This window comes from Hansschlegelia sp. KR7-227 (assembly GCF_049446035.1).
Taxonomy (GTDB): domain Bacteria; phylum Pseudomonadota; class Alphaproteobacteria; order Rhizobiales; family Methylopilaceae; genus Methylopila.
This window is the reverse complement of sequence record NZ_JBMSEA010000001.1, coordinates 2414907-2469804: the sequence shown is the minus strand read 5'-3', so window position 1 is coordinate 2469804 and position 54898 is coordinate 2414907. Positions and strand designations below refer to the sequence as shown.

Annotated in this window: 58 protein-coding genes, 1 tRNA gene and 1 pseudogene (2 of these 60 only partly in view); 31 read left to right on the top strand and 29 right to left on the bottom strand. The window is 66.8% G+C overall.

The features are described from left to right. Positions 1-56, bottom strand: the beginning of a protein-coding gene (locus tag ACO2RJ_RS11595) for an Lrp/AsnC family transcriptional regulator (protein WP_423268167.1). It extends 421 nt beyond the left edge of the window; the window shows 56 of its 477 coding nt (coding positions 1-56); the start codon lies at positions 54-56; the stop codon falls past the left edge of the window. Positions 57-233: 177 nt separating this feature from the next. Between ACO2RJ_RS11595 and ACO2RJ_RS11590 the strand changes: the two genes are divergently transcribed. From ACO2RJ_RS11590 to ACO2RJ_RS11580, 3 genes are all read left to right on the top strand, one after another. Then, complete coding sequence (locus ACO2RJ_RS11590) at positions 234-749, top strand: cupin domain-containing protein (RefSeq protein WP_423268166.1); 516 nt, start codon at positions 234-236, stop codon at positions 747-749. A gap of 98 nt (positions 750-847) precedes the next feature. Next, positions 848-1567, top strand: a complete 720-nt coding sequence (locus tag ACO2RJ_RS11585) for an alpha/beta fold hydrolase (RefSeq protein WP_423268964.1) — start codon at positions 848-850, stop codon at positions 1565-1567. Further along, entirely contained in the window at positions 1564-3129 is a 1566-nt protein-coding gene (locus ACO2RJ_RS11580) for a GMC family oxidoreductase (protein ID WP_423268165.1), read from the top strand. The genes ACO2RJ_RS11585 and ACO2RJ_RS11580 overlap by 4 nt, the downstream gene beginning before the upstream one ends. 159 nt (positions 3130-3288) lie before the next feature. Here ACO2RJ_RS11580 and ACO2RJ_RS11575 read toward each other — a convergent pair whose 3' ends face one another. Beyond that, positions 3289-3867: a DUF308 domain-containing protein gene (locus ACO2RJ_RS11575; RefSeq protein ID WP_423268963.1), complete on the bottom strand. Its 579-nt coding sequence runs from the start codon at positions 3865-3867 to the stop codon at positions 3289-3291. Positions 3868-4037: 170 nt separating this feature from the next. On the opposite strand from ACO2RJ_RS11575, the gene ACO2RJ_RS11570 reads away from it, so the two are divergent. After that, positions 4038-4931 carry an AraC family transcriptional regulator gene (locus ACO2RJ_RS11570; protein ID WP_423268164.1) on the top strand — a complete coding sequence of 298 codons (894 nt, stop codon included), beginning with the start codon at positions 4038-4040 and terminating at the stop codon, positions 4929-4931. 10 nt (positions 4932-4941) lie between these two features. Here the strand turns inward: ACO2RJ_RS11570 and ACO2RJ_RS11565 are convergent, their stop codons facing one another. Then, positions 4942-5793, bottom strand: coding sequence for an oxidoreductase (locus tag ACO2RJ_RS11565; RefSeq protein WP_423268163.1), 852 nt, complete (start codon positions 5791-5793; stop codon positions 4942-4944). 48 nt (positions 5794-5841) lie between these two features. Between ACO2RJ_RS11565 and ACO2RJ_RS11560 the strand changes: the two genes are divergently transcribed. Further along, on the top strand, positions 5842-6438 hold the full coding sequence (locus tag ACO2RJ_RS11560) for a TetR/AcrR family transcriptional regulator (protein ID WP_423268162.1): 597 nt from the start codon (positions 5842-5844) through the stop codon (positions 6436-6438). Positions 6439-6492: 54 nt separating this feature from the next. Here ACO2RJ_RS11560 and ACO2RJ_RS11555 read toward each other — a convergent pair whose 3' ends face one another. From ACO2RJ_RS11555 to ACO2RJ_RS11475, 17 genes are all read right to left on the bottom strand, one after another. Next, positions 6493-6921: a chorismate mutase gene (locus tag ACO2RJ_RS11555; RefSeq protein WP_423268161.1), complete on the bottom strand. Its 429-nt coding sequence runs from the start codon at positions 6919-6921 to the stop codon at positions 6493-6495. 269 nt (positions 6922-7190) lie between these two features. Further along, complete coding sequence (locus tag ACO2RJ_RS11550) at positions 7191-7964, bottom strand: molybdopterin-binding protein (protein WP_423268160.1); 774 nt, start codon at positions 7962-7964, stop codon at positions 7191-7193. Continuing rightward, positions 7961-8818: a cytochrome b/b6 domain-containing protein gene (locus ACO2RJ_RS11545; protein ID WP_423268159.1), complete on the bottom strand. Its 858-nt coding sequence runs from the start codon at positions 8816-8818 to the stop codon at positions 7961-7963. The genes ACO2RJ_RS11550 and ACO2RJ_RS11545 overlap by 4 nt, the downstream gene beginning before the upstream one ends. A gap of 113 nt (positions 8819-8931) precedes the next feature. Beyond that, on the bottom strand, positions 8932-9564 hold the full coding sequence (locus tag ACO2RJ_RS11540) for a hypothetical protein (protein ID WP_423268158.1): 633 nt from the start codon (positions 9562-9564) through the stop codon (positions 8932-8934). Positions 9565-9690: 126 nt separating this feature from the next. After that, positions 9691-9930, bottom strand: coding sequence for a hypothetical protein (locus ACO2RJ_RS11535; protein WP_423268157.1), 240 nt, complete (start codon positions 9928-9930; stop codon positions 9691-9693). Positions 9931-10197: 267 nt separating this feature from the next. After that, positions 10198-10572, bottom strand: coding sequence for a response regulator transcription factor (locus ACO2RJ_RS11530; RefSeq protein WP_423268156.1), 375 nt, complete (start codon positions 10570-10572; stop codon positions 10198-10200). A 92-nt stretch (positions 10573-10664) separates the two neighbouring features. Continuing rightward, positions 10665-11327: a response regulator transcription factor gene (locus ACO2RJ_RS11525; RefSeq protein ID WP_423268962.1), complete on the bottom strand. Its 663-nt coding sequence runs from the start codon at positions 11325-11327 to the stop codon at positions 10665-10667. Between the two features lie 14 nt (positions 11328-11341). Next, on the bottom strand, positions 11342-13246 hold the full coding sequence (locus ACO2RJ_RS11520; RefSeq protein WP_423268155.1) for a PAS domain-containing sensor histidine kinase: 1905 nt from the start codon (positions 13244-13246) through the stop codon (positions 11342-11344). A gap of 474 nt (positions 13247-13720) precedes the next feature. Continuing rightward, on the bottom strand, positions 13721-14593 hold the full coding sequence (locus ACO2RJ_RS11515) for a LysR family transcriptional regulator (RefSeq protein WP_423268154.1): 873 nt from the start codon (positions 14591-14593) through the stop codon (positions 13721-13723). 263 nt (positions 14594-14856) lie between these two features. Beyond that, on the bottom strand, positions 14857-15351 hold the full coding sequence (locus tag ACO2RJ_RS11510) for a GNAT family N-acetyltransferase (RefSeq protein ID WP_423268153.1): 495 nt from the start codon (positions 15349-15351) through the stop codon (positions 14857-14859). 238 nt (positions 15352-15589) lie between these two features. After that, positions 15590-16153 carry a VOC family protein gene (locus tag ACO2RJ_RS11505; protein ID WP_423268152.1) on the bottom strand — a complete coding sequence of 188 codons (564 nt, stop codon included), beginning with the start codon at positions 16151-16153 and terminating at the stop codon, positions 15590-15592. Positions 16154-16242: 89 nt separating this feature from the next. Continuing rightward, positions 16243-17091 carry an alpha/beta fold hydrolase gene (locus ACO2RJ_RS11500; RefSeq protein WP_423268151.1) on the bottom strand — a complete coding sequence of 283 codons (849 nt, stop codon included), beginning with the start codon at positions 17089-17091 and terminating at the stop codon, positions 16243-16245. A gap of 57 nt (positions 17092-17148) precedes the next feature. Beyond that, entirely contained in the window at positions 17149-17967 is an 819-nt protein-coding gene (locus ACO2RJ_RS11495) for an oxidoreductase (RefSeq protein WP_423268150.1), read from the bottom strand. Then, a complete protein-coding gene (locus tag ACO2RJ_RS11490) occupies positions 17967-18860 on the bottom strand; it encodes an NAD(P)-dependent oxidoreductase (protein WP_423268149.1) in 894 nt (297 codons plus the stop codon). Before ACO2RJ_RS11490 ends, ACO2RJ_RS11495 begins: the two co-directional genes overlap by 1 nt. Positions 18861-18863: 3 nt before the next feature. Beyond that, the gene (locus ACO2RJ_RS11485) at positions 18864-20366 is read right to left on the bottom strand and encodes an MFS transporter (protein ID WP_423268148.1); all 1503 of its coding nucleotides are present in this window, start codon (positions 20364-20366) and stop codon (positions 18864-18866) included. A gap of 51 nt (positions 20367-20417) precedes the next feature. Further along, a complete protein-coding gene (locus ACO2RJ_RS11480) occupies positions 20418-20720 on the bottom strand; it encodes an EthD family reductase (RefSeq protein ID WP_423268147.1) in 303 nt (100 codons plus the stop codon). Between the two features lie 816 nt (positions 20721-21536). Next, positions 21537-22160 (bottom strand): sensor histidine kinase, encoded by a 624-nt coding sequence (locus ACO2RJ_RS11475; RefSeq protein WP_423268146.1) that lies wholly within the window; start codon positions 22158-22160, stop codon positions 21537-21539. Between the two features lie 384 nt (positions 22161-22544). Here ACO2RJ_RS11475 and ACO2RJ_RS11470 point away from each other — a divergent pair, with 384 nt between their 5' ends. The 4 genes and pseudogenes from ACO2RJ_RS11470 to ACO2RJ_RS11455 form a co-directional block, all read left to right on the top strand. Continuing rightward, positions 22545-22778, top strand: a complete 234-nt coding sequence (locus ACO2RJ_RS11470) for a hypothetical protein (protein ID WP_423268145.1) — start codon at positions 22545-22547, stop codon at positions 22776-22778. A 103-nt stretch (positions 22779-22881) separates the two neighbouring features. Then, positions 22882-23685 (top strand): alpha/beta fold hydrolase, encoded by an 804-nt coding sequence (locus tag ACO2RJ_RS11465; protein WP_423268144.1) that lies wholly within the window; start codon positions 22882-22884, stop codon positions 23683-23685. Positions 23686-23880: 195 nt separating this feature from the next. Next, a complete protein-coding gene (locus tag ACO2RJ_RS11460) occupies positions 23881-24153 on the top strand; it encodes a restriction endonuclease (protein WP_423268143.1) in 273 nt (90 codons plus the stop codon). Positions 24154-24321: 168 nt separating this feature from the next. Further along, positions 24322-24438: pseudogene (locus ACO2RJ_RS11455) on the top strand (MipA/OmpV family protein); the annotation flags it as partial. 26 nt (positions 24439-24464) lie between these two features. Here the strand turns inward: ACO2RJ_RS11455 and ACO2RJ_RS11450 are convergent. Continuing rightward, positions 24465-24541 (bottom strand) — tRNA-Arg (locus tag ACO2RJ_RS11450). Between the two features lie 502 nt (positions 24542-25043). Between ACO2RJ_RS11450 and ACO2RJ_RS11445 the strand changes: the two genes are divergently transcribed. From ACO2RJ_RS11445 to ACO2RJ_RS11435, 3 genes are read left to right on the top strand one after another with little or no spacing between them, the layout of a single operon-like run. Next, positions 25044-26093, top strand: coding sequence for a TRAP transporter substrate-binding protein (locus ACO2RJ_RS11445; RefSeq protein ID WP_423268142.1), 1050 nt, complete (start codon positions 25044-25046; stop codon positions 26091-26093). Positions 26094-26099: 6 nt separating this feature from the next. After that, complete coding sequence (locus tag ACO2RJ_RS11440) at positions 26100-26642, top strand: TRAP transporter small permease subunit (RefSeq protein ID WP_423268141.1); 543 nt, start codon at positions 26100-26102, stop codon at positions 26640-26642. Then, positions 26632-27957 carry a TRAP transporter large permease gene (locus ACO2RJ_RS11435; RefSeq protein ID WP_423268140.1) on the top strand — a complete coding sequence of 442 codons (1326 nt, stop codon included), beginning with the start codon at positions 26632-26634 and terminating at the stop codon, positions 27955-27957. Before ACO2RJ_RS11440 ends, ACO2RJ_RS11435 begins: the two co-directional genes overlap by 11 nt. A gap of 181 nt (positions 27958-28138) precedes the next feature. On the opposite strand, the gene ACO2RJ_RS11430 is transcribed toward ACO2RJ_RS11435, so the two are convergent. After that, a complete protein-coding gene (locus tag ACO2RJ_RS11430; RefSeq protein WP_423268139.1) occupies positions 28139-28573 on the bottom strand; it encodes a GlcG/HbpS family heme-binding protein in 435 nt (144 codons plus the stop codon). A 184-nt stretch (positions 28574-28757) separates the two neighbouring features. Next, complete coding sequence (locus ACO2RJ_RS11425; protein WP_423268138.1) at positions 28758-29132, bottom strand: hypothetical protein; 375 nt, start codon at positions 29130-29132, stop codon at positions 28758-28760. Between the two features lie 276 nt (positions 29133-29408). Between ACO2RJ_RS11425 and ACO2RJ_RS11420 the strand changes: the two genes are divergently transcribed. The 9 genes from ACO2RJ_RS11420 to ACO2RJ_RS11380 all read left to right on the top strand — a co-directional run bounded on the left by ACO2RJ_RS11420 (position 29409) and on the right by ACO2RJ_RS11380 (position 37333). Continuing rightward, positions 29409-30434 carry an extracellular solute-binding protein gene (locus ACO2RJ_RS11420; RefSeq protein ID WP_423268137.1) on the top strand — a complete coding sequence of 342 codons (1026 nt, stop codon included), beginning with the start codon at positions 29409-29411 and terminating at the stop codon, positions 30432-30434. Then, a complete protein-coding gene (locus ACO2RJ_RS11415) occupies positions 30431-31978 on the top strand; it encodes an ABC transporter permease (protein ID WP_423268136.1) in 1548 nt (515 codons plus the stop codon). Before ACO2RJ_RS11420 ends, ACO2RJ_RS11415 begins: the two co-directional genes overlap by 4 nt. Next, a complete protein-coding gene (locus ACO2RJ_RS11410; RefSeq protein WP_423268135.1) occupies positions 31978-33003 on the top strand; it encodes an ABC transporter ATP-binding protein in 1026 nt (341 codons plus the stop codon). The genes ACO2RJ_RS11415 and ACO2RJ_RS11410 overlap by 1 nt, the downstream gene beginning before the upstream one ends. A gap of 185 nt (positions 33004-33188) precedes the next feature. Then, positions 33189-33371, top strand: a complete 183-nt coding sequence (locus ACO2RJ_RS11405) for a hypothetical protein (protein ID WP_423268134.1) — start codon at positions 33189-33191, stop codon at positions 33369-33371. 79 nt (positions 33372-33450) lie between these two features. Next, the gene (locus ACO2RJ_RS11400) at positions 33451-33627 is read left to right on the top strand and encodes a hypothetical protein (protein WP_423268133.1); all 177 of its coding nucleotides are present in this window, start codon (positions 33451-33453) and stop codon (positions 33625-33627) included. 136 nt (positions 33628-33763) lie between these two features. Further along, complete coding sequence (locus ACO2RJ_RS11395) at positions 33764-34780, top strand: aKG-HExxH-type peptide beta-hydroxylase (RefSeq protein WP_423268132.1); 1017 nt, start codon at positions 33764-33766, stop codon at positions 34778-34780. Next, positions 34777-35052 carry an acyl carrier protein gene (locus ACO2RJ_RS11390; protein WP_423268131.1) on the top strand — a complete coding sequence of 92 codons (276 nt, stop codon included), beginning with the start codon at positions 34777-34779 and terminating at the stop codon, positions 35050-35052. The genes ACO2RJ_RS11395 and ACO2RJ_RS11390 overlap by 4 nt, the downstream gene beginning before the upstream one ends. Next, the gene (locus ACO2RJ_RS11385) at positions 35049-35867 is read left to right on the top strand and encodes a hypothetical protein (protein ID WP_423268130.1); all 819 of its coding nucleotides are present in this window, start codon (positions 35049-35051) and stop codon (positions 35865-35867) included. Before ACO2RJ_RS11390 ends, ACO2RJ_RS11385 begins: the two co-directional genes overlap by 4 nt. Next, a complete protein-coding gene (locus ACO2RJ_RS11380) occupies positions 35864-37333 on the top strand; it encodes a class I adenylate-forming enzyme family protein (protein WP_423268129.1) in 1470 nt (489 codons plus the stop codon). The genes ACO2RJ_RS11385 and ACO2RJ_RS11380 overlap by 4 nt, the downstream gene beginning before the upstream one ends. Positions 37334-37343: 10 nt before the next feature. On the opposite strand, the gene ACO2RJ_RS11375 is transcribed toward ACO2RJ_RS11380, so the two are convergent. Further along, the gene (locus ACO2RJ_RS11375; RefSeq protein ID WP_423268128.1) at positions 37344-38225 is read right to left on the bottom strand and encodes an aldose 1-epimerase family protein; all 882 of its coding nucleotides are present in this window, start codon (positions 38223-38225) and stop codon (positions 37344-37346) included. 589 nt (positions 38226-38814) lie between these two features. Here ACO2RJ_RS11375 and ACO2RJ_RS11370 point away from each other — a divergent pair. From ACO2RJ_RS11370 to ACO2RJ_RS11360, 3 genes are read left to right on the top strand one after another with little or no spacing between them, the layout of a single operon-like run. Continuing rightward, a complete protein-coding gene (locus ACO2RJ_RS11370) occupies positions 38815-40149 on the top strand; it encodes a lysine N(6)-hydroxylase/L-ornithine N(5)-oxygenase family protein (protein ID WP_423268127.1) in 1335 nt (444 codons plus the stop codon). After that, positions 40146-40745 (top strand): GNAT family N-acetyltransferase, encoded by a 600-nt coding sequence (locus ACO2RJ_RS11365; RefSeq protein WP_423268126.1) that lies wholly within the window; start codon positions 40146-40148, stop codon positions 40743-40745. The genes ACO2RJ_RS11370 and ACO2RJ_RS11365 overlap by 4 nt, the downstream gene beginning before the upstream one ends. Continuing rightward, entirely contained in the window at positions 40742-42574 is a 1833-nt protein-coding gene (locus ACO2RJ_RS11360; RefSeq protein WP_423268125.1) for an IucA/IucC family protein, read from the top strand. Before ACO2RJ_RS11365 ends, ACO2RJ_RS11360 begins: the two co-directional genes overlap by 4 nt. A 7-nt stretch (positions 42575-42581) precedes the next feature. On the opposite strand, the gene ACO2RJ_RS11355 is transcribed toward ACO2RJ_RS11360, so the two are convergent. Continuing rightward, positions 42582-43958: a DUF1501 domain-containing protein gene (locus ACO2RJ_RS11355; protein ID WP_423268124.1), complete on the bottom strand. Its 1377-nt coding sequence runs from the start codon at positions 43956-43958 to the stop codon at positions 42582-42584. A gap of 4 nt (positions 43959-43962) precedes the next feature. Further along, positions 43963-45315 carry a DUF1800 domain-containing protein gene (locus ACO2RJ_RS11350; protein WP_423268123.1) on the bottom strand — a complete coding sequence of 451 codons (1353 nt, stop codon included), beginning with the start codon at positions 45313-45315 and terminating at the stop codon, positions 43963-43965. 269 nt (positions 45316-45584) lie between these two features. On the opposite strand from ACO2RJ_RS11350, the gene ACO2RJ_RS11345 reads away from it, so the two are divergent. Then, entirely contained in the window at positions 45585-46826 is a 1242-nt protein-coding gene (locus ACO2RJ_RS11345; protein ID WP_423268122.1) for an MFS transporter, read from the top strand. A 9-nt stretch (positions 46827-46835) separates the two neighbouring features. On the opposite strand, the gene ACO2RJ_RS11340 is transcribed toward ACO2RJ_RS11345, so the two are convergent. Together ACO2RJ_RS11340 and pxpB are read right to left on the bottom strand one after the other, a co-directional pair. Then, on the bottom strand, positions 46836-47894 hold the full coding sequence (locus tag ACO2RJ_RS11340; RefSeq protein ID WP_423268121.1) for a biotin-dependent carboxyltransferase family protein: 1059 nt from the start codon (positions 47892-47894) through the stop codon (positions 46836-46838). Then, a complete protein-coding gene (pxpB, locus tag ACO2RJ_RS11335) occupies positions 47891-48640 on the bottom strand; it encodes a 5-oxoprolinase subunit PxpB (protein WP_423268120.1) in 750 nt (249 codons plus the stop codon). Before pxpB ends, ACO2RJ_RS11340 begins: the two co-directional genes overlap by 4 nt. Before the next feature lie 118 nt (positions 48641-48758). Between pxpB and ACO2RJ_RS11330 the strand changes: the two genes are divergently transcribed. Next, positions 48759-49535: a LamB/YcsF family protein gene (locus ACO2RJ_RS11330; protein WP_423268119.1), complete on the top strand. Its 777-nt coding sequence runs from the start codon at positions 48759-48761 to the stop codon at positions 49533-49535. A gap of 30 nt (positions 49536-49565) precedes the next feature. On the opposite strand, the gene ACO2RJ_RS11325 is transcribed toward ACO2RJ_RS11330, so the two are convergent. Beyond that, positions 49566-49904, bottom strand: coding sequence for a hypothetical protein (locus tag ACO2RJ_RS11325; protein ID WP_423268118.1), 339 nt, complete (start codon positions 49902-49904; stop codon positions 49566-49568). 145 nt (positions 49905-50049) lie between these two features. Here ACO2RJ_RS11325 and zapE point away from each other — a divergent pair, with 145 nt between their 5' ends. The 5 genes from zapE to ACO2RJ_RS11300 form a co-directional block, all read left to right on the top strand. Beyond that, positions 50050-51282 carry a cell division protein ZapE gene (zapE, locus tag ACO2RJ_RS11320; RefSeq protein ID WP_423268117.1) on the top strand — a complete coding sequence of 411 codons (1233 nt, stop codon included), beginning with the start codon at positions 50050-50052 and terminating at the stop codon, positions 51280-51282. Between the two features lie 150 nt (positions 51283-51432). Then, positions 51433-52398 (top strand): malate dehydrogenase, encoded by a 966-nt coding sequence (gene mdh, locus ACO2RJ_RS11315; protein WP_423268116.1) that lies wholly within the window; start codon positions 51433-51435, stop codon positions 52396-52398. Between the two features lie 86 nt (positions 52399-52484). After that, positions 52485-53789 (top strand): ADP-forming succinate--CoA ligase subunit beta, encoded by a 1305-nt coding sequence (gene sucC, locus ACO2RJ_RS11310; protein ID WP_423268115.1) that lies wholly within the window; start codon positions 52485-52487, stop codon positions 53787-53789. A 3-nt stretch (positions 53790-53792) separates the two neighbouring features. Beyond that, on the top strand, positions 53793-54677 hold the full coding sequence (sucD, locus tag ACO2RJ_RS11305; RefSeq protein ID WP_423268114.1) for a succinate--CoA ligase subunit alpha: 885 nt from the start codon (positions 53793-53795) through the stop codon (positions 54675-54677). A gap of 113 nt (positions 54678-54790) precedes the next feature. Then, positions 54791-54898: the 5' portion of a 2-oxoglutarate dehydrogenase E1 component gene (locus ACO2RJ_RS11300; protein ID WP_423268113.1), read on the top strand. It continues 2847 nt past the right edge of the window; only the first 108 of its 2955 coding nucleotides appear in the window; the start codon lies at positions 54791-54793; the stop codon falls past the right edge of the window.

Here is a 54898-nt window from a genome sequence, read left to right as displayed (position 1 = left end):
GCGCGAAGAATTTTCAGATCGATACGATCGAGTGCGCTGGTGAAAGAATCTTTCACATTAGACCCTGATTTGGAACGTCCCTCGGAAATTGAGTGACAAACTGGCGTTTTATGCAAGCCGAGAAGCTAAGTTAGAAAGCACCTTTCTTATCGCCTCCTCTATCGTCCGCTCCTCTTAAGCAAAGGGTGAGCGCCTTGATCAACGCAATTCGGACCACTGCCGCGGCCAGTCTCATGAGCAACGCGCGAGCTGCGCCGTTGCGTATGAATCAAGCCATTCGTCTTTCTGCCTTCGCCTTAGCCGCGTCTCTTTCAACCGGAGCCGTCGCGGACTTGGCCGCCCACAAGCAGATGATCGCCGTCAAGGAAGCGGCCGCTGTCCAGTGGAAGCCCGCGCCGGCCGCCCTGCCGAAGGGGATCGAGATCAGCGTCATCATGGGAGACCCGGACAAGCCAGGTCCATTTGCGCTGAGGCTCAGGATCCCTCCCTCGACCATTATCGCTCCTCACACCCATGCGACCGACGAGACCGTCACGCTGCTCGACGGCGCCCTCGTCCACGACATGGGCGAGAAAATGGTTGAGAGCCGCGGAGAACCCTTCCGGGAAGGCGGCTTCCTCTACCTGCCGGCCCTGATGCCGCATTCGCTCTGGACCAAGGATCAGTCGGCAGTGATCCAGGTCAACGGCACCGGTCCATTCGGCCTGAACTACGTCAATCCTGCCGACGACCCCAGCAAGGCGCGCTGAGTGCAGCGTCTTCGCCGAATTGATTTCCAAAACTCTAAAACGAAAGAGCCCGCGACATGGGACTGACACACCTCACGCTGTCGCTCGCCGGGAGCGTGATGCTCGCCATGGCGGCGCTTACGCCCGCCTACGCCGTTCCAGTCAAGAACGTCGTCATCGTCCACGGGGCGCTGGCGGACGGCTCCGGCTGGCGCAAGGTCCACGATCTGCTCACGGCCAAGGGATTTAAGGTCAGCGTGGTGCAGCCGCCGATGACGACGCTGAAGGACGACGTGGCTGCAACGCGCCGCATCCTCGATCTCCAGGAAGGCCCTTCAGTGCTCGTGGGCCATAGCTATGGCGGCATGGTGGTGACGCAGGCGGGCTCTGCGAAGAACGTCGCGGGCCTAGTCTACATCGCGGCTTTCCAGCCGGACGAAGGCGAGAACCTGCTCGATCTCGCGGGCCGGACGCCGCCGGCGACGACCGGCATCAAGGCGACGGCCGACGACTATCTCTATCTCGACCCGAAGGCTTTTGCGGCCGACTTCGCCGCCGATGTGCCTGCGGCGGACGCCGCGTTCATGGCGGCCTCGCAGGTGTTTCCGTCCAAGGCGAGCTTCGAGGCGAAGATCAGCCAGCCGGCGTGGAAGACAAGGAAGAGCTGGGCGCTCATCGCGACCGAAGACCGGGCGATCCACCCCGACCTGATGCGTGAAATGGCAAAGCGCGCTGGAAGCAGCGTGACTGAGGTCAAAGCCAGCCACGCTTTGTTCATGTCGCAGCCGACGGCAGTCGCTGACCTGATTGAAACGGCTGCGCAGGCGCTTTCGAAGTGAAGTCCTCTTCTCAGTCGGAAGCCTTGCGGCCGGACTATGACGTCATCGTCTGCGGCGCCGGTTCGTCCGGCTCCGTGGTCGCCGGGCGACTGGCCGAGAACCCGGATGTGCGTGTGCTGCTGATCGAAGCGGGCGGCGGCGATGAGGCAGAGACAGTTCTCGACCCGTCTCAATGGCCCGCAAATCTCGGTAGCGAACGCGACTGGGCCTTCCAGGCCGAACCCAATCCGCATCTGGGCGGCCGCTCGCTTCCGATGTCGATGGGCAAGGGCCTCGGCGGTGGCTCCAGCATCAACGTCATGGTCTGGGCGCGCGGGCACCACCGCGACTGGGATTTTTTTGCGGCTGAAACGGGAGATCCAGACTGGGGCTACAAGTCGGTCCTGGGGATCTACCGCGACATCGAGAATTGGCGGGGAACGCCGGACCCACACTACCGCGGGACATCGGGTCCGGTCTGGGTGCAGCCCGCGCCCAATCCAAGCCCGATCGCCGACGCAATGCTGGACGCGGCGGCTGAGATTGGCGTCCCAACGTTCGACCATCCTAACGGCGCGATGATGGAAGGCCCCGGGGGCGCAGCGATCTCAGACGTCCTCATTCGCGACGGCCGCCGCCATTCGCTGTTCCGCGCCTATGTCCATCCGAAGATGGGCCGCTCAAATCTGACCGTGTTGACCCACGCCACCGTTCGCCGCGTCGTGATCGAGGGCGGCCGGGCTACCGGCGTCGAGATCCAGCGCGGCAGTGCTGTCGAAACCATCCGGTGCCGGTTGGAAGTCGTCCTGTCGCTTGGAGCGATGCACACGCCGAAGGTGCTGATGCATTCCGGCGTCGGCGATGAGGCCGAGCTCGGTCGCTTCGACATACCCGTAAAGCTGCACCTGCCGGGCGTCGGCCAGAACCTGCAGGACCATCTGTCGTTCGGATGCATCTGGGAATATCGCGAGCCGCTTGCGCCGCGAAACGGCGGCAGCGAGGCGACGCTTTATTGGAAGAGCCGTCCCGAGCTCGAGACGCCCGACCTACTGTTCTGCCAAGTGGAGTTCCCGGTTCCGAGCGACTGCACCGCCGCCCGCGGCGCCCCCGCGCACGGCTGGACGATGTTCGCGGGCCTCGCCCGTCCCGGCAGCCGCGGCAGGGTGCGCCTCACCGGCGCCGATCCGTCGACGCCCATCACCATCGACGCCGATGCGCTGTCCGACCCCGCAGACATGGATACGGCGCTCAGCTGCGTCGATCTCTGTCGCGAACTCGGCAACGCCCAGGCCTTCAAGCCGTTCGTGAAAAGCGAGGCGTTGCCCGGGCCGCTTAAAGGCGAAGCCAAGAAGCAGTTTTTGCGCGAAGCTGCGGTCACCTACTGGCACCAGAGCTGCACGGCCAAAATGGGTCGAGATCACATGTCCGTCGTGAACGGAGCTCTCGAAGTCTACGGCGTCCGCGGGCTTCGCATCGCCGACGCTTCCATCATGCCGCGAGTCACGACCGGCAACACGCAGGCGCCGTGCGCGGTCATCGGCGAACGCGCGGCGCGGATGATCGGAAATGCGCACGCCCTCTAAACGGGACCGCGGAGCGCCAACAGCAGGCGTTCCGTTCTTGCTCGAAAGCGGACGTAACTGAAGAAGGCGGCTGACCCGTCGAACGGTCCGCCGCCTTTGATGATCCATTCCTTTTTTAGTCGCAGGTCGGTCCTGCGGAGGCCTTGATGGCGGGACCGCTCAGGCCAATCCGGCCTTGCGTTGGCGAGCGCTGCTGACGGTCAACCAGACCGCTGAAACCAGGAAGTAGAAGGCGCCGAAGGCGGCGTAAGGCGCGATGTCGGCGATGCTGGCCGGCTTGGAACCGGTCGCTTGGATCAACATGTACGCCCCGGCGAGACCCGACTGGGCGCCGCTTAAAACCATCGCCCACTGCGCACCCATCCGCCAACGGCGCACGCCGGTGAGCAACTGAAACAGCCCTGAGAGGATCGCCCAGACGCCGAACACAGCCAACACCTCGTTAGGTCCGAGGCCAAGGGCGACGGCCACCGCGAGTGTCGTAACGGCGCTTGCCGTCACGTTCAGGCTCTGGCTGCGATTGGCGCTGAGACCGCCGTTACGCCGGGCATCTACAAGATTGGCGATCGCGTCCCAGGCCGGATAGGCGACAAGGAGCGCCGCGGCAGCGAGCGGCATTTGGCGGCCGACGGCGAGGGCGACCGCTACCCACGCAATCGAGAACGCCGCGCGTACGAAATAGTAGTTTCTGAGCCAGCGCGAAGCGGCGGGGCGATTGGGCTGGCGCGTCATCCGGATGTTCATGGAAGCTCTCATGTTTGTCCCGTCCGGTGTCGGACGATCCGACCATTATCGGTCGGCGCCGAAGCGCCTGGACGGTGCGATTGTCTGACTTGGAAGCGACGTGATATCAGTCCGATAGCCGCCGTCCTCGTCCCGCAAGTAACGGCACCAGAGGCTCTCCAGCCATGGCCGATTCACTGGAAAACTTGATCGTTCGTCCGGAACCCGACACGTCAGTGGCGGCTTCGGCCGATCTGCTGTCGAGCGTGCTGTCTCAGATCCGGCTCACGGGCGACCATGTGTTCGCTCGCGTGCTCGCCGCGGGAGAGCAGCTACTGATGAGCGACGGCGAAGCACATGTCGTGGTCGTGACGAAGGGCGGCGTCCGATTGAAGGGCGGCGATCAAGCAGCTTTACAAGTCGACGCCGGCGACCTCGTGCTGTTGTCCCATGGCCCCGGCGACAGGGAGCTTTCGGCGGCCGACGGTTCGGCCGAGATCGTGGTCTGCCGTTTCTGGTTCGATCCAGACAGCTTACGTGGCATGGTCTTCGCGCTGCCTGCCTCTATTCACCTCACGCATGCCGAGGCCGCCGACTGGATCGACGGCATCGTGCATTTCATGATGATCGAGGCCGACGACGTGCAGCCTGGGTCAGGCCTCATGATCTCGCGGCTGATCGACCTTGTGGTGATCCGAGTGTTGCGGACCTGGGTGCAGCTCGGCCGCGCGTCGGGATGGCTCGGTGGGCTCTCCGACGCTCGCGTCGCGCGCTGCCTGAAGATGATCCACGCTGACCCCATGCGCCGCTGGAGCGTCGCGACGCTTGCGGAGGCGGCGGGCATGTCGCGGTCGAATTTCTGCGACCGCTTCGCGGCGCTCGTCGGCCGCTCCCCGCTGCGCTACCAGAACGAATGGCGCCTCGGCCTCGCCCGGCGCATGCTGGCCGAGCCCGACGCGCGGGCCGGAGAGGTCGGCCTGCGCATCGGCTACGCCTCGGAGGCCGCCTTCAGCCGGGCCTACAAGGACTTCTTCGGTCACTCGCCGCGGAACGCGCTGAAGTCGGGCGGGGTTGCGTGATGTGGCCGTGTCAGGCCGCGCTGGCTGCGAAACCCGTCGAGCGCGAGAGTGCGTCCCAGGTCGACATCTCCGTCCTCATGGCGTCGAGCTTCTGCTCGACGAGGGCGAGCGCATCCTCGCCTAAGAAGAGGCGGGTCGGCGGGTTCTCCGCTTCGACGAGCGCCAGCAGCGCCTCAGCCGCCTTCGCCGGATCGCCCGGCTGATTGCCGCTCTTCGCCTGCCGCGCGGCGCGGATGGGGTCCATGACTGCGTCGTAGTCGGAGATGCTGCGCGCCGCGCGTTCCATCGAACGTCCCGCCCAGTCGGTCCGAAACTGGCCGGGCGCCAAAGCCGTCACCTTGACGCCGAAGCTCGCGACCTCCTTGCCGAGCGCCTCCGAGACGCCCTCAAGCGCAAATTTGCTGCCGCAGTAGAAGGCGATTCCCGGCATGGTGATGAAGCCGCCCATGGAGGTCACGTTGACGATGCGTCCGCGACGTCGCTCCCGCATGCCGGGCAGCACCGCCTTCATCAACGCGACCGGCCCGAACACATTCGCGGCGAACTGCCGTTCGAGGTCGTCGATGGAGGATTCCTCCAGCACGCCTTCCTGACCGTAGCCGGCGTTGTTGACCAGCACGTCGATCGGACCGGCCAGTCGCTCCGCCTCGGCAACGGCAGGCGGAATGGCCTGGAAATCGGTCACGTCGAGAAGAAGCGGATGCGCGCGACCCGGCGCGAGGGTCGCGAAGGCCTCGCGGTCGGCTTCGCGCCGGACGGTGCCGACGACGCGATGGCCTGCCGCGAGGGCGCCCGCTGCGAACGCGTGACCGAGGCCGGAGCTCACACCGGTGATGAAGAATGTTCTTGAGGAGAGCGCCATGTTCGAACTCCGTGTCGACAATTAATTATATCATGATATAGATACGGCATGAGCGATCGCAAGACCAAAGCCTCTTCGCCTGCAACGCGAGGCGAGCCGCTTCGCCTGAAGGTGCTGGACGCCGCCGAGCGGCTGCTGCGCCAAGGGAAAGCGGAGTTTTCGATGCGCGACCTCGCCGCGGAGGCGGGCGTCAGCTTCGCGACGCCGTTCAACCAGTTCGGCGGCAAGGCGGCGATCATGCACGCCCTGTCGGGGCGTCGGATCGATACGATGGAGGCGCGTTACGCAGCCGCCCGGCCGGCCGGCGATGCGGCCGATCGCGTGCTCCTGGCCATCGACATCGCAGCGGCGGTGATGTTGGAGGAGCCCGAGGTCAACCGCGCAGTAATGGCCTGGATCGGCTCGCCCGGCCCTGCCTCGGGCGAGGTCCTGGCGCGTTCGACTGCGCTTTGGGCGCTCGCCTTGGGGGACGCCGGCGGATCGGCCACAACGCCGGGGCCGGCGGAATTGCGCGGCCTGTCAGAGATGCTTGCCTTCGGCTTTCGAGGCGTGCTGTCGTTTTGGACCGCGGGTGAGCTGCCGAACGGGGCGCTTGGCGATCGCGCGCGGGAGATGGCATGCGCCCTGTTGGGACAACGCCGGTGACGACCAGCGGTCCGTCTGCGCCGAGCCGTTTCTGAGCGTCGATCGACTTGCGCGTCAGGGCGCCTTATGGCGCATCATCTCGGCTGCAGCTCGACGCTCGTCCTCGGTGAAGCCCGCGATCATGGCCCGGTAGGTTTGCTCCGCCACGTCCGGGTTCAGCTGCCGCTCCCAAGCCAGTCTCCGTACCTTCTGGATGATGGCCTCGACGCGCGCTGTGTCCTCGACCGCGGCGGGGTTCTGCTTAAAGCGCGCCGCTTCGTGAACATAGGCGCCGCGCTCCGCCATTAGCGCGATCAGCGCGGCATCGATGCGATCAATGTTTTCCCGGACCAATCCCAGGGTCTGGCAGCAACTTCCGCCGTCCACCGTCGGCGCGCCCCAGAATGCGGGCCGGCGCGTCTCCGCTGGCGTGTCCGCAAACGCGGCCTTCAGGCCGGCAAGGACGAAGCCGCCGAACACAAGGAGCTTGATCGTGGCGCGCATATTCATCGTGCCGATCCAATCCGTTTGTCGCCGCTCGCATTTGGCGGGATGAGGGCTGCCTCGACTGGCGTTTTGCTTCCTCTGGACATCTTGAAACCTCGACCGTCGTCAGATGAAGGGAAATTCGGCGCCCAGGTTCCAGCCGACCGGACCCTTGGAGACGCGGGGGCGGGCGAACGCGCGAGGCCCCGTCTGGGGCGACGATAATCGCTTAAGCATGCATCTCGGCAGAAGCCGCGGAATATCGCGTGTGAGCTGGCTCCCAGAGGCTAGATCCCTGCGTACCACTCGTAGCCGCGGTCTTCCCAATAGCCGCCGCCGCCGCCCCAGAGCTGCGCGAAGCTTTCGACGATCTCAATTCGCATTAAATACTTAGCCTGCTTGTAGCCAAGCTGACGCTCCACCCTCAAGCGAAGCGGCGCCCCGTGACCGATGGACAGGTCCTGGCCATTCATCGCGTATGCGAGGATCGTCTGCGGATGGAACGCGTCGATAAGGTCGATGCTCTCATAGTAGCGCCCGCTTCCGTCGAGCGTCTTCTCCAGTTCGTCGGCGCAGTGGAACACCGCATAGCGGGCGGAGGACTTCAGCCCGACGCTCTTGAGCAGGCTTCCGAGCGGGACCCCCGTCCACTTCCCGATCGCGCTCCAGCCTTCCACGCAGTCGTGGCGGGTGATCTGGGTGCGGGCGGGAAGCGCTTTAAGGTCGAGAAGCGAAAACTGCTGCGGCCGCTCGACGAGCCCGTCGATTGTCAGCCGCCAGCTTTGAAATCCGTCCTCACGAAGCCGCGCATACTCTTCGCTGTCGGGCGCGCTCGTCCCGTTCACACGAAACGTCGGCGAGACGTTCGCCTCAGCGAACTCTCGAGCGAGCGCCCCGCGGCTCTGAAGCAGTCTCTGGACCGTCATCGTCAGCGTCTCGGCCGAGCCGAGGATCGTCTGGGTCTGGTCGTTCGACCCCAGCAGGTCGCAGCCTCCTAGAGCGAGCGCGCTCGCTCCGAGACTGCTACCGACCAGAAACTGGCGGCGTGTAAGGCGGGTCATGCGCCGGGCCCTTCCTGCCGGATGGCGTAACGGCCCGTGATCATGGAACGCATGTTGTTCCAAGGGCCGGAGAGGACCACCATGGCAATGTGGACGAAGACAAAGGCGACCAGAAGCGACGCTGTGAAGAAGTGAATCGTCCGGGCCGACTGCCGCCCGCCGAAAATGTCGAGAAGTACGGGAAAAGCCGCGTTCACACCCGGCGACATGGTGAGGCCGGTTAGCGCCATGAGGGGAAGCAGGCTCGCGATCACGCCCACATAGGCGAGCTTCTGCAGCGCATTGTAGCGCCGAGCCTCTTCGCCTGAGGGAAACCGCAGGCGCGCGTGGTCGACGATCTCCCGCCAGATATTTCGGGGCGCAAGGTCTTTGCGGCCGATCGCGAGATCGCGGCGAAGATGTCCGCTCGCCACTCCGTAGCCGAGATAGAACAGGCCATTGATGACGAAGAGCCAAGCGAAAAAGAAGTGCCAGCGTCGGCCCTGGGCCAGATCCTGGTAGGAGGGAAGCGTGAGCCAGCTCGGAAAGGCTCTGGGCGTCCACTCGCCGTCCGCCTTCGACACTCCGAGGACGCCTGTCGTGGAAACGGAAGCTCCGGCGACCGTGATGAAGCCGTGCGGCTTCGCCAGATCGGCGCCCGCGCCGATCTCAAGGAAAGCGGGATCGGCATCGGCGCCGTACTGGCCCCAATGCAGGCGGGGATACGCATTGAATATTTGAAGCCCGCTGGTCAGCAGCACGCCGAGAAATAGAGCGTTGAGCCAATGCGTCAGCCGCGTCACCGCGGAGTGGCGGCGGGTGAGTACGGTCTTCCCCGCTGAAGCGGGCTGCGGGCCTATGATTTCGTGGGACATGGAGCTCTCCTGAGAGTGGGAGGGGCGAGCACGGGAGCGCCCGCGTCGCGCCGTTGTGCTCGACCGGCCCGGCGCGGGGGGAAGAGCGCGCCAAAGCCGGTCGCGTCGCGGACCTACATCGGCGGGACGACGCCGTCGGAGCCCACGACGATCCGCTGCGCGGCGATCGCGCCGCCCGTGCTTTTCTGCGCCTGCACGAAGACCACCGCATCCGGCTTCAGGTCCGCCTCGGTCGCAGGCGCCAGAGTGACCACCGGCGTGCTGTCGGGAATGGCGATCTTCTTTTCCTTGCCATGGTAGGAGACGGTGACGGATCGGCCGCTTACGTCCTTCACCGCGTCGGCGACCGTGGCGTTCGTCATGGTGCTGTTGGGCTTGAGATCCCAGCCATAGCTGCCTTCGCCGGTCCCCTTGAGCGCGGCCGGGAAGATCAGCACCTCGAGCGCGCCGTCGCTTCCGTCCTTGGTGGGCAGCGATGCGATGCCGACGTAGTCGCCGGGCTTGATGTCGGCCACGCTGGCGCGGGCGACGCTCGACACGCTCCATCCGGCCGCCAGGGCGACGTCGACGAGTTCGCCTTCGCGGGTTCGGACTTTCAGGGTGTCGTGATCGAAGCTGACGATGGCGCCGCGCACCCGAACCGGCTCGGCCCTGACGGTCTCCGCCGAGGCAGGCGACGGGAGGGCCGGCTGCAGCGGCAGGCTTGCGAATGCGGCGAGCGCCACGGGGAATAGTTTGCGAAGCATCTAATGTCCTTTAGCTCTGTGCGTTGAGGAGCCGGCTGGCGCTGTCCCGCAGCGGCCGCCGAGGCGCGTATCCGTGATCTCTGCCCCCGCACTCGGAAGGTCGGGGGCCGAGATGGGATCGCGCGCTCAGCCGTTGTTGTCGTTCGCGTCCCAGCGGCCGGCGACGTCGGGCGACTGCGGAGCGAAGCGCTGCTGCGAAGCGTGCTTGCCGGCTGCGACCGACGAGCGGTCCTGGCCTGGGTTGGCGGCGGAGCCGTGAGAGGCGGACTGGGCTTGATTGCTGCCCGGATGCGAGCGCATGGCCTCGGCGGAAGCGGCGCTGCTGGCCAGAACCAGAGCGCCGATGGCATAGATGATGGTCTTCATGATATTCTCCCGTTGTTAGGCGTCGTCGGGCGACGGCGTCTTGGGAGAAAGCTAGTTCTGCGCGGAAACAGAAGACATAGCATTTATATATCGTGAGATCATACGTTGGTTTGTGTCGCCTCGTCTTAAGTTCTGAGCGCCAGAAAGCTTATGGATTCTGACCTGCGGTCCCGACGTCATTTCGCTCAACCGGCAAGTGTTCTCGGACTTCGAGGCGCTCGGGATGCATATCGCTCACGAAGCGCGCGGCTTGGAGATGTCCGGTTGTCAGGCCGACCGGGCGAGGGCGTGCTCAATGCAGCGAATGATCGTGTCGCCGTCGGAAGGCTTGGTGAGGAAGCATTGCGCTCCGTTCGCCATGACCCGGCGGCGCACCTCGTCCGTGGGGAACGCCGTCATGAAGATGATCGGGAAGTGGCGTCCCGCCGCGAGCAGGGCCTTCTGCAGCATGTCGCCCGTCATGGTGGGCATCTGGACGTCCGCGATCAAGCAGGCGGGCGCCTCTGCGTCGCGCTCGGCCAAGAACTCCTGAGCCGAGCCATAGGTGCGCGCCCGGTAGCCGACCGACCGCAAGAGACTTGCAAGCGAGGTCCGGACACCCTCGTCGTCATCGACGATCGCGATCGTCGGCGCTTGGGCCATGAAAATCCTTCGCATCCACTGATGCAACGAGCGGCGCTGTTGATCGCCTAGTTAGGCCGGGGGGCGAGCGACGGGTATCATACACAGGTGTGCTATACCGACGGACGCCCGCTCAGACCAAGCGCCTGCGCCATGCGGACCAAATCCGCCAGCGATTTCGCGTTCATCTTACGCATAACGTTCCCGCGGTGGATCTTCACCGTGATCTCGCTAAGGTTCATCCTGCCGGCGACCTGCTTGTTCATCAGTCCGTCGGTGACGTAAACCATTACTTCGCGCTCGCGGGCTGTGAGCGAGGCGTGGCGCGCCTTCAGATTGGTCTCCGCCGCCTGTACGCTTCGCCTCCGCGCGTCGCGCTCGATCGCGTTCATGACCGCGTCCAGCATGTCCTGATCCCGAAAGGGCTTCGCCAGAAAGTCGACCGCTCCAGCCTTCATGGCCCGCACGGACATCGGGATGTCGCCATGCCCGGTCATAAAGATTACCGGCAGATCGACGCCCGCGGCGGCGAGCTGTTGGTGGAAGTCGAGCCCGCTAGCGCCGGGCAGCCTGACGTCCAGGACAATGCAGCACGGAGCGTTCAGCGCCGGCCAGTCGAGCAGTTCGGCCGGCGAGCCGAACAGCTCGACCCGCAGGTCCACGGAGCGAAAGAGACTGTCGAGAGAATCCCGGATGCCGGCGTCGTCGTCGACAACGAGAACGACCGGCTTTCCCGGTTGCCTGTCATAGGCAGAGCTGTTGGTAGGGCGTCGCATTGGGCTGGGGCCTGTCACGCGGCTGGAATGGTGAAGGTGAAGCGGGCGCCGTCCCCCAGCCTGCTGTCGACCGAGAGGCTCCCGCCGTGAGCCTCGACGGTGGAGCGGCAGATCGCGAGGCCCATACCCATGCCTTCCTCCTTGGTCGTGAAGAACGGGTCGAACAGTCGTTCGAGGTTCGCCGGGTCGATTCCGGGTCCGTTGTCCGCGACCGTCACAGCGAGGTGTTCGGAGCCATTGCGGAGGGCCCGAACCAGGAGCCGGCCTCCGCCCACATCCGCCATGGCCTGCCCCGCATTCACCGCAAGATTGACGATCACCTGCTGAAGCTGCACGCGGTCGCCGATCACCTTCGGCGCGGTCGGGTCGAGCTGGAGGTCGATGGCGACGCCCATCTTGCTGAGCTCCCGCTCGACGAGAAGGATCGCGTCCTGGACCAGTTCGGCGCCCTCGAGGACGTCGCGCCTCATCGATCCCTTGGCGAGAAAGGATCTGATCCGCCGCACGATGGCGCTCGCTCGCTTTCCTTCTTCGATCGCTCGGGCAAGTGCGGTCGACACTTCCACGAGGTCAGGTTGCGGGCGGCGGAGCCAACGCAATGCGGCCTCGCCGTTCGTCACAATGGACGCGAGAGGCTGGTTCACCTCATGCGTGATTGAGGCGGTCAGTTCGCCAAGCGTCGCGACGCGGGCCGCGCGGGCGAGTTCCGCCTGAGCCGCGAGAAGCGCGTTCTGCGCTTCGTTGCGGTCGGTGACGTCCAGAACGAAAGCAAGAACTTCCCCGTCGAGGCCTTCCTCCACGGTTGGGAACGTCAGCCCAAAGATCACCGGCGTCCGTCGACCATCAGCTCCGCGGATTTGTGTCTCGCCCTCGTAGAACCTGTCTCCCCGATAAAATGCGATGAGCGATCCTGCGAATGTCTGATCCATCTCACCGAGGACGTTATCGAGGGAGCTGCCGACGCTTTTCGGACTGTCCCAACGCGTTATCTCGAGAAACGCGGGATTGATGTCGGTGATCTTCACGAGCGCCTTGGCGCGATCAAGGAAATCTGGATGCGCCTCGATGTAGCTCGGAAGATCGATCTCGCCGTCCCGGGTAAGACGATCGAGCTCGGCGCGGAGTGCGGACCAATCTTCCTGCAGCAGGCCAATCCGGCTAGCATTGAACATGCGCCGGTAACGCCGCTCGCTCTGGGCCAGCGCTCTGTGGGACGCCTCCCGCTCGGAGACGTCGCGGTGCGTCTCTAGCACCCGGATCGGCTGACCTGAACCGCTACGCTCCAGCACCCAGCGGCTTTCGACAGCGATAGCCGCCCCTGAGCTGGTCCGCTGGTGCAGCACGCCTTCCCAGCGCGATGTCCGGAAGAGTTGCCGCTCGATCTCGGCGCGGCTGACCGGGTACTCCGTCGAAAGCAAGTCGTCCGCGACTTGGCCCAGCGCTTGTTCGGCCGGCCATCCATAGCCCGTCTCAGCGCCGCGGTTCCAGAACTGGATGACGCCGCCGGCGTCGCGGACGAAGATCATGTCGTGCGACAGATTGAGCAGCTGAGCCTGCTCGCGAAGCGTCTCCGTAGACTTCAGGTTCTGCTGCGAGAGCACCGTGCCGATGCCGATCGCCGATAAACTCACGATCAAGCGAAGCGTGGCGGATCCGAAATTCTCGTGACCGTGCATGTAGGCGTAGGCGAGAGCGGTCAGTGCGGCGCTCGCCGCTGCAGTGACCAGCAGATCGGTTCTGGACACTTTCGCGGCGATCAGGATGACGAGCACGTAAAGCACTGCCACCGCGCTCTGAAGAGGCGTGAAGGCGTCGACGACGAAGACCCCGAGCGCCAGGGCTGCGGCGAGGGTTCGCCGAACAATGCTACGGGGCCAGCCTGCCGCCGCCGCCGGCGCCTCGATCGCTGCTGTCGTCACCGTCTTGATCTCCACCGTAGAGGGGGATGCCGATGCTGCGAGACACCATGGCGTCCGTAAAACGGGGGACGTCCGCCATCACCGCGTCTATCTCGGCGGATGCGAGCGCCGCATGCAGCGCGGCCTCATTACGAAACCGTTAGATCCCCACACAGACATCCAAAGCGTCGGCGTCGCGGGGAAAGAAGGCGGAGGCGCTTTCCAACCCGTGCTCCCGCCAACAATCGAGCACCAACGGCAGATGGACGTCGACATAATAATCGCGCTTGAAGTATGTGCCGCTACTGCAGGTCACTATGAGTGTTCCGCTCGCCATGGCGAAGAGTGTTCCGCTCGCCATGGCGAAACATTTGGACAAATTACATTGGTCATCAACTAACAAAGTTGAACACTCTCCGTTCGATTTTGTGCGCGGAGGCGGAGCGGCATCTGGCCGGCGAAGGCAGGACGTCATAGGGCCGGTTTTGATGCCAATTACCGGTCGCCGGGGTTCTGAACCCTTGAAATATGGTCGGTCACCAAGTCGATAAACGCCCGCAATCGTTGAAGACGCTTCATGTCTTGGTGATAACCCATCCATATATCCCGTGAAGGCGGCTCAGCTGGCAGCTTTAGCCTTCGCAAGTCGATCATTTGATCGCCGACGACCCGCGGCAGAACAGCGATGCCGATGCCCTGGCTGCACATGCGGCTCTGCACGTTGCGATTGTTCGAACGAAGAACGGGACTTGCTTGAGGGAAGCTATCCGCGAGCCAGGCGATATCTGGAAACTGGCCCGTCGACGTGTCGTGGGTGATCAGCCTAAAACCGGCCCCGTCGCCATACACGGGTTCAGGTAGCCCTGCCGCGACATAGGCCCCATAAGGCAGACGTACGAGCCGACGCTGCACGATATCGGGGCCATCAAACGGGATGATCCGAAAGGCGATATCGGCCTCTCGCTGGGCGAGACTAAATAGGCGCGTGCCCGTCAGGATTTCTATATCGACGTGCGGATATGTCCTTGCATAATCCTTGATGATCGGCGGCAGGACGTAGGCTCCAAACCAGTCGGCGGAGGATATGCGCAGAGTCCCCTGAAGTTCTTTCTCTTGACCGGCCAGTCGGCGCTCGATCGCCAGGGCGCCTTCTTCCATCTGTTCCGCCAGGGCAATGACGGCGTTTCCTTCCTCTGTCGGAATGAAACCGTCTGCTGTTCTCTGAAACAGAGTATGGCCTGTAGCCTGTTCAAGAGCCCGAAGACGGCGTCCGACCGTCGGATGACTTAGATGAAGAGCACGTGCTGCAGCGCCGAGCGTGCCATGCCGGGCGATAGCCAGAAAAATCCTGACGTCGCTCCACTCCACCGCCGCACCCACAAAACTGAACGATGATGTATAATACCGTCAGTTCTTGAACGAATCCAACCGCATTTTATCTGTTTCTCCCAAAACACTGGCCGGGCCAACAACTTGCCTGAGGTCGCACTCGCCCCGGCTAAGATGCTGGGGATGAAGAGGCGGCAACCTGAATACTCATAAGATAGTCTTCAGGCTTCGGGCGGCATCTTGCTGATGCCGTTGCTGGACGTTGCGACCGCAACACCGCTACCGCGAAGTGCACGTTTTCACTAAACCTGCCGTTCGCCACGCTCACGGCTGCGCACATTGGAATGGAAGGCCATACCGATCTTCGTAAGCACAGCAACCGAGGATATATTGATTGGATCGACTTGGGCCAAGATGCGTGTCAGACAAAGCGTGTTAAATCCGTAGTCGAGTTGGCCGAGCCCGATCTCGGTCGCATAACCGTTGCCCCAAGCCTCCCGACGCAGAACAAAGCCGAGTTCGTAATCTGGCTGACCAAGCGCGCTGCAGGAAATCAACCCCGCGAAGCCGACAAGGGTCTGCGCGTTCCGCTCAACCAGCACCCCGAGCTTCCTACCGGATTGATTGTGGTCGAAGTTCTTTTCGAAGAACGCTCTGGATTGCGCCAAATTTAGAGCACAACCGGAGAAAGCTAATTTCATGACCGCCGGATCAGAGAGTACGTGGGCGTGAAGATCTTGGAAATCATGGTGGTTTGGGCTCCTGAGTAGCAGTCGCTTTGTCACCAGTATGTCCATAGCGGGATCAAAGCGGTTGCGTAGAGGTTTGAAAAGGGTCGCCCGACAGTCGACAATTTCTGAAGGTCGGCGCCGGCGCCAGCCGCCCACCCTCAGATGGTTTTGGTTCGCCTTCTATCAGCCTAACCCAAGCGGGGGCTTACCCGGATAGGCTGACGTCCGGCGGAGTTGATCCATGGCTTCGCACCGTCGCGGCTGCGCACCCGTGGACCTTTCGACACCTTCAGGATTGCCGCGACTAAACGAACGCGGATCCAGTCTCACCCTCTGCGCAGTCTTCGTCTTGCCACCTGCGCAGATTTGTCTGGTCATGATAGGCCATGCGCTCAGGCGTGGTGATGAATTCCATCGTCGTGCCCCAAGGCATGCGGCAATAGCAGACCTTGTTGCCGAGCCCTTTTTCGGTTGCGTAGGGAATAGGGCGTGGCGCGGTGAGGGGGGTGCCCCCCGCCTTCTCGAAGCGCTCGACCGATGCGTCGATGTCGTCGGTGTAGAGAGCGAAGTGCGTGATGCCGAAGTCGCTCGCCCGGATCGGCTGGACTTGCTCGGGGCCGTGCATCTCGAAGAGTTCGATGTCAGGTCCAGTTCCGATCTTGACCATCGCTTGGGCGCGCACGACCGTTCCTGGAAAAGCGCCGACGGCCTGCTCGAATTCGGGTCCCTGCCGAGGCGGATCCTGCGGTCCGAAAGACTGGTAGATCACCTGGCCGCCGAACGCTTCCACAAGAAACGACTTTGCCGCTTCGATGTCAGGCACGGTAATGCCGATATGATTGACGCCGCGAATTATGGGTGAAGTCATGACAGGTTCCTTTCTTGTTTAGTTGAGCCACCGCAAGCGCTGCGGCGTGTCGGGATGTGCCGGGCCCACTTCGGCCTGGGCACAGAGTTTCAGTTGGTTTTGAGAAGACCGATCAAAGCGGCCGCGACTTCATCCGGCCGCTCGTCCGCGACATAGTGGCTGCACCGCGCGATCGAGCCGCCCGTCACATTGGTGGCGAACTCTTTGAGCATCGGCGCCATGTGCGGGCCGAACCGCTGGTCTCCGCCGAGGCCAAGCACCGGTATCTCGAGCGGCTGCTTCTTGTACTCGAGCGCAACTGCATGATCGGCAGCGAGAGTACGATACCATTCCATCCCGCCGCGCGTGCGGCCCGGAAGAGCCATCGCCTTGGCGTAGATCTCTATGTTCGCCGGATTGAAGGTGTTGTGGTCATAGAACCGCTCAGCCATGAAGGTCGATACATAGTCATATTCACGACCCTGGATCAGGCGCTCGGGTAGATCCCGGTTCATATGGAAGCTGAAGTGCCAGAGCCTAGCGATCGTCGCCTCCCATCCGGTCCAGCCGGGAAGCGGCACGTCAAGGACGGCCAGATGAGTGACGGCCTCCCGATAGATGGCCGCCTGCGGCAGCGCCACCATTCCACCGATGTCGTGTCCGCACACGGCGTAGCGTTCATGTCCGAGGGCAAGCATGACCTGGTGCGCGTCGCGCGCCATAGTCGCCTTGTCGTAGCCGTCGAGCGGACAGTCTGAAAAACCCGCGCCGCGCAGATCGATGGCCACCACGCTGAAATGCTCGGCCAGCAGCGGCATCACATCGTGCCATTCCCACCATGTTTCCGGCCAGCCGTGGAGCAGGAGGATCGGCGCTCCTGAGCCTCCCGTGACAGTATTGATCCTGATGCCGTTCACCGGCACCAGTTGTTGGGTGAACCCCTTCAAAGTTGCGATCATGATCGCCTTCCAGTCAGACGTTGACGTTCAAACACAGCTCACGGCCATCGCTTTGGGCTAATCGAAGTCGGTGGCGATCGAGACGTCGCGCCAAGCATCGATATCGCTGCGGAAGGCAGCCAACTTTCGCTCGGCGATCGCGTGCGCGATCGGACCGAGCGGCAGATGAAGCGGAGCGTCATCGGCGTCGACGGCTTGCAGGATCACCGTGATCGCCTTGTCGGGGTCGCCTGCCTGATTACCGTTGTTGGCTTCGCGATAGTGCTTGCGCGAGCTCGCGGCATATTCCGGCATTTCGTTGGCCGCCATCGTGATCGAACGGCCAAGGAAATCGGTGCGAAAGGGCCCGGGCTCGACGATCAAGACGCGAATGCCGAACGGCTTCAGTTCGCCGGCGAGCGCCTCGGAAATTCCTTCCACGGCGAACTTGGCGGCGTTGTAATAACCAGCGCCGCCGCCGCCCGCGATGCCGGCGCCGGACGACATGTTGACGATCGTTCCGCCCGAACGTCGCAAGATAGGCAAAGCCGCCCTGGTAGTCTCGATCAAGCCAAAGACGTTTACCTCGAACATCGGGCGATATTCGTCCGGCGTGCCTTCTTCTATTGCGCCGAATAGTCCGTATCCGGCGTTATTTACGAGCACATCAAACCCGCCGAACGTCTCGACGGCCTTTGTGACCGCGGCCTTGGCTGCCGCCGCTTCCGTCACATCAAGCGGCAGGAGGATCATGCGGCCGTCAAAGCGCTTGGCCAATTGTTCGATCGATTTGACGTTGCGCGCTGTCGCAATGACCTGGTCACCGCGTTCAGCTGCAGCGAGCGCAAGACGTTTTCCGAAGCCGCTTGAGCAGCCGGTGATAAGCCAAGTCTTCATTATTGCTCTCTATGTATGTTGGGCGATGCCAATACGTCGCCGCCGCGAACTGTCATATCGGCCATGATCGACCAATCCTTTTCGCCAAGGCCCGCCGAGACAGCCTTGCTGAGCCCTTCCCGGACGGCCTCGAGCATCGGAAGCGTGCGTCCGATCGCATTGCTGGCCTCAGTCGCAAGACGCATGTCCTTAAGCGCAAGCTTGGCTTTGAAGCCCGGCTCGAACGACTGTTCCGTGATCTGAGTGCTGTAGCTCTCATAGGCGCGACCTGAGAAAAGGGTCCCCAGGATGAGTTCGAAGAAATCCGCCCGGTCGAGCCCGGCGCTCTCGGTCAGCACGATACTCTCGGCCATCGCCTCTATAGCCATGGCGACCATCATGTTGCAGGCGAGCTTCGCCGTATTCGCCCGCGCGGGATCTTCCCCCAACTTCCAGATCTTTTTGCTGAGCGGAGCAAGCAGCGGCTCGATTGCGGCGACTGCATCAGCCTTGCCGGCCGCCAGGATATTGAGCTGACCACTCGCGGCTACGTTTGGGCGCCCCAAGACAGGCGCGGACACATAGCCGAGGCGTGCCGCTTCGTGCAGGAGCTCGAGTTCCCGCGCGAAAGCGACCGAGATCGTCGATGTGACGACATGAGTAAGCCCCGGTTGCGCGGTTGCTAGCAAGCCGGCGTCGAGGATCACCTCCCGGATGGCCGGGTCATCGGATAGCATCGTAAAGACTGCGTCAGCCTGGAATGCGTCCGCTGCGAGCTTGACCAGCGTTACCCCCGGAACGGTATCCTGGGCGACCTTGCTGCGGTTCCAGGCGCGCACGTCATGCCCTGCCTTCACCAGATTGAGGGCCATTGCCGATCCCATACTGCCGAGACCGATGAAGCCGATTCGCATGTCCTATCTCCTGTTGTCGGGATGAGACCTGTGCGCGGCGTCGGACGCAGGCCAACGGGCGATCGTCAGGCCGAGACCCGCGCCGATGATTTGGCTGGTGGCGATGACGAGGAGAGCCACAACGAAAGCGTGAGTGAGTTCGCCGGCATCGGCGCGCTCTCCGCTGAGCGCATAGAAAACACCGCCGATCACTGCGACGCTGAGCGCCACGCTCACCTGAAGGGTAGAGCTGGTCACTCCTGCGATCATGCCTGAGAAGGCGGGCAAGACGCGACCAGTGACCATGTGCATCAGGCCGGGTGTCGCGAGCCCCTGACCGAATCCAGTCAGGAAGAGGAGGGAGACGAGCCATGGATGGTCGGGCAGCGCGCCCGGCGTCGTCGCCCCGATCAGCCAGGCGACGCCGTAGAGAGCGATCGCCTCCAGGCTCATGCCGAGGGGGGTGACGAAGGTCCCCAATACGCGCCTGAACGCTGGCGAGATAAGTGGGCCGAGCAGATAGCCCAGTCCATAGGGGAGGAAGACAAGGCCTGCCTCCAGCGCGCTCGCGTGTAAGGCCTGCTGCAGATAGACCGAGAACAGCAGGAAGAACGTCGAGATCGTGTAGAACAGCAGCGCTATCGTCAGTCCTCGGGCCAGTCCTGGCGCGTTCAGGGCTCTGGGGTCCAGCAGCGGAGAACCACCCGCACGTGCAAGCGTCCCTTCATATCGCCAGAAGGCGCCTGCCAGGATCGGAACTGCAGACAGCGAAATCCACGCCCATAGGGGCCAGCCTGCCTCCCGGCCTTCGACAAGCGGGAGGATCAGGGCGGCCAGCGTCACCATCTGGAGCGTGGCGCCGACCAGATCGAGCTTGCGCGGATCACGTACGCGCGTTGCGCGTAGCAGCGGGACGGCGAAGGCGATGACCAGGAACGCCACCGGCAGGTTGACGAGAAAGATCGCCCGCCACCCCAGTCCGAAGACATCCAAGGATATCAGGACTCCGCCCAGGGCCTGACCAACGACGGACGCCAGACCGAACACGGCGCCATAGAGGCTGAGCGCGAAATGCTTCTCCTTCTCCGAGAATATCGCCTGGACCGAAGCGAGGGCCTGCGGCGCCATCACGGCGGCCGTCACGCCCTGCATCGCCCGCCCGGATACCAGCGCCCATGGCGACCAGGCGAGCCCACAGAGCATGGACGCCAAAGCGAAACCGAGTAGCCCGACGACGAACATCCGCTCTCGACCGAAGAGATCGCCGAGCCGTCCACCCGTGATCAGGGTCACGGCGTAGAGGGCGGCGTAAGAGGACATGACCAGCTGCTCGGCTGACGAAGACGCTCCCAGATCCTGCTGGATGGAAGGGAGAGCGACATTGACGATGAAGAAGTCGAGCGGCGGCAGGAAAGCGCCGACCAGCAGCACGGCGAACATCGCCCAGCGCCGAGGGTCGAGCGCTGCGACGTCCGGCTCGGTCAGGAGACCAGTCGAAGCTAGCGAAGGTGGGTTGCTGGAAGTCATGGTTTTCAACTTCAATGGCAGGGCGCAGACCTCGAGTGATCAGCCCCCCGCTCAGAGAGGCTTCACGACGCTGCGCTGCGGTTTGATGGCGGTGACGATGTTGACGTCAGCCATGACCTGGGCGGTCTCCGGCGATTTGAGCGCCGCTTCCATGGCGGCCTCGTCGCGGAAGTTTACGACGCCAACCGCGATCAGCCCGGCGCCGTCACCTTGCGGAAAGAAGCCGCCGGCGCTGACCAGCCCATAAGGTCCCCAGCTTTCCCGCACGAGTGGAAAGTGCACGTTGACCCAATGGTCCCGGTCGAACAGTGTTTGCTCATCGCCCGCATAGGTCACCAGCATCGTGATCATCATAAAATTCCTCGTTTGCGAGCATCGAAGCGGGCCGCCGCGTTCTGCGATCGCTCAGGAAGATCTCTCTATTAAGTCCGGCCGAGCTTCCCTTGGGTCGCCAGCAAGGATCACCAAAGCGGCCGCCCTCATCGGTCCGCGGAAACCACGGAAGGACGCCTCTTCTGCCGATGGCGAGAACTTAGGGTGCTTAGATTTGTTCTTTAATTGACATAACCGTACTGTTGGCGTTCAGTTTTGTGTGGGTGGCTGTCAGTCGTCGCTGACCTTGGACCCTCTGTTGAAGCGGGTCCTTCGAGGTGGACGGATTGAGCTTTTGGAATTGACCGTGGGCGGCGAGGTCGACGTCCGCGGGTCCTCCCACCGGCCGGCGCGCAGCAACTCAGCCTCGATTTTCGCCGCGCTCTGCGGACAGCGCGTCTGCAGCAAATGGTCAGCCGATCCGCCGAGGGCCTCGGCGCGCGACCAGCCATAGGCGTGCTCCGCAGCCACAGGAGATACTCGCGGAGCTGCGCCTGCTTCGCGAGCGTCGCCGCCTGGTTGCGCCATGCGAGGAAGGCGGCGATCGTGATCGCCGACATGGCGACGAACGCCCTCAAACTGGAAACGTCGAGGCGCTTGAACCCATCGGTGGCGGCTTAAGAAGCCGCCGTCAGAAACAGGCGGCCGACCCACGCCGCGATGATGGGGGCCGCCGCGAGGAAGCCCAAGATCACGCCGATGGCGGCATGGTTCAGCGCGGGAGCTCCGAACGCCGCAGTCCGGAACAGGCGATCCTTGCGCGACGGCGGATGCGGTCCGGACGCGCCATGTGGGCGGCTACGCGTTGGCGCCGTGGCCGGCGGGAGCGGCCAGCGGCAGGGCGACGGAAAAGATAGATCCTTCGCCCTCGATCGAGCGGACCGCGATTGGATGGCTTAAGAGCCTCGCCGTCTGCCGCACGATGTGGAGGCCGAGACCGAGTCCGTCGGCGTCGGAACGATCTCCCCGGTCGAAGGCGTCGAAGATCCGTTCGAGTTTCTCTTCCGCGATCCCACCGCCGTCGTCGGCGACGTCTACGACCACGAAGCTCTTCATAACCCTCGCGGTGACCGTCACCCGGCTATCGCGAGCCGAATATTTGACGGCGTTGCCGATCAGGTTGCGCAGGATCGTCTTCAGCATGTCGGGATCCGTGCAGACTTCGACGGCCGCAACCTCGAACGCGAGAGTGACACCGCAGACCTCCGCAAAGCCCTGCCAATCGCGCTTCACTTCGCGAAGAATCGGTCCTAGCGCTGTCGGCCTCACGCGCGGCGCTAGGCGATCGTCAGCCTGAGACATGCGCGCCAGACTGTCGAGTTCGACATTCAGGCGTTTCAGTGCGTCCCGGGCGACGGTCACATGTCGCTCGGCAAGTGCGCCGCTGCCGGCATGGGCGGTCGCAAGCTCGAGCGACATCATCGCGAGCTGAAGTGGCTGCTTCAGGTCGTGACCCGCCACCGCCATGATCCGCCGGGTGAGGGCGAGCCTGGCGTCGGCTTCGGCTGTCCTGATTGATCCGGTCTGATCCATGTCGTTTCCCAAAGCGAAAGATGTCGCGGCGCCTGTTCCGCCGCGACTTTCGCGTAATCCCGAGCAGGCCGAAATCATACGCAGGTTTAGATCGAGAGACGCCTAAGGTCGGGCGGCCAGCGCTGCGATCTGCCGAACCCACGGGCCCTAAGCGCCGCAAACCTTGGTATGAGCGTTCGGCCGTTCAGTACGATAACCCCGGACCGATTGTCGTCGTAGCTTTCTCCCCATCGGCGCCGCCCCAGCGCTGAGAACCCAGATAGGAGAGAGGCCATGAAGACCGTTCTATTCGCCCTCGCCGCCTCCGCTCTGGTCGCCACTGCCGCCGTCGCGACGCCTTCCGACAACGCCCTGCAGCACCATGCTCATGCGCCTGACGCCATCTGGGCCAGCTCCGGAAAGGCGACCGGTATCCGCATGCGTCAGGTGCGCGACGTCGAGGCCCCCGGGGACCGCAGCTTGCCTTCGTCGAGCTTTGACTGGGACGTCGACCGGAACAACGGCTGACTCGGGATTGCGGCAAGGCCTCGCGCCGGCAGACGACGGCGCCGTGCGGGCCCTGGCCACGCTCGTTGCGCCTTTACACTTCGAGACCAACAGGATTGCTCCAGTGAACGAAGCCCATACGCGTCAAAATCACGGCAGCTCCGGCGTCTCCCGCCGAACCTTCACAGCGGCCATTGCCGGCCTCGGCGCCTTCGCCGCGCTCGGAGGCGGCCGCGCCGTCGCGCAGACGCCCGCTCGAAATGTCGTCCTACTGCACGGGCTGTTCGCGGACGGCTCGTCGTGGTCCGAGGTTATTCCCCTGCTACAGGCGGCGGGCCTCAATGTCACGTCGGTGCAAAACCCGCTTACATCGCTTCCCGAGGCGGTGGCCGCCGCGCAACGCGTGCTCGACCGGCAGGACGGGCCGACTGTTCTGGCCGGGCATTCCTTCTCCGGCATGATCGTCACCGAGGCGGGCGTGCACACAAACGTTTCCGCCCTGGTCTACGTCGCCGCACGGGCCCCGGACGCCGGCGAAGACTTCGCCGCCCTGGCCAAGACCTTTCCGACGCCGCCCGCCTCGGCCGGCGTCGTGTTCGACGGCGACGAAGGTCGCCTCGGCGAGGCCGCCTTCTTGCGCGATTTCGCAGGAGACCTTCCTGAAACAAGAGCGAGGGCGCTGTTCGCCGTGCAGCAGCCGTTCCGCAAGGAGCTGCTTGCGGGCAGGACGACCCACGCCGCGTGGAGGACGAAGCCGTCCTTCTACGCCGTCTCGACCGAAGACCGCACGATCGACCCTGACCTCGAGCGCTTCATGGCCAAGCGCATGGGCGCGACGACAATCGAAGTTAAGGCGAGCCATGTGTCCCTTATCTCGCAGCCTGACACGATCGCCCAGCTCATCCTGTCGGCGAGTCGCACCGTCTGACTCCGACAACACGGCAGGGCTTCGTCGCTCTCGGCGATCCTCTGCGAAAAGACTTAGCCGCGGGCCTTGGCTCGGTTCCGTTCGCTAGACCTCGCATCGTTGTGCTGACGGCAGACAGCGTACGCGACGCGTCCGCGCCCCCGGCGTAAACGGGGGCTTTGACATGTCGCGACAAGCTTGCGCCATCGGGCGGGAGTGGGTGGCGGCCGCCGCTATGGCGGCACGCACAAGAACGCGGCGAAGCAGCTCGGCCGCTCGGGTGACGGCGGCGTCATCAACGAGGACCGCCTCGACCGCGTCGACGTCCAGGCCAAGCGCTACGCCGTGGGCAGCACGGTGGGCCGGCCGAACGTGCAGGGCTTCGTCGGCAGCCTGGTGGGCCTCGGCGCGAGGAAGGGCGTGTTCGTCACCACCTCGACCTCAGCGCCGGCGCGCGCGACTTCGTCCGCCATCTTTCGCAACGCGTGATCCCGATCGACGGCCAGACCTTCGCCGATCTCATGATCGAGGACGGCGTCGGCGTGCGGACCCCTAGACGCTGACGCTCAGCCGGCTCAACGAGGATGTCTTCGCCGAAATCGGCTGAGAACGGCGCGGCGAGCGAGAGATTATCCCTGCTGCCGGTTCGGCGCGGCGTCCCCAACCTGGGCCGACGACAATCATATGGAGGACTATTTCGGCGTCACGCGGCGGCAGTCCGCCCGGTCCGGGCTGTCTCGGCGCAAAGCCGAGGCAGGGAGCCAGCGCGTCGAGCCATTTCTCCGCTGCCGAAATGGGAATGGCGCACCCGAGAGGATTCGAACCTCTGACCTCTGCCTTCGGAGGGCAGCGCTCTATCCAGCTGAGCTACGGGTGCCGAAGCGCCGCGGAACCTAGCGGATCGGGAGGCGGCCGGCAATCGGGGTTGGGGGCGGTTCCGCAGTCTGCGGTCTCCGGTAGCCGCGCCGTGAGGTCCTTCACGCTTGCGCCGGGGCGCCGCCCAGCTGTGGACGGGCCGCGGATGGCGCGCATTCGCCGTCGACGCGACGAGGGACAGGCGCTTTGTCGAGACGCGGTCCAGGAAATCCGCCGGGCCTGCGCGACCGGCCGGCCTTGGATCTTCATGATCTCCGCCGCCGCTCGCCCCGGTTCTGACGACCGGGCGGCCCGCCCTCATGCCTGGACCGAGCCCAAACGGACCGACCCCTATCCCGGGTCGTGAAGAACGCCGGTTGTGACAAACCCGTGAGCCGCTCCGCCCGCGCGGCTGGCATGCCATTTGCTGCCGGCGTCTCGCAATGAAATCGGGGCCGCCCTGGGCGCCTGAGCGAGGTAGCATGGATCGTCGTAGAGTCTTATCGGCTGGGGCGCTCGGCGCCGTGGCGTCGCTCGCAGCGCCAGCCGTGGCGCGCGCACAGCAGACCTTCTCCTGGAAGATGACCAATGCCTACGGCCCCGGCGCGCCGTTCTACGTGACGGGGCCCGGCAGCCCGACCTATTTCTGCGACCTCGTGAAACAGATGTCGGGCGGCCGGCTGACCATCCAGCACTTCGCCGCCGGGGAGCTCATCCCGGCGCTTGAGGGTTTCGACGCCTGTTCGGCCGGCACGGTCGAGATGAACGCGGCGAATTCGTATTTTTGGGCAGGCAAGGTCCCCGCCGCCCAATTTTTCACCACTGTGCCGTTCGGGCTCAACTTCCAGGGGCAGAATGCGTGGATCTACCATGGCGGCGGTCTGGCGCTCTGGGAGGAGCTCTACAAGCCGTTCAACCTGGTGCCGATGCCGATGGGCAACACCGGCGTGCAGATGACCGGCTGGTTCAGAAAGCCGATCGAGAAGATCGAGGACTTCAAGGGCCTCAAGATGCGCATCCCCGGCCTCGCCGGAAAGGTCTATGCGCAGCTCGGCGTCGACGTGAAGCTGCTACCCGGCGGCGAAATCTTCCCGGCGCTGGAGCGCGGCGTGATCGACGCGGCCGAGTTCGTCGGCCCGTATCAGGATCGTCGCCTCGGCCTGCAGAAGGCGGCGAAATATTACTACACCACCGGCTGGCACGAGCCGAACAACGTCACCGAGCTGACGATCAATCAGGCCGCCTGGGACTCGCTGCCCGACGACCTCAAGGCGATCGTCCGTACGGCGGCCGCGGCCTGCAACACGATCAGCCACACCTGGTGCGAGGCGACCAACGCCGAGGCGCTCGACGATCTCGTGAAGAATCAGGGGGTGATCGCAGGTCCGCTGCCGAAGGAGGTGGTCGAGGGGTTGCGCGCCACGACCAAGACGACGCTCGACGGCCTAGCGGCCTCCGATCCGAAGATCAAGAAGGTCTACGACGCCTTCCTTGCGTTCAAGGAAAAGCACGACAAGTGGGCCGGCGTCTCCGAAGCCGTGTTCCAGGAGCAGATCCGCGTCGGCGGCGTTTGATCCTGCATGCCTGAGCGCCTGGAGACCTGGGCCCAGGGCCTCGACGCCGTCGTCGAGGTCTTCGGCCGCATCGCCGCGTGGACGGGCCTCGCCCTCGTCCTCGTCATGGCGGGCAACGTCGTCGCCCGCTATCTCTTTCACATCGGCTCGGTTGCGACCCAGGAGCTCGAGTGGCACCTCATGGCGCCGCTGACGCTGCTCTGCATCGCCTACACGATCAAGCATGACGGTCATGTGCGGGTCGACATCTTCTATTCGAGCCTGCCGGAAACGGTCCGACGCGCGATCGACCTGTTCTCCGCGCTCTGCGCGCTCGCGCTCGCCGTCCTGATCGTCAAGATCTCAATGCCCTACGTCATGCAGTCCTACCGCATCGGCGAGGGCTCGCCGGATCCTGGCGGGCTGCCCTATCGCTGGATCATCAAGGCCATGATCCCGGCGGGGTTCGTGCTGTTCGGCCTCCAGAGCCTCGCCTCCGTGCTGCGCGCGCTGAAGCCGTTCTTCGGCGGCCAGGACGGTCTCAAGACGGCGTCGATCAATGCCGGTTAACGAGATCCTCGCGCTCTGCTGCATCGGCTCGTTTTTCGTCCTGCTGTTCGTCGGCGTGCCCGTCGCGCTGACGCTCGCCATCTCCGGCTTCGTCTTCGGCTGGCTTGGCTTCGGGACGGGCCTATTCAACCTCTTGCCTGCGCGCATCTATGGCGTGACCGCGAACTACACGCTCATCGCCATCCCGCTCTTCGTGTTCATGGGGGTGATGCTCGAGAAGTCGCGCATGGCCGACGAGCTCATGGAGGTCATCGGCTATCTCGCCGGCGGCCTGCGCGGCGGCATGGGGCTCGGCATCGTGCTGGTCGGCATGCTGATGGGAGCGACCACCGGCATCGTCGGCGCGACCATCGTGACGCTCGGCCTGCTCACCCTGCCGACGCTGCTCAAGCGCGGCTATGACAAGCGACTGTCCTGCGGGGCGATCTGCGCCTCCGGCACGCTCGGCCAGCTCATACCGCCGAGCACGATCCTGATCCTGCTCGCCGACATAATGGGCCAGTCGGTCGGCACGCTGTTCGCCGCCGCCGTGATGCCGGGACTTCTGCTCACCGCCATCCTCGGCGCCTACATCCTGCTGGTCGGGGTCTTCAAGCCGGAAATGGTCCCGCCAATTCCGCTTGCGGAGCGGCAGGCGCTGCCGCGGCGCGAGCTCTGGATGAAGACGCTGAAGGTCGGCGTGCCGCCGATTGCGCTCGTGCTCGCGGTGCTGGGCTCGATCATCGGCGGCGTGGCGGCCCCGACCGAGGCGGCCTCAATGGGCGCGGTCGGGTCGATCCTCGTCGCGGCGGTCGCGGGCCGGCTGTCGATGAAGACGTTGGTGGACGTCGTGAACTCCACGGCGCGCATCACCGCCATGATGTTCTCCATCCTGATCTGCAGTCAGGTGTTCGCGCTGTCGTTTCGCGGCCTCGGCGGCGAACGCCTCGTGCACGACGCCTTCGAGATGGTGCCGGGCGGCTCGACGGGCATGCTGATTTTCATGCTCGCGATCATCTTCGTGCTCGGCTTCTTCATCGAGTGGATCGAGATCAGCTACATCGTGGTGCCGATGTTCCTGCCGCTGATGATCGCCGACGGGGTCAACATCGTGTGGGCCGCCTCGCTCATCGCGGTGGTGCTCCAGACCTCGTTCCTGACGCCGCCCTTCGGTTGGGCGCTGTTCTATCTCCGGGGCGTCGCGCCTCCGGAGGTCTCGACGCTCGACATCTACAAGGGCGTCGTGCCGTTCATCGGCCTGCAACTCGTCGCGCTCTTGGTGGTGTTCTTCTTCCCCGGCGTCGCGACCTGGCTGCCGACCGCGATCGGGTGGTGACGGCGACCCCGGGTCGCAGCGGGCCTTCATGACCCGCGCGCCATCCGGGAGGCGACGATCGGGATGGAGCGCGTCGGGCGCGGGGAGGAAACCGGCTCAAGGCGTCGCGGGCGGCGCAGGACTTTCGCCGCCTGGCCGATGCGACGGTCCACGACCGCCGGGGAGGCCGATCCTCCCGACCTCACGTTCGCCAAGGATGGGCCGGCAGCTCCCAGGTTCCGAGCGCCGCGGCGCCGGCGGTCGCGACCGCGTGATCGTTCTCGACCGAACTGCCGCTGACGCCGATCGCGCCCATCATCACGCCGTCCTTGTCGACGATCGGGAGGCCGCCCGGAAAGGTGATCAGTCCGCCGTTCGAATGCTCGATGCCGTAAAGCGGGCCGCCCGGCTGCGAGAGCTTGCCGATCTCGCCGGTCGGCATGCCGAAGAACACGGCGGTCTTGGCCTTCTTGATCGCGATGTCGATGCTGCCAACCCAGGCGTCGTCCATGCGATGGAAGGCCTTGAGGTCCGCGCCGGAATCCACGACCGCGACGCACATGAAGGTGTCGATCGCGCGGGCTTTCTCCACCGCGGCGCGGATCGCGGCCTCGGCGTTCTCGAGGGTGACGTGCATTGCGTTCTCCTGAAGGCCTTCGGTCGGGAGGGGAGGGCGTATATAGGCGTCGCGCGTCGTCCGCCCGCCGGAACTTTCGCAGCACGCCGGCCGGGCGCTCGGAGGGGGCGACCTTGCCCCGCGGGCTGGAACCGGCAGGCGCGCTCGCGTTGAGCGCGGGCTCGCATCGCGATCGGGCGCCCGGTCAGTTCAGCAGCGTCGGCACCACGTCCGCGCCGATCGCCGAGAACACGCCGACGCCCGTGAGCACGAGGCCGAGCATGTAGCTTCGCGTCGCCTTGTCGTAGGTCGTCTTGATCAGGCCCTCGACGGGCAGAAGCAGAGCGAGCGCCCTGATCTGCAAGACGCTGCCGACGAACATCACGACGATCGGCGGCGTGTCATAGGCGTGCCAGACGCCCGGACTGGCCGCCCATTGCGCGATGAAGCCCAGCGAGAAGGAGACGGTCACGCCGAAGGCCGTGATCGTGCCGTTGCGGAACACGGCGTCGACCCGCGCCTGACCGTCCGGCGTGTCCGGCGCTCGGCCGTCGTCGCCCGAGAAAGCTCCCTGATTCACGACAACGCTCCACGGCAAAGGGTCGCCGGTCGGCGCCCGGCGCGCCCACCATAGCCGGGCCGCAAGCGGCCGGTCACCTGGACCGACATGGGCGACCAAGACCGATGGTCTCTGCGGAGACGGCGGACTTGGCTCGCGGTCTCGGGACGGGGGAACGGGTCAGCGCGGGTCCGCGGCGGCGGGCTTCGCCCGTGCGGCGGCTCCCACAGTTGACATGTCGGCGCGGAGGACATTTGTCGACTTTCCGAACAACGGCAATAATTTAGAGCAGTTCTAATGAGTCTCTTCGACAGGCGCGCGCTCCTTCGGACGGGCGCGTCTCTGGGCGCTGCGGCCGTCGTCCCGGCCGGTCTCGCGACCCCCGCCGGCGCGGCCGAGACGCTGACGCTCTACAATGGCCAGCACGCCGAGCCTGCGACCGCCGTGGTCCAGGCCTTCATGAACGCGACCGGCGTTCAGGTCGCGATCCGCAAAGGCGGCAGCGCCCAGCTCGCCAACCAGATCCTGGAGGAGGGCGCAGCCTCGCCCGCCGACGTCTTCTTCTCCGAAGAGACGGCGCCGGTCGCCATGCTCGCCGCCCGAAAGCTGCTGGCGCCCGTCGATCCGGCGACGCTCGCCGCGCTCCCGCCGCAATACGCCGCCCGGGACGGAAGCTGGGTCGGGATCACGGCGCGCTGCCGGGTCGTCGCCTATGACATGCGCCAGATTGCGCCCGGCGAGCTGCCGGCTTCGGTGCTCGATTTCGCGACGCCCGCCTGGAAGGGCCGGGTGGCCTATGTCCCGACCAGCGGCGAGTTCCAGAGCCAGGCGCTGGCGATCGACAAGCTCAGGGGCCGCGACGCCGCGATCGCGTGGCTCAAGGGCCTCAAGGACAACGGCCGCGTCTACAATGGCAACGTCGCCGCCGTGCAGGCGGTGCAGCGCGGCGAGATCGCGACCGCGCTCGTCAACAGCTACTACTGGTTCTCCGTGGCCGACGAGATCGGCGAGGAGAACATGCGGTGCCAGCTGCACTATCTCGGCCATAAGGATCCGGGCGCGCTGGTCACGCTGTCGGCCGCGGGCGCGCTGGCCTCGAGCCGCAAGCCGGAGCTTGCGCAGCGCTTCCTCGCCTTCATGACCGGCGAAGCGGGACAGCAGGCGATCGTGGATGCGGTTGCGGAGTATCCGGTCCGGCCGGGCGTCGTTTCTCCCTACAAGCTGAAGCCGATCGGCGAACTCGACCCGCCCGATGTGGCGCCGGACGACGTCAGCGACGGCGCCGCCGCGCTCGCGCTGCAGCGCGAGGCCGGCCTCGCGTGACCCTCGCGGCCGCCGCGCGGCGCGATCCGCTTCCGCCGGCCTGGCTCCTCCTCGCGGGGGCGATCCCCTGCGGTCTGATCGCGCTGCCGATGGTCTACGTCGCCGTCCGGGCCTGGGGGGTCGGCGCGTCCGGCGTGGCCGAGGAGCTGTTCCGCGCCCGCACCTGGGAGCTGCTTGTCAACACCGTCACGCTGGCGACGAGCGTCACGCTGGCGTCGGCCGTGATCGGCGTCGCGACCGCCTGGTGCGTGGAGCGCTGCGATCTGCCGGGGCGCCGGGTCTGGCGTATTCTCGCCGCGCTTCCGCTCGCCGTGCCGGCCTTCGTCGCGAGCTTCGCCTGGGCGTCGATCGACGTCGCGTTCCAGGGCATGGCGGGGGCCGTCCTGATCCTGTCGCTGTCGCATTATCCGCTGGTCCATCTGCCCGTGTCGGCAGCCCTCAGGGGGATGGACCCCGCCTATGAGGACGTCTCGCGCTCGCTCGGCCGCGGTCCTTGGCGGACCTTCACGGGCGCCGTGCTGCCACAGGCCTGGCCGGCGCTCGGCGCGGGCGCGCTCCTGGTGCTCGCGCACATGCTGGCTGAGTTCGGCGCGCTCGCCCTGCTGCGCGTCCAGACCTTCACGACCGCGATCTACGCCTCCTACGAGCTCCAGTTCGACAGCGGCTCGGCCGCTCTGCAGTCGGCGATCCTCATGGCGCTGTGCCTCCCGGTCGCGCTGGGCGAGATGCGGCTGCGCCAGAACCTGCGTTTCGCGCGCAGCGGCCGCGGCGGCCGCCGCGACCAGCGGCTGGCGCCGCTCGGGCGCGCGCGACCCGCCGTGCTGCTCGGTTTTTCCGCCCTCACGGCGCTGTCGACCGGCGTTCCTGTCGGCATGCTGGTCTATTGGCTCGTGGTCGGCCGCTCCGGCGGCCGCGGGCTCGCCGATCTGGGCGCCGCCATCGAGGGTTCGCTCAGCCTCGCGCTTCCGGGCGCCGTCGTGGTCACGCTGCTCGCGCTGCCGCTGGCGCTCGCCTCGACGCGCCATCGCGGCGCGCTCGCCAAGATCGCCGACCGTCTGCCCTATGTCGTGCACGGACTCCCCGGGCTCGTCGTCGCGCTCGCGCTCACCTTCTTCGCGATCCGCTTCGCGCCCGCGGTCTACCAGACGGTCGCGCTGCTGTTTGCGGCCTACGCCGTGCTGTTCCTGCCGCTCGCGCAATCGGCGTTGCGGGCGTCGCTGGAGCTGGCTCCGCCCGGACTCGAGGAGGTCGCCCGGAGCCTCGGCAAGGGGCCGCTCGCCGCCTTCGCCTCCGTCACCTTGCCCAACGTGCTTCCGGGCCTCGGCGCCGCCCTGGCGCTCATGACGCTCGAACTGGTCCGCGAACTCACCGCCACCCTGCTTCTCGCGCCGATCGGCGTCACGACGCTCGCGACCGAAGTCTGGTCCCGGGCCAATGACGGGCAATACGCGGCGGCGGCGCCCTTCGCCGCGCTGCTGGTCGCGCTTTCCGCGGTCCCGGTCTACGTGTTTACCCGCCGCAGCCTCGAACTCGACGATTTCTGATGGGCAGCCTCTCCCTCCGCGCCGTCGAGAAGTCCTTTGGCGGGCAGGCCGTGCTGCGCGGCGTGGGCTTCTCCATGGGCGAGGGCGAGATCGCCGCGCTGCTCGGGCCGTCCGGCTGCGGAAAGACCACCCTGCTGCGTCTGATCGCAGGCTTCGACCGCGTCGACGCCGGCGAGATCGCGATCGATGGGGCGGTCGTGTCCAGCCGACGCGAGCACGTGCCGCCCGAGCGGCGCCGCATCGGCTACGTGCCCCAGGAGGGCGCGCTGTTCCCGCATCTCACGGTCGCGGGGAACGTCGGCTACGGGCTGAGGCGCGCCGAGCGCACGGCGGACCGCATAGGGCGGGCGCTCGCGCTGGTCGGCTGCGGGGCGCTCGCCGGCCGCTACCCCCACCAGCTGTCCGGCGGCCAGCAGCAGCGCGTCGCGCTCGCCCGCGCGCTTGCGCCGAGCCCGCGGCTGGTGGCGCTCGACGAACCCTTCAACGGCCTCGACCTCGACCTGCGGCGGGGGCTTTCGGCCGAGGTGGTCGCGACGCTGAGGCGAAGCGGCGCATCGGCGGTGCTCGTCACGCATGATCCCGAGGAGGCGTTCGCGAGCGCCGACCTCGTGGCCGTCATGCATGAGGGGCGCATCGCCCAGATCGGAGACCCACGCGCCGTCTACCGCACGCCGGCGAGCGCGGAGGTCGCGCGCATCACCGGCTCGGCGATCTTTCTCGAAGCGACGATCCGCGACGGCTTGGCGGACACCGCGATCGGGACCGCCACGCTCGCGGCCGTCGCGCCCGGCGTGGACGGACGGGTCTATCTCTGCGTGCGTCCCGAGCAGATCGTCATCGGCGCCGCGGGATCGGGACGGACCGCGACCGTCGTGAACCGCAGCTTCCGCGGGGATCACGTCGTGCTCGAGGCGATGGCCGGCGACCACCGCTTGTCGGTGCGCGCGCCTGCGGACTTCGACATGGGCGCGGGGGCGATCGATCTGGCGATATCCAGTCCCTGCGTCGCCTTTCCCCGGCCGTGACGGCGAGGGGCTCATCTGCCCACAAATGCCGGCGTGACTGACGATTGGCGGGTCCGTTCCGGCGGTCTGCGACGCGGGATGAAGGCGACCCTTCGACCGTCGGCGCGCCAAAGACGGCGCCGCGCTCTTGCCGGATGAGAAGGTCTATGTAAGCCTGCGGAAGCATAGGATACCGGGGGTGATCCATGAACCTTTCAAAGGACGTGGAATTCGCGCGGCTCGTTGGATTTGATCAGTTGATCGACGCAAGCGCCGGTGAATTCGACTTCAGGGACGACGCGTTCGGAGCGAAGATCGGGGCCAAGCGCGCCGATGTCGAGCCTACGGCGCGTCCGTCGGACGACTCGTCCGACGCCGGCAGCGCCTGACCGCGTACGCACGCCATCGCCTCGGCGGGCGTTCCGCCGAGGGAGTTCGCCTCTTCCCCTCAGGCTTCAGGAGCGCATCATGATTCACGAGCAGAGCGTCGACCTCTCCAAGCTGATCGGCTTTGACCAGATCTCCGAGGACCTCCATGGCGAGGTCGATTTCCGCGCCGACGCCGTCGGTTCGAAGCTTGGCGCCAAGCGCGGCGCGGAACCCGCCGCCGTTCCTGCCGACGAGGGACGCGACGCGATCGGCTGATGATCGCTGCGCGTCAAGAACTCGGACGGACGAGCGCGGAGGCCGCCTGTGGAAGTCGAAGCGATCTGATCGCTGTGGGCGCGGCGGCCCGGTGCGCAGAGCGCGACCGGCCGGGCGCCCGGCGTCGCGAGCAAGCATGACGCCCGCCAGTCCGCTGGCGCCGGACCTGGAGCGCGTCGCGTCCTGCGACGCGCTCTGGCGGCTCAAGCTGCGCGACTCTTTCGCCTATATCGCGCAGGTGCTCGAGGCTCGGGGCGAGCCTGTCGGCGGCCGGATGGCGGCGGCGGCGTCCCGTCTCGCCGAGGGGCCGGTCACGCCCTGGGTGAGCTGTCTCTACTCCTATCTCGTCGCGGAGATCACGCGGCAGGACCGTCGTCCCGTGGAGTGGCTGGTCGACGACCTCGTCGAGGCGTCGTCGCTGCCGGTTCGCGAGGAGCGCCTGATGGCGCTCGGCGATCCCGCGGTTCCGAGCCGCTGGTGGGATCATTTCCTGCGGCTGATGGACACCGACCGCGCGCTGCCGTTCAAGCCGATCGCGCCGTCGGACGCAGCCGCCCTGGCGTGCCGCGCCGAATTCGAGGCCGCCATGATTTTGCTGGCGCGCGTCGACCCCGCCTTCCATGAGGAGGTCCGCGCCCTTCTGCGCGTCATCGTGCTCGGTGCGCCCGCCGACGCCGACCCGAGCAGCCATTTCGGGGCCTGCTCGAGCTTCTTCCTGCGCGAGGGCGTGCTGATCAACGCCGCCCAGCGGCGAAGCCCGATCCGCATGCTCGACATGCTGATCCACGAGGCGAGCCACGTTCTGCTGTTCGCGCTCGCGACGGAACAGCCGCTCACGACCGATAGGGGGGAGACGCGGCTGAAGTCCGCCGCGCGCGCCGACCTCCGCCCCGTCGACGGCATCTTCCACGCCTGCTTCGTCGCCACGCGCGTGCATCTCGCGATGAACCGCATGATCGCGAGCGGCCGGCTTGGACCGGACGACGTTCGGGAGGCGGCGCAGCGCCGCGATCGCAACCGCGACGTCGCGAAGCCGACGCTCGAGACCTTGCGCGAGCACGCCGCCGCCACGCCGCTCGGCGCCGAGGTGCTGGCGGGCTTGGACGCCTATTGGGCGCGTGAGGAGGCGACCGAGGTCGCGGGCGCGGCGTGACGACCGCCACAGCCGTTACAGCGCGCGACCTGATCCGCGCGGCGGCGCTGGCGGGCAAGCAGGAGGCCGCTCTCGACGCGGCGCTTGATCGCGCCATCGCTGACGGCGCGGACATTCCGCTCGAAAGCCTCGGTTTCGACAGCCTCGGCTGGATGGAGTTCTGCATCGCGGTCGAGGTGAACAGCGGGCTGGAGCTGACGCCCGGCCACGTCGCCGGGATGCGCACGCTTCGCGACGTCGAAGCCTGGCTGACGGCGCGCCTGCCGGCATGATCGAGGACTATCTCGCGAAAGCCCGGGCCTGCCGCACCGAGAACCTGTTCAACAGGCTGCACATCCGGCTCGAGGAGAACCTCGCGCCCCCGGAGGTCGCAGCCCTCGGCCGGGCTGCGCGGCGTCCCGACTTTCCCGAGGCCGGCCAGGCCTGGCTCGCGGGCCTCGGCGCGAAGACGCCGGGGCTGCTGGACGCGCCCGAGGCCTTCGAACGTCGCGAGATCAGCGATCGCGTCCTCTTTTACGCGGGCAAGGGCGGAGCGACGCCCAAGCGGTTGCTGATCGCCTTCACGGGCAAGGCGCGGCGGATGATGCTGCCCACGCCCGTCTTCCTTCAGGCGCTCGACGCCGCCGCGTGGGACGTCGTGCTGCTGAAGCGAACGAAATCCTTCCTGGAGGGGCTCGACGGCGAGGCGACCGATTTCGACGGCGTCATCGCCTACCTCCGGCGCGCCTTCATCCGCGCCGACTATTCCGGCGTCGCCACAGTCGGCACCAGCGGCGGCGGCGGCTTCGCGGTCGTCGCGGCGCTGAAGCTGAAGGCCGACCGCGGCGTGTCGATCAGCGGCACGGTCAACGCCGCTCTGCTCGCCCTCGCGCCCCGCCGCAACCGCTTGATGGCCGCCCTCCGGGGCCGGCCGCGGCTGTGCTTCGTCCACGCGTCCGACTTCGCGTCCGACCGGCGTGCGGCGAACCGCATGATCCGGGCCTGGGGCGGACGGCGGCGCGAGGTGCCCGGCGTGGAGGAGCACAACGTCGTCTGGCCGCTCCAGCAGCGCGGCGAGCTCAAGAGGCTTCTGAGGGAGGTCTTGTGAGCGAAACTGCGTCCACAGGCGGTCTGCCGACCTCGATCTCAGCGGCGGACATGCTGGGAGCGCGAGCCGCCGCCTCGCCAGGCGCGGACGCCGTCGTTTCGGAGGATGCGCGGGTCAGCTTCGGCGCCTTGCTCGACCGCGTCGACCGCATGATCGGGCTGCTCTGCCGCGAGGGTTGGACGCCCGGCATGGTCGTCGGCGTCGCGATGCGCGACGCCGATCTTCACCTTGCGACGGCATTGGCGCTGCTGTGTCTCGGCGATGCCCAGGTCTGCCTCCCGAGCCACGAAACCGCCGCGAGCAACCGCTCGACCATGGGGCGGCTCGGCGTCTCGTTGGTCGTCTGCGACGAGCGGCGGGATTGGATGGACGGCGTTCGCTCGGTCGTGGTCGACGAGCGAACGCTCGCCGCCGCGCCGAGCGGCCTCGCGCAGGCCCGCCCCGCGCCGGCCGACGCCGCGGCGGTCTACGTCAAGACGTCCGGGTCGACGGACGTCCCCAAGCTGTTCCCTCTGAGCTTCGCGCGGCTCGCCGGCGCGGCTGCGCGCACCGCCGCCGAGCCAAAGGAGCGGCGCGTGATGCGCACCTCCTCGATCGAGTTCGACTCGACGCGGATTTACCGCCTCTACGCCCTGCTCGGCGGCTGCGCCACGGTGATCGCCCCGCGCGACATGGCCGAGCTCGGGTCCGCCTGCAGGCGACTGGACGTCTCGCAGGTCCACATCGGGACCTATGCGCTCGCGTCGCTGCTGAACGGGGGCCGCGCGCTCTCGCCGATGCCCGAGACGACGAGCCTTCTCACCGGCGGATCGCGCGTGCCGGGGCCGCTCAGGGCGGCGATCGCCGCACGACTGTCCCGGAATCTCTGGATCTCCTATGCGACCAGCGAGATCGGCCAGATCTCGCTCGCGACGCCCGACGAACATGAGGAGCATCCCGAAGGCGTCGGCCGCCCTCGGCCCGAGGCGGAGGTCGAGATCGTCGACGCCGAAGGCAGGCCGGTCGCGCGAGGAGAGATCGGCGAGATCCGCGCGCGCCGTCCGGCGGCGCCGAAGGCCTATGTCGGCCAGGACCCGTCATCCTCCCAGTTCCGCGACGGCTGGTTCTACCCCAACGACCTGATCTCGTGGCCGGCCGGCGGCCCGCTGATCTATCACGGGCGCGCCGACGACGTGATGCTGCTGAACGGCGTCAAGATCTCCGGCGGCGCGATCGAGGACGCGCTCTCCGCGCATGCCGACGTGCGGGAGGCCGTCTCCTTTCCGATGCCGTCGCGGCTTCATGGCGAAATACCGGCCGCGGCCGTCGTGCTGGCGCCCGGCGCGGAGCGCGCGGACGCAGCGGCGCTGCTCGCGCACTGCCGGACGATCCTGGGCCTCAGGGCGCCACGCCGGATCGTCGTCGTCGACGCCATCCCGCGGACCCACACGGGAAAGCCGCTGAAGCGCGAGCTGGCGGCGCTCTAGCAGCCCCGGATCAGAGGGCGACGCGCCACTCGAAGGCCATGGAGGCTCCGGGCGGCAGCCTGACCACGCCCGGCTTCTCGACGAACGGGCCGTTCCAGTCGACCGGGCTCGCCATGCCGCGCCAGGGCTCCACGCAGAGGAACGGAGCGCCGGCCGGCGCCGACCAGACCCCGAGGTCCTCGTACCCGCTCCAGGAGATCGTGAGCGCGCGCGCCTCCGCGCCCTCCGCCGTCTTCGCCACGTAGCGGACGGAGCGGCTGGCGACGCCCGGCATCACCAGCGCGTCCTGCCGGAAGAGCTCCGGCGTCAGCGGCAGCACGCGCCCGTCGAACGGCAGTTCCTTTGCGGCGCCGAGCAGACCGTCGATGACCGAGCGGCTCGGCCCCGTCTCCCGCGCCTCGAATTCGAGGACATGCGCCTCCTTCTCTACGCCGTCGACGAGCGGCCAGCGAAAACCCGGATGCGCCCCGATGCAGAAGGGCAGGATCGTCTCGGACGAGACGTTGGTCACCTCCGCGATCACGGTGAGCGCGGCGTCTTCGGCCCCGTAGGACACGTCGAGGCGGAAGGGAAACGGATAGAGCCGGCGGCTCGCTTCGCTGTCCGTCAGCCGGAGCGCCGCGCGCCGCTCCGACCGCTCGACCCACTCGAACAGGCTGTCGCGCGCGAAGCCGTGCTGGGTCATCCGGTACGTAGCGCCGTCATGGCGCAGCGTATCGCCCGCGAGCCGTCCGACGGTCGGGAACAGGATCGGCGCGCGCCGCGGCCATTCGGGACCCGCCTGCCACAGCAACTCCTCCCCGGAGCTGTCCCTGAGGCTTTGCAGCTCGGCGCCCTCTGCCGCGATCACGACGGACAGGCCGTCGGAGCCGATGCGATGCGTATCGTCCAAAGCCGTCGCGCCCCCTCGTCGGTGTTCGTCGTCCTTAGCATGTCGAGCGTCGCCCGCGCGCGCGGGCGATCTTTGCGTGCCCGCGCCGACCCGGGAACGCGAGAGTTAAATCGTGGGGCGCGGGCGTCGAGCCGCACGCCGGCGTCGCCCCGTCGGCTTTGCGATCCGCATTCGTCGGCGGCCGACGCTCCAGCGCCGTCCCAGGCTGGGCGGCCGGTGAAGCTTCGCGGATAAGTGGCTCCCGACGTGCAGCCTGTCTGCGTGGCCTGCCGACTGTGGGGCGGCTATGAGGCCTCCAACAAAGGTCGAGAGGACTTGTGGACGTCGAACCTGCGTCGACAAAGCCCAACCCCGCGAACGTAAAAAGTCGCCGCCTTCGACCTATTGCAATGAAATAGACATCACGATTTCCAGTCGGCTCTTGCCATTAATGCCGCGGCTGTACGTATAACGCAGGAAATCGACAGACAAAGTTAGCCGAATTATTCGGTCCCTGGATGCACGGCGCTTTGCAATTGCGCCGTTTGCCGGTTGCGCCGCTCAGCCGAAGACACGCTACCGCCGAAAGGTTCGCGATATGGACGGTTCGATGTCGGGCGACGCCGGTCGCGCAGAAATCTTCGACTTCGTCGCCGTCGGAGTGGGGCCATTCAATCTCGGCCTGGCCTGCCTGACCGAGCCGATCGACGAACTCAACGGTCTGTTCCTCGACCGCAACGAACGGTTCGACTGGCATCCCGGGATGCTGCTCGCCGAATCGACCTTGCAGACCCCGTTCATCGGCGACCTCGTGACCTTGGCCGATCCGACCAGCCGCTTCTCGTTCCTGAACTACGTGAAGTCGCAGGGGCGAATATACGCCTTCTACATCAAGGAGGACTTCTTCCTCATGCGGAAGGAGTTCAACCAGTACTGCCAGTGGGCCGCAGAGCAACTGCCGAACGTCGAGTTCGGCCAGTCCGTGGAGCGCATCGACTATGACGACGCGCAGCGCCTCTATTGCGTGACGACGAGGAACGTGAAGACGCGCGCGCAGAACCTGCGCCTGGCGCGGCGGCTGGTGCTCGGGACCGGAGCGTCACCTGCGATCCCGGCCTGCTGCCGCGGCGTCGCGGACCGGGTCACCCACACGTCGCGCTATCTCGCGGACAAGGCGGAGCTCCAAAGGAAGCGGTCGATCACGGTGATCGGCAGCGGACAGAGCGCCGCGGAGATCTACTACGACCTTCTCCAGGAGATCGACGTTCACGGCTATCGGCTCGACTGGGTGACGCGCTCGCCCCGCTTCTTCCCGCTCGAATTGACGAAGCTCACGCTCGAGATGACTTCGCCGGACTACGCCGACTATTTCCACCGGCTGCCGGCCTTCCGGCGCGACCAGCTCATCAAGGCTCAGAAGGGCCTCTACAAGGGCATAAACGCAAGCCTGATCAATGACATCTACGACACGCTCTACAATAAGAGCCTGTCCTCCGATCTCGACGTCAATCTCCACACCAACGCCGAGCTCACGCGCTGCGCGTTCGACGAGGCGACGGGACGGTTCACGCTCGGCCTGCGCCAGACCGAGCAGGACAGCTCCTTCGAACTCGAAACCGAGGCGGTGGTGCTGGGAACCGGCTACGCGTACCGGACGCCAGCCTTCCTGAAGCCCATCCGTCACCGCATCCGCTGGGACGAAAGCGGCCGTTTCGCGGTGAAGCGCAACTACGCGATCGACGGGGCGGGGGAGGAGATCTTCGTCCAGAACGCCGAGCTCCACACCCACGGCTTCGTCGCTCCGGATCTCGGCATGGCGAGCTACCGCAACGCCAGCATCATCCGCGAAATGACGGGCCGCGAGGTCTATCCGATCGAGCGCCGTATCGCCTTCCAGCAATTTTCCGCGCCCCGCGCGCGCGCCCGCACGGCCCAGCGCGCATGAGCCCCGCCGCCGCCTACGCCCGGCCGGACGCCGTCTTCGAGCGCGTCGATCCGAAGGTCGGACGCTTCACGCTGCGGCCGCTCGACCTGTCCAAGGACGCAGGTCTGATCGTCGACTGGGTCCGGCGACCTTACGCCCGCTATTGGAACATGGCCGACAAGACCGAAGATGAAGTCGCTGCGTTCTACGCCGCGCTGACGCGTTCGGCGCACGCAGCGGCCTATCTCGGCGAACGCCATGGCGCGCCGGCGTTCCTCACAGAGATCTACGATCCGCGTCACGACCAAGTCGGGGACCATTACGAGGCGTCGGCCGGAGACCGCGGCATGCATGTTCTCGTCGCTCCGGCGGAGCGACAGATAGCCGGCTTCACTCTGGCGGTGATGCGCACGATCATGGCCTTCGTCTTCGACGATCCCGCTGCGCGCCGCGTCGTCGTGGAGCCTGACATCCGCAACGACAAGATTCACGCGCTGAACCGGGCCGTCGGCTTCGTCTACGACCGACCCGTCGCGTTCCGGGAGAAGACCGCCCATCTCGCCTTCTGCACGCGCGCGGCGTTCGAAGCCTCCCTCGCAGAGGAGACCGCAACATGAACCAGTTGGCAGCCGCCTCGCTCGGCGCGGCCGAGCGCGCGGCCGAGCATCTCACGCCCGAGCGCTGGGCGGACGCTAATCGTCGACTCGTCCGGAAGATGATCGCGGAGTTCGCCCATGAGCTGCTGATCGCGCCGCGCTACGTCCAAAGCGAGGGCGCGTGGGACCGTTACGCGCTCGACAATGGCGACCCCAACTTCGAGTACCGCTTCCGGGCCCGCCGCCTGCCGCTCGATCACTGGCTGATCGACGAGGCCTCCCTGGAGAAACGCCTGGTGGGATTGCCGGCGCCGCTCGACGCATTGGAGTTCACGCTTGAGTTCCAGGCGGCGCTCGGGATCAGGGAGGCGATGCTCCCCATCTATCTCGAGGAGATCTCGAGCACCCTTTACGGCGCCGCCTTCAAGGCCGCGAAATCCTGGCTGCCGGCCGCGCGGCTCGCTCGCGCCGACCACCAGACGATCGAGACCGGGATGTCCGAGGGCCATCCGACCTTCGTCGCCAACAACGGCCGGCTCGGCTTCGACGCGCAGGATTATCGCGCCTACGCGCCGGAGGCGGCGAACCCCGTCCGGCTCGTCTGGCTCGCGGTCGCGCGATCCTGCGCGACCTTCACGAGCCTGAGCGATCTCGGTTACGCCGAGCTCATGGAGGAGGAGCTCGGCGTGGAGACGCTCGCGTCGTTCGCCGAGCGGCTCGCGGCGCTTGGGCTCGACGCGGCGGACTACCTCTATATGCCGGCGCATCCCTGGCAGTGGTTCAACAAGCTCGCGATGACCTTCGCGACGGACGTGGCCGCGCGCCGCATCGTCTGTCTCGGTCAAAGCGAGGACCGCTATCTCGCGCAGCAGTCGATCCGGACGTTCTACAACCTCACGACTCCGCGCCGCCGCTACGTGAAGACGGCGATCTCGGTCCTCAACATGGGCTTCATGCGGGGGCTGTCGCCGAAATACATGGTGGCGACGCCGGCGATCAACGAATGGCTCGCGGATCTCGTGGCGAACGACGCGACGTTGAAGGCGACCGGCTTTTCGATCCTGCGCGAGGTCGCCGCGATCGGCTACCGCTACCGGCCCTATGATGAAGGGCTGAAGCAGGACTCCGCCTACAAGAAGATGCTCGCCGCGCTGTGGCGCGACACTCCTCTGCCTGAGGCGAAGGCCGGCCAGCGGCTGATGACGATGGCCGCTCTGCTGCATGTCGACCCAGACGGCGGAGCGTTGCTGCCCGCGCTGATCGAGGCCTCCGGCCTCGAGCCCGACGCGTGGCTCGCGCGCTATCTCGACGCCTATCTCGTTCCGCTGGTCCATTGCTTCTACGAACACGATCTCGCCTTCATGCCGCACGGCGAGAACCTGATCCTCGTGCTGGAGGACCATGCGCCGGTCCGCGTCGTCATGAAGGACATCGGGGAGGAGATCGGCGTGCTGAACGGCGCGCGGCCGCTGCCCAGGGCGATCGAGCGCATCGCCTTCTCGGTCGACGAGGCGACCAAGCTGAACTGCGTCTTCACCGACGTGTTCGATTGCTTCTTCCGCTATCTCAACGCCTTGCTGGTCGAGCATATGGGATTTGACGAGCTCCGCTTCTGGCGTCTCGTCGGCGCCTCGGTCGAACGTTATCTCGGGGCCCATCCTGAACATGCCGAGAAGGCTCGGCGGCACGATCTGTTCGCGCCGCGCTTCGTCCGGAACTGCCTGAACCGGCTTCAGCTCAACGACAACCAGCAGATGCTGAACCTGCTCGAACCTGAAACGAGCCTGCAATTCGTCGGCACGCTCGACAACCCGCTGGCGATCGTGCGCGCGGCGAACGCGTCCGAATGACGGCGGCTTACGGCGCGGGATAGGCGGCGCGGTACTGCGCGACGCCGGAGACGGGCCGGAGAGGCGCCTCGGAGGAACCCGCTGCGGCGAGCACGGAGGACGCCGGGAGGGCGGCCTGGGCCGTAGCTCCGCGGATCAATCCGGCCATCGGCTTGATCGCCTGGCTTTCCGGAAAGATTGTCTCGTCGAGGATCTTCGTCGGCACGCCGACATGATCGCGCAGCACGCCCTTGAAGACCGCGCGCAGGTCGGTCGTCGCCCTGAGGTCGCTGCCGTCCAGCAGGTCCTTGTTCGCGATGCCGGGCCAGTCGCCGTAGACCTTGCCGCCCGCCACGGCGCCGCCGGCGAGCAGCGCGACGGCGCCGACCCCGTGGTCGGTCCCGCCGCCGCCGTTGACGCGCACGGTGCGGCCGAATTCGGTGACCATCACCACGACCGTGCTCGGCCAGATGCGCGCGGCGGTGTCGCGGAACTCCTTGAGCGCGACGTCGAGCTCGTTGAGCGAGCCCCAGAGGAAGCCCGCCGTCGTGCCCTGGTTGGTGTGGGTGTCGAAGTTCGACACCGACATCACCGCGATCCGCGGGCCGTCCGGCGCGGAGAGCAGCCGCCCGGCGCCGCGGAAGGTGCGACGGAACTGGCTGATGTTCCCGTCGTCGGACGACGTTTTTTCCGCCAGCGCGTCGGCCTTCATGCCGGCGGCGAGCGCGGAGTAGAGCGCCGGATCGCGCCGCCGGAGCAGCGTCGTCACGGCGCCCGTGATGCTCTCCGGGGGATGGGAGAACCAGGTCGGCGACCAGCCGAGCACGGGGGCCGGCCCGCGCAGCAGCAGCGGCGCCTCGCCGACCTGGATCGCGCCCCGGCTCTTTATCTTGGATCCCGCCGGCATCACCGTCAGCAAGCGGTTGAGCCAGCCGGTGGCGTTGGAGGCCAGGCCCGGCAGGCCGTTTTCCAGATTGTCCTGGCCCTCGAAATGCGAACGGACGCGGACCGGAACGCAGGTGGCGTGCACCGCCGCCGCCTCCTTGGCGCGGTACATCGCGTGGAAGGAGGGGAGGGCGGGGTTCAGGCGGAACAAATCGTCCGCCAGGTCGAGCGTCGCCGAACGCGGCAGGGCGATGTCGCCGCGCATCGCGGCGTAGGCCCGGTCGCCATGCGGCACGACGACGTTTATGCCGTCCATGCCCCCGCGCAGCACGACGACGAGCAGGCGCGGGTCGGAGACGCCGGCATGGGCGGACTTCGGCAGGTACGCCGCGGAGAACAGGCCCGCGGTCACGCCCATCATGGCGCGGCGCGAAAGCAGCCTGCGCGACTCCTCGCAACCTTCCGCGGCGGCGGCGCAAAGGGCGGGGGGAGGCTCCTCGTGGCGGTGATCGTGGTCCAAGGGCCTATCTCCGCTGAAACTCGGGCGACATGAACAGCAGCGTGAGCGCCGAACGCGTGTCGGGGATCCAGGTCAGGGCGTCGGCCAGGTCTTCCGACAGAGCCGCGCCGTAGAGCGAGCGGGCGAGCTTCAGCGGCTGCCTCACGCCCTCGCCGAACCGGTCGACGACGAGCATCGCGGTGTCGAGCCGGATGGTCATCCCGTCCGGGTCGAGCCAGGCGTAGCTCTCGTCCGGGTAGCCGTCCGGGGCCGGGCGCTCCCAGGGCAGGTCGTTGAGCGCCCTGAGCGGCTCGGTGAACGCCCAGCGGTTCTCGTCGACATAGCTCGTGCGCATCGCGCGGAACTGGGCGATCGCAAGCTCGTAAGGGGTGCGGATCTTGCGCATCGGCTCGTTCCACGCCTCCGGCAGCGCGATGAGGGCCAGCGCCGTCGCCTTGAGGTCGCCGCCGGTCTTGCGGAACGCGTCGGCGACCGGGTCGACCATGGCGGGGGTCGGCTGGTCGGTGATGAAGTGGCGGACCAGCTTGAAGGCGAGGTGCTCGGCGGTGGCGCGCTTCCTCGCGAGGTCGATCAGCACCCGCTGTCCGCGCTTCACGCCGTCGTTGCGATACGTCTTGCCGAGAATCGTGATCGGACCCGGCTCATGCCAGTCACGGCGAAAGATGAACTGGCCCCGGATCGACGGCGCTCCGCCCTCCCAGCTCGAATCGGCCTGCCAGCCATTGACGTAGGACCAGCCGGTCAGGGCCTTCGCCATCGAGGTGACGTCGGTCTCGCTGTAGCCGCCGCCGGCTCCCAGCGTGTGGAGCTCGAGCAATTCGCGGCCGAGATTCTCGTTCAGGCCGCGTCGCCACTCCTTGCCGCGCTTCGAGTGCGGGCCGATCGAATCCTGGTTGTCGAGATAGCGCAGCATCGCCGGATGCTGGATCACGCCGCGCAGCATGGCGGTGAAGTCGCCGAGCACGTTGGCGCGGATCACCTCGCGCTCGAGCTGACCGTAGGAGCCGCGGATCACGTCGTCCTTGTTGATCGACATCGAGAAGTGGTTCGACCAGAACAGCACGAGCCGCTCGACGAAGCCGATCTCAACCGACAGGTGCTTCGCGATCCGGGCGTCGAGCTCCTTGCGGCGGTTGGCTTCGGCGGCCGCATAGCCGTTCTGGGAGTCGCGCAGGGCGACCCGCTTCGACGGCAGGTCGGAAGCGTCGATGAGCGCGACGTCCGCCTGCTCGAGCTCGGCTTTCAGCGCGCCGCGCGGATCGTCGCCGATGCGCTCGAGCGCGCCCGGACGCGGGCCGAGACCGAATCGTTGCAAGGCGATGCGCGCCCGTTTGGCGCCCGCGACACTCAACGCCATCGACGAGACGGTCCCCCGACCTTCCGCGAATCAACACCCCGCGGCCGTTCAGGAACGATGGCAGCGAAAGATTTCCGTTGCATCAACCTGCCTCTTTGACGGCGAACGCGGTCTGAACGCGGTCGAGACAATTGCGTCCTTCGTGGGAAACGTGGGCCCGCCGGTGGCCGGCATGGCCGCCATGCGCCATGTTGCATTGCGACATCGCCCCCGGGTCGCCACCCCTTTTGGACGCCGCGCTTCCGCTCCGCTTCGCCGAAGGAGAAGACATGACGAACCTTTGCGACGCGAACGAGGTCTGCGAACTCGGGCTCGCCCCCACCGCCCGCGGGGAAGCGCCGCCCTTCGGCGCCGCGCCTGCCCTGTTCGCGCTGTCCGTCGGAGGGTTGGCGCTCGGGACCGGCGAGTTCGCCTCGATGGGCCTCGTGCCGAACGTCGCCGCCGACCTCGGCGTCACCATCCCGCAGTCCGGCCACACGATCAGCGCCTATGCGCTCGGCGTCGTGGTGGGCGCGCCATTGCTCGCGGTTCTGTTCGCGCGCGCGCCGAAGCGCGAGCTGCTGATCGGGCTGATGATCTTCTTCGCGATCGGCAACATCGCCAGCGCGACGGCGCCGGGCTACCTGTCGCTGAACATCGGACGCTTTCTGGCGGGGCTTCCGCACGGCGCCTATTTCGGCGTCGCGGCGCTGGTCGCCGCAGCCCTCGCGCCCCCGAACAAGCGAGCGCAGGCGGTCGGGCTGGTCATGCTTGGCCTGAGCGTCGCGAACGTGGTGGGCGTGCCGTTCGCGACCTGGCTCGGGCAGACCTTCGGCTGGCGTTACGCCTTCTTCGCGGTGGCCGCGATCGGCGCGGTGGACGCCGCGCTCGTCTTCCTGTTCGCGCCCCGGATCCGGGTCGAGGCGGGCGCCAGCGCGCGGCGCGAGCTCGCGGCCTTCGCGTCGCTGCAGGTGTGGCTCACGCTCGGCGTCGCCGCCATCGGCTTCGGCGGTATGTTCGCCGTCTACAGCTATGTCGCGCCCACGCTGACCGAAGTGACCGGGCTGCAGGCCTCCACGGTGCCGGCGATGCTTGCGGTGATCGGCCTCGGGATGATCGCCGGCAACACCGTGGGCGGCTGGCTCGCCGACCAGGCGTTGAAGCCGGCGCTGATCGGTTTCCTGCTCTGGAACGTCACGGCGCTCGCGCTGTTCACGGTGACGTCGTCCAATGTCTGGCTCGCGACGATCAACCTGTTCGCGATCGGCTGCGGCATCGCGATCGGGCCGGCGGTCCAGACCCGCTTGATGGACGTCGCGGCCGACAGCCAGACGCTCGCGGCGGCGCTGAACCATTCCGCCTTCAACCTCGCGAACGCGCTCGGCGCCTGGCTCGGAGGGCTCGCGATCGCCGCCGGCTACGGCTGGACGTCGCTCGGCTGGGTGGGCGTCGCGCTTGCGCTCGGCGGGCTCGTGATCCTGCTGGTCTCCTTCGCCGTCGAAAAGCGCGCAAGCGCGCTCAGCACGGCCTGAAGGGAGGCCTCAGCGGGGTAGGGCGTCCTCGTCGTCGTGGGAGGCCGCGACGACGCCGCCGATGAGATTCGCGCTGTAGAGCAAACCGGGGTCGAGCCGCGCCTGGTCGGCGACCTCCCGGATGGCGGAGATCGCATGTGCGACCTCTTGCTCGTGGGTCGCGCGCGCGACTTCCGCCTGGCGGCGCGTGACGGCGATGAAACGGACGGCGTCGCCCGGGCGGCGCCGGAACAGCAACGGCAGATCGGCGGAGATGACGGTCGCGATCTTCGGGTAGCCGCCGCTCGTTTGAGCGTCGGCGGCGAGCACGATCGGCCGGCCGTCGCCCGGGACCTGGATCGAGCCCGACACCGTGCCGTCGGACACCAGGTCGTGGCCGCGGGCGTGCGCGATCGCCGGCCCGTCGAGCCGTAGTCCCATGCGGTCGGCCTGGCGGGAGACGGCGTAGTCCGCGGACAGGAAGGTCTTCAGGCCGTCTTCTGTGAAGCGGTCGTCCTGCGGGCCGAGAACCACCCTGATCGGCTGGTCGAGACCGGCGTCGAGCGGCGCGGCGAGAGCGCACTCCGGTCGTTCGGCCGCGTCCTCGGTCCGTCCGGCCAGCCGATCGCCGGTCGTAAGAGCGCGTCCGTCGAGACCGCCGAAGGCCCCCGGCCGGCAGGTGGCCGCGCTGCCGAGCCGCGGCTCCACGGCGAAGCCGCCTTCCACCCCGAGATAGGCGCAGGCCCGTGCGTCGAACGCTCGGACCGCGAGGCGCTCGCCGGCCTTGAGTCGGGCGCTCCGACCGGAGGGGACGGGGTGGCGGTCGCCGCTCTCATGGACCACCTCCGCCTCCGCCCCTACGATCGCGACGCGGACATGCGGGGCGACCGCGCGCAGCGTGGGTCCGCGGTAGAGCATCTCCAGCGCCGGGGCCTGCTCGGGATTGCCGACCAGGGCGTTGGCGAGCCGCAGCGCGACCCGGTCGAGCGGGCCGGAGACCGGCACGCCGACGCGCCGGAAGCCCGGCCGGCCGAGATCCTGGATGGTGGCGGCGAGCCCGCCGTCGACCACTTCGAAGAGCGGGATCACGGCGCGATCTCCTCGCTCTCCGGACTCCAGTCGCCGCGGTCCACCGCCGCGACAAGGTCCTCATAGGCGTCGCGCGCGACGGGTTCGAAGCGCACGGCGTCGCCCGGCGCGAGCAAAGCGGGGCGCTCCCAGCGGCTGTCGAACAGGCGGACCGGCGTCGCGCCGAGGATGCGCCAGCCGCCGGGGCTGTCGAAAGGATAGACCGCGGTCAGCGTGGTCGCGATCGCGACGGAGCCCGCCGGCACGCGGGTGCGCGGCGTCTTCAACCGCGGCAGGTCGAGCGCCTCGGGAAGGTCACCCATATAGGGAAAACCCGGCGCGAATCCGATCATGTAGACGTGGTAGTCGACGCCGGCGTGCAGCGCGACGACCTCCTCGGTCGAGAGCTTCGCGGCTTTCGCGACGTCCTCGAGGTCGGGCCCGAGATCGGCGCCGTAGCAGGCCGGGACGCGCCAGAGCCGGCCGCTCCGCGCTTCGGCGCGCCCGTCGTCGAGCAGGGCGCCTAGCGCCTGTTCGAGCGCGTCGCCGGAGGTCGCGAGCGGGTCGTAATGCACCATCAGCGACCGGAAGGTCGGCACGGTCTCGACGACGCCCTCCAGGCCGGCGGCCGAGACGCGCGCGTCGAGCCGCAGCACGGCGTCGCTGACCGTCCGATCGATCGCGTCGCCGAGCTCGATCACAAGCGCCGTGTCGCCGCTCGCGAGGAAGCGGGGCTTCGCCGGGACGGGGCGGGTCGCGGCGCTCATGGCGCGGCGGGTTCAGTCGGGAACGTGGTCTGGGCCATGCGGATTTTCCGCGTCGGGGTTACACATCGGATGGCGGCGCCAGGTCTTGTGCGGCCGCGTCGAACATGGCGAGGACGGCATGGCGCTCATGATCAATCTCAACGCCGACATGGCCGAAGGCTTCGGCGCCTACGACATCGGCGACGACGACGGGCTGCTGAAGATCGTTCGCTCCGCCAACGTGGCCTGCGGCTTCCATGCCGGCGACCCCCTCACCATGCGGCGCGTGGTCGCCGCGGCCAAGCAGCATGGGGTGAGCGTGGGCGCCCATCCCGGCTTCAACGACCTCTGGGGCTTCGGCCGGCGGCCGATCGAGATGAAGGCGGAGGAGCTCGAATATCTCTTCGCCTACCAGATCGGCGCGCTGCAGGCGCTCGCGACCTATTCCGACGTCGCGGTCACCCATGTGAAGGCGCATGGCGCGCTCTACACGATGGCCGCCGTCGACCGCCCTTACGCCGAGGCGCTCGCGCGGGCCGTCCGAACCGTCGACCCGAGGCTGATCTGCGTCGCCCCCCCGGGTTCGGAGATGGAGCGCGCCGCGCGTGAGCTCGGCCTCAAAGTGGCCCGCGAGGGTTTCTGCGACCGGACATATGAATCCGACGGTTCGCTCACGCCGCGCGGGATTCCCGGCGCCGTCCTGAAAGACCCGGCGGCGGCCGCGGCGCAAGCGCTCGGCATGATCGAACGCGGCGAGGTCGTCGCGCGAGACGGGACGCGCAGGCCGATCCAGGTCGACACTCTGTGCGTCCATGGCGACGAACCCACAGCCGTCGCCCTGGCCGGCGAGGTGCGGCGGCGGCTGGAGCAGGCCGGGGTCGCGATCGTCCCGCTGACCGACCTCACGCTCGACTGACGGCGCGCCGAGTCGCGGCGGGGGCGCCGGCTATTTGTACTCTTTGAGGTTGGCCTTCTTGCCGTCCTGGAAGTCGTACATCGACTGCTGGAAATAATAGTCGTTGGTGAGCGTCGGGCCGTAGGGGCCGCCTTCGTCCTCCGCGACGCGCCCGTGACGGCGGGCTTCGCGGCGCTCGTAAGCCGTCCGGCGCTCGACGCAGACGCGCCGGGTCGCCCGGTTTCCGTCGCATCGGACGCCGACCGGTTCGGCCCGGACCTGTCCGGCCTGCGCCGAAGCCGGCGCTCCGCGATGGAGGGCGGCTGCCTCGGCCGTGCCGGCGAAGCCCAGAAGGCAGGTCGCGGCGGCGGCGGCGAACATCAGTTTCATGGAACGCTCCAAAACCTGCGGCCGAGAGCTGGCGCTGCGGCCTTGTCGGCGAAACGCCCACGTCGGCCGCGGCGTTCCGCCGTTACGCGAACGTGACGTCCGAGCCGGAATCATGCGGCTTTGACGCGCCGACCGCGGCTCTGTTATGCGGTCGCGCGTCGCAACGGCGAAACGCCTCGCCGACCGTTCTCCGGGGCTGAAGCCCATCTCCACGAACCCGACCACCCGCGAGCGCTACGAAGCGCTGCTCCGTTCCGGAGCTCTTGACCGCGATCCGGCGCAGGAGAAGCTTGTCGCCCGGCTCGACGTGCTTGAAGGCAATTTGCGGGAACGCGTCTCCGCCAAGCCCGGCGCGCTCGGCTGGCTGTTCGGGCGATCGAGCGCGCCCGCCCCGAAGGGCCTCTATGTCTGGGGCGACGTCGGGCGCGGCAAGACCCGGCTTATGGACCTGTTCTTCGCGGCCGCGCCCGTCGAAACGAAGCGGCGGGCGCATTTCCACGACTTCATGCAGGACGTCCACGCCCGCATCCACGCCGCGCGACAGGCGGCGAAGCACGGGCGGGGCGGCTCGGGCGACGTCATTCCGCAGGTCGGCGACGCGCTCGCGCGCGAGGCGTCCCTGCTCTGCTTCGACGAGTTCCACGTCACCGACATCGCCGACGCGATGATCCTCGGCCGGCTGTTCGAGCGGCTGTTCGAGGCCGACGTGGTGGTCGTCGCGACCTCCAACGTGCCCCCTCAGGACCTCTACAAGGACGGCCTGAACCGCTCGCTGTTCCTGCCTTTCGTCAGGATGCTGGAGCAGAGGCTCGACGTGCTGCGGCTCGACGCGCGCACCGATTTCCGACGCGAGAAGCTGGGCGAAGGCAAGGTGTGGATCACGCCGGCCGACGGGGACGCCGAGGCCGCGCTCGACGCCGCCTTTCTCGCGCTCGCCGGGGAGGAGGGCGCTCCCGCAAGCTTCGAGGTGCAGGGACGGGAGGTGAAGATCCCGCGCGCCGCCAACGGCGTCGCGCGGGCGAGCTTCGACGATCTCTGCGCCAAGCCGCTCGGCGCCGCGGACTTCCTCGCCCTCGCGCGGCGCTACCATGCCCTGGTGCTCGACCGCGTGCCGAGGCTCGACGAGAACCGCCGCAACGAGGCGCGCCGCTTCATGACGCTGATCGACGCGCTCTACGAGCGCAACGTCAAGCTGGTCGCCTCCGCCGACGCCGAACCCGACCGGCTGTGGACGGGAAGCGAGGGCTACGAGAGCTTCGGCTTCGCGCGCACCGCCTCGCGGCTGGTCGAGATGGGCTCGGACGAATGGCTGTCGCGCCCGCACGGGGCCGGCCACAGCGCGGCGAGCGGCGCGACCACCGGCCTCGTCGAAACGTGAGCGCGGGCCTCCGCCATGTCGAACCCCGATGGGCTGATTTGCGCGTTCAATGCCTTGAACCGCAGGCCTGATCGGGCTAGTCGAACGGCCTGACGTCTCCGGCCGCTTCGGCCCGTTCACATCCTGAAATCTGAACGAAGAGGTACCTTGATGGCCCGCAGCAAGATCGGTCTCGTCGGCGCCGGCCAGATCGGCGGAACGCTCGCCCACCTCGTCGGCCTGAAGGAACTCGGCGACGTCGTCCTGTTCGACATCGTCGACGGCGTGCCGCAGGGCAAGGCGCTCGATCTCGCGGAGTCCTCCCCGGTCGACGGCTTCGACGCGAAGCTGAAGGGCACCTCGTCCTACGAGGATCTCTCCGGCGCCGACGTGGTGATCGTCACCGCCGGCGTGCCGCGCAAGCCTGGCATGAGCCGCGACGACCTGATCGGCACCAACCTCAAGGTCATGGAGCAGGTCGGCGCCGGCATCGCGAAATACGCGCCCGACGCTTTCGTGATCTGCATCACGAACCCGCTCGACGCGATGGTGTGGGCCCTCCAGCAGTCCTCGGGCCTCAAAGCCGAGAAGGTCGTCGGCATGGCCGGCGTGCTCGATAGCTCGCGCTTCCGCTACTTCCTGGCCGAGGAGTTCGGCGTCTCGGTCGAGGACGTCACCGCCTTCGTGCTCGGCGGCCATGGCGACACGATGGTGCCGCTCGCGCGCTACTCCACCGTCGCCGGCATTCCCCTGCCGGACTTGGTCAAGATGGGCTGGACCACGCAGGAGAAGCTCGACCAGATCGTCCAGCGCACCCGCGACGGCGGCGCCGAAATCGTCGCGCTGCTGAAGACGGGATCGGCGTTCTACGCGCCGGCGGCTTCCGCGATCGCGATGGCCGAGAGCTATCTGAAGGATAAGAAGCGGGTTCTGCCCTGCGCCGCCCATCTGACCGGGCAGTACGGCGTCGACGGCATCTATGTCGGCGTCCCGACCGTGATCGGCGCCGCCGGCGTGGAGCGCATCGTCGAGATCGAGCTCGACGAGGCTGAAAAGGCTGAGTTCGACAAGTCGGTCAACGCCGTGAAGGGCCTGATCGAGACCTGCAAGAGCATCGCCCCGAACCTGGGAAAATGACGAGCGCCGTCGCCGCAATTCGTGTCGTGCGTGCTTCGAGACGCCTTGGCTGACGCCAAGGCTCCCCAGCATGAGGATGGTCGAGGATGGGCGTCCTCCACCTCCCTCATGCTGGGGAGACTCGAAGAGCCGTCTCGACGCACGCAGCACCTCTCTTCGAAGCGCCGCTTCAAACGCTTGAGGACGACCAGATGAACATTCACGAATATCAGGCCAAGGCCTTGCTGCGGACGTTCGGCGTTCCCGTCGGCCGCGGCGTGCCGGTCACGGCGGTCGAAGAGGCTGAGGCCGCGGCGGCCGAGCTCGGCGGTCCGGTGTGGGTGGTCAAGTCGCAGATCCATGCGGGCGGCCGCGGCAAGGGCCGCTTCGTGGAGGCGGAGGCCGGCGAAGCCGGCGGCGTGCGGCTGTCGCGCTCGGTCGACGAGGTGAAGGCGAACGTCGCCCAGATGCTCGGCCGGACGCTCGTGACCAAGCAGACCGGGCCTGCGGGCAAGCAGGTGAACCGCCTCTATGTCGAGGAAGGCTCGGAGATCGCGAAGGAGTTCTATGTCTCCGCGCTGGTCGACCGCACGACCGGCCGCGTCGCCTTCGTCGTCAGCACGGAAGGCGGGATGGACATCGAGGAGGTGGCGCATTCCACGCCGGAGAAGATCGTCACGCTGACGATCGATCCCGCGACCGGGGCGATGCCGCATCATGGGCGGAGCGTCGCCAAGGCGCTCGGCCTGACGGGCGATCTCGCCAAGCAGGCGGGCGTCCTGGTCGAGCAGCTCTACGCCGCCTTCGTCGGGACCGACATGGCGATGCTGGAGATCAACCCGCTGATCGTGACCAAGGGCGGCGAGCTGAAGTGCCTCGACGCGAAGGTCACCTTCGACTCGAACGCGCTCTACCGCCATCCCGAGCTCGCCGAGCTACGCGACCTCACGGAGGAGGACGCCAAGGAGATCGAGGCCTCGAAATACGACCTCGCCTACATCGCGCTCGACGGCACGATTGGCTGCATGGTGAACGGGGCGGGCCTCGCGATGGCGACGCTCGACATCATCAAGCTCTACGGCGAGGAGCCGGCGAACTTCCTCGACGTCGGCGGCGGCGCGTCCGAGGAGAAGGTCACGGCGGCGTTCAAGATCATCACCGCGGACCCTCAGGTGAAGGGCATCCTGGTCAACATCTTCGGCGGCATCATGAAGTGCGACGTGATCGCACGCGGCGTGATCGCGGCGGTCAAGACGGTGGGACTCGAGGTTCCGCTGGTGGTGCGGCTCGAGGGCACCAATGTCGAAGAAGGCAAGAAGATCATCGCCGAGAGCGGGCTGAACGTCCTGTCGGCCGACGATCTCGACGACGCCGCGCAGAAGATCGTCGCAGCCGTGAAGAAGGGGAACTGAGCCATGGCCGTGATGATCGACGCCGAGACCAAGGTGATCTGCCAGGGTTTCACCGGCAAGAACGGCACGTTCCATTCGACTCAGGCGATCGCCTACGGGACGAAGATGGTCGGCGGCGTGGCGCCTGGGAAGGGCGGCCAGACGCATCTCGACCTTCCCGTGTTCGACACGGTGCTGGAGGCGAAGGAGGCGACGGGGGCGCAGGCCTCGGTGGTCTACGTGCCGCCCCCAGGCGCAGCCGACGCGATCTGCGAGGCGATCGCAGCCGAGATTCCTCTGGTGGTGTGCATCACCGAGGGCGTTCCCGTGCTCGACATGGTCAAGGTGAAGCGGGCGCTCGAAGGCTCGAAGACGCGGCTGATCGGCCCGAACTGTCCGGGCGTCGTGACGGCTGGCGAATGCAAGATCGGCATCATGCCGGGCAACATCTTCTCCCGCGGCACGGTGGGCGTTGTGTCGCGTTCGGGCACGCTGACCTATGAGGCGGTGTTCCAGACGACGCAGGAGGGCCTCGGCCAGACCACGGCGGTCGGCATCGGCGGCGACCCTGTGAAGGGGACCGAATTCATCGACGTGCTGGAGATGTTTCTCGCCGACGACCGCACCGAGCAGATCGTGATGATCGGCGAGATCGGCGGCTCGGCGGAGGAGGACGCGGCGCAGTTCCTCGCCGACGAGGCGCGGCGGGGCCGCAAGAAGCCGACAGTGGGCTTCATCGCCGGCCGCACGGCGCCTCCCGGACGCCGCATGGGCCACGCCGGCGCGATCATCTCGGGCGGCAAGGGCGGCGCCGACGACAAGATCGCCGCCATGGAAGCCGCAGGAATCCGCGTCTCCCCATCACCCGCGCGCCTGGGAAAAACCCTCGTCGAACTGATGAAGGGCTAAGCCCCGCCGCGACTGTCACGTCATTTCCGCAATTCAGGCGTTCAAATCTCAGCCTTTCGGCCTATATTGCAGGTGCGAAAAGGCACATTCGGTCCAAACGCAGGTCACGTCCAATGTCACGCCAGGCGGCGAACGAGGCATTCACCCGCTCCTCCTTCCTCTGGGGCGGCAACGCCGCCTATGTCGAGGACCTGCAGGCGCGCTTCCTGAAGGACCCCGCT

Bases quoted from the DNA above. Each gene is read 5' to 3' on its own strand.
- ACO2RJ_RS11590 (WP_423268166.1), top strand. From the start codon at position 234: ATGAGCAACGCGCGAGCTGCGCCGTTGCGTATGAATCAAGCCATTCGT.
- ACO2RJ_RS11585 (WP_423268964.1), top strand. From the start codon at position 848: ATGCTCGCCATGGCGGCGCTTACGCCCGCCTACGCCGTTCCAGTCAAG.
- ACO2RJ_RS11570 (WP_423268164.1), top strand. From the start codon at position 4,038: ATGGCCGATTCACTGGAAAACTTGATCGTTCGTCCGGAACCCGACACG.
- ACO2RJ_RS11565 (WP_423268163.1), bottom strand. From the start codon at position 5,793: ATGGCGCTCTCCTCAAGAACATTCTTCATCACCGGTGTGAGCTCCGGC.
- ACO2RJ_RS11560 (WP_423268162.1), top strand. From the start codon at position 5,842: ATGAGCGATCGCAAGACCAAAGCCTCTTCGCCTGCAACGCGAGGCGAG.
- ACO2RJ_RS11555 (WP_423268161.1), bottom strand. From the start codon at position 6,921: ATGCGCGCCACGATCAAGCTCCTTGTGTTCGGCGGCTTCGTCCTTGCC.
- ACO2RJ_RS11550 (WP_423268160.1), bottom strand. From the start codon at position 7,964: ATGACCCGCCTTACACGCCGCCAGTTTCTGGTCGGTAGCAGTCTCGGA.
- ACO2RJ_RS11545 (WP_423268159.1), bottom strand. From the start codon at position 8,818: ATGTCCCACGAAATCATAGGCCCGCAGCCCGCTTCAGCGGGGAAGACC.
- ACO2RJ_RS11540 (WP_423268158.1), bottom strand. From the start codon at position 9,564: ATGCTTCGCAAACTATTCCCCGTGGCGCTCGCCGCATTCGCAAGCCTG.
- ACO2RJ_RS11535 (WP_423268157.1), bottom strand. From the start codon at position 9,930: ATGAAGACCATCATCTATGCCATCGGCGCTCTGGTTCTGGCCAGCAGC.
- ACO2RJ_RS11530 (WP_423268156.1), bottom strand. From the start codon at position 10,572: ATGGCCCAAGCGCCGACGATCGCGATCGTCGATGACGACGAGGGTGTC.
- ACO2RJ_RS11525 (WP_423268962.1), bottom strand. From the start codon at position 11,327: ATGCGACGCCCTACCAACAGCTCTGCCTATGACAGGCAACCGGGAAAG.
- ACO2RJ_RS11510 (WP_423268153.1), bottom strand. From the start codon at position 15,351: ATGGACATACTGGTGACAAAGCGACTGCTACTCAGGAGCCCAAACCAC.
- ACO2RJ_RS11505 (WP_423268152.1), bottom strand. From the start codon at position 16,153: ATGACTTCACCCATAATTCGCGGCGTCAATCATATCGGCATTACCGTG.
- ACO2RJ_RS11500 (WP_423268151.1), bottom strand. From the start codon at position 17,091: ATGATCGCAACTTTGAAGGGGTTCACCCAACAACTGGTGCCGGTGAAC.
- ACO2RJ_RS11495 (WP_423268150.1), bottom strand. From the start codon at position 17,967: ATGAAGACTTGGCTTATCACCGGCTGCTCAAGCGGCTTCGGAAAACGT.
- ACO2RJ_RS11490 (WP_423268149.1), bottom strand. From the start codon at position 18,860: ATGCGAATCGGCTTCATCGGTCTCGGCAGTATGGGATCGGCAATGGCC.
- ACO2RJ_RS11485 (WP_423268148.1), bottom strand. From the start codon at position 20,366: ATGACTTCCAGCAACCCACCTTCGCTAGCTTCGACTGGTCTCCTGACC.
- ACO2RJ_RS11480 (WP_423268147.1), bottom strand. From the start codon at position 20,720: ATGATGATCACGATGCTGGTGACCTATGCGGGCGATGAGCAAACACTG.
- ACO2RJ_RS11475 (WP_423268146.1), bottom strand. From the start codon at position 22,160: ATGATGTCGCTCGAGCTTGCGACCGCCCATGCCGGCAGCGGCGCACTT.
- ACO2RJ_RS11470 (WP_423268145.1), top strand. From the start codon at position 22,545: ATGAAGACCGTTCTATTCGCCCTCGCCGCCTCCGCTCTGGTCGCCACT.
- ACO2RJ_RS11440 (WP_423268141.1), top strand. From the start codon at position 26,100: ATGCCTGAGCGCCTGGAGACCTGGGCCCAGGGCCTCGACGCCGTCGTC.
- ACO2RJ_RS11435 (WP_423268140.1), top strand. From the start codon at position 26,632: ATGCCGGTTAACGAGATCCTCGCGCTCTGCTGCATCGGCTCGTTTTTC.
- ACO2RJ_RS11430 (WP_423268139.1), bottom strand. From the start codon at position 28,573: ATGCACGTCACCCTCGAGAACGCCGAGGCCGCGATCCGCGCCGCGGTG.
- ACO2RJ_RS11420 (WP_423268137.1), top strand. From the start codon at position 29,409: ATGAGTCTCTTCGACAGGCGCGCGCTCCTTCGGACGGGCGCGTCTCTG.
- ACO2RJ_RS11410 (WP_423268135.1), top strand. From the start codon at position 31,978: ATGGGCAGCCTCTCCCTCCGCGCCGTCGAGAAGTCCTTTGGCGGGCAG.
- ACO2RJ_RS11405 (WP_423268134.1), top strand. From the start codon at position 33,189: ATGAACCTTTCAAAGGACGTGGAATTCGCGCGGCTCGTTGGATTTGAT.
- ACO2RJ_RS11400 (WP_423268133.1), top strand. From the start codon at position 33,451: ATGATTCACGAGCAGAGCGTCGACCTCTCCAAGCTGATCGGCTTTGAC.
- ACO2RJ_RS11395 (WP_423268132.1), top strand. From the start codon at position 33,764: ATGACGCCCGCCAGTCCGCTGGCGCCGGACCTGGAGCGCGTCGCGTCC.
- ACO2RJ_RS11385 (WP_423268130.1), top strand. From the start codon at position 35,049: ATGATCGAGGACTATCTCGCGAAAGCCCGGGCCTGCCGCACCGAGAAC.
- ACO2RJ_RS11370 (WP_423268127.1), top strand. From the start codon at position 38,815: ATGTCGGGCGACGCCGGTCGCGCAGAAATCTTCGACTTCGTCGCCGTC.
- ACO2RJ_RS11365 (WP_423268126.1), top strand. From the start codon at position 40,146: ATGAGCCCCGCCGCCGCCTACGCCCGGCCGGACGCCGTCTTCGAGCGC.
- ACO2RJ_RS11360 (WP_423268125.1), top strand. From the start codon at position 40,742: ATGAACCAGTTGGCAGCCGCCTCGCTCGGCGCGGCCGAGCGCGCGGCC.
- ACO2RJ_RS11350 (WP_423268123.1), bottom strand. From the start codon at position 45,315: ATGGCGTTGAGTGTCGCGGGCGCCAAACGGGCGCGCATCGCCTTGCAA.
- ACO2RJ_RS11345 (WP_423268122.1), top strand. From the start codon at position 45,585: ATGACGAACCTTTGCGACGCGAACGAGGTCTGCGAACTCGGGCTCGCC.
- pxpB (WP_423268120.1), bottom strand. From the start codon at position 48,640: ATGAGCGCCGCGACCCGCCCCGTCCCGGCGAAGCCCCGCTTCCTCGCG.
- ACO2RJ_RS11330 (WP_423268119.1), top strand. From the start codon at position 48,759: ATGGCGCTCATGATCAATCTCAACGCCGACATGGCCGAAGGCTTCGGC.
- ACO2RJ_RS11325 (WP_423268118.1), bottom strand. From the start codon at position 49,904: ATGAAACTGATGTTCGCCGCCGCCGCCGCGACCTGCCTTCTGGGCTTC.
- zapE (WP_423268117.1), top strand. From the start codon at position 50,050: ATGCGGTCGCGCGTCGCAACGGCGAAACGCCTCGCCGACCGTTCTCCG.
- mdh (WP_423268116.1), top strand. From the start codon at position 51,433: ATGGCCCGCAGCAAGATCGGTCTCGTCGGCGCCGGCCAGATCGGCGGA.
- sucC (WP_423268115.1), top strand. From the start codon at position 52,485: ATGGGCGTCCTCCACCTCCCTCATGCTGGGGAGACTCGAAGAGCCGTC.
- sucD (WP_423268114.1), top strand. From the start codon at position 53,793: ATGGCCGTGATGATCGACGCCGAGACCAAGGTGATCTGCCAGGGTTTC.